57 protein-coding genes, 5 tRNA genes and 1 pseudogene (1 of these 63 running past the window's edge) are annotated in these 57,671 nt (G+C 35.7%); 38 read left to right on the top strand and 25 right to left on the bottom strand.

Features of this window, described 5'->3' with window-relative positions; all coding sequences use genetic code 11:
* The 6 genes from ccoG to GXW81_RS09865 form a co-directional block, all read right to left on the bottom strand.
* A protein-coding gene (ccoG, locus tag GXW81_RS09890; protein WP_161532182.1) for a cytochrome c oxidase accessory protein CcoG crosses the window boundary here: on the bottom strand, positions 1-935 show its 5' portion. It extends 508 nt beyond the left edge of the window; only the first 935 of its 1,443 coding nucleotides appear in the window; it begins with the start codon at positions 933-935; its stop codon lies off the left edge, out of view.
* A gap of 26 nt (positions 936-961) precedes the next feature.
* The gene (locus GXW81_RS09885; protein ID WP_161532181.1) at positions 962-1,840 is read right to left on the bottom strand and encodes a c-type cytochrome; all 879 of its coding nucleotides are present in this window, start codon (positions 1,838-1,840) and stop codon (positions 962-964) included.
* 31 nt (positions 1,841-1,871) lie between these two features.
* Positions 1,872-2,042, bottom strand: coding sequence for a cbb3-type cytochrome c oxidase subunit 3 (locus GXW81_RS09880; RefSeq protein WP_161532180.1), 171 nt, complete (start codon positions 2,040-2,042; stop codon positions 1,872-1,874).
* Between the two features lie 30 nt (positions 2,043-2,072).
* Complete coding sequence (gene ccoN / locus GXW81_RS09875; RefSeq protein ID WP_161532179.1) at positions 2,073-4,352, bottom strand: cytochrome-c oxidase, cbb3-type subunit I; 2,280 nt, start codon at positions 4,350-4,352, stop codon at positions 2,073-2,075.
* Positions 4,353-4,357: 5 nt separating this feature from the next.
* Entirely contained in the window at positions 4,358-4,540 is a 183-nt protein-coding gene (gene ccoS / locus GXW81_RS09870; protein WP_052911647.1) for a cbb3-type cytochrome oxidase assembly protein CcoS, read from the bottom strand.
* Between the two features lie 115 nt (positions 4,541-4,655).
* Entirely contained in the window at positions 4,656-7,049 is a 2,394-nt protein-coding gene (locus GXW81_RS09865; protein WP_161532178.1) for a heavy metal translocating P-type ATPase metal-binding domain-containing protein, read from the bottom strand.
* A gap of 89 nt (positions 7,050-7,138) precedes the next feature.
* Here GXW81_RS09865 and GXW81_RS09860 point away from each other — a divergent pair.
* The 4 genes and pseudogenes from GXW81_RS09860 (at position 7,139) to GXW81_RS09845 (ending at position 9,691) form a co-directional block, all read left to right on the top strand.
* Positions 7,139-7,835: pseudogene (locus tag GXW81_RS09860) on the top strand (Crp/Fnr family transcriptional regulator).
* Between the two features lie 20 nt (positions 7,836-7,855).
* Positions 7,856-8,671: a 3-methyl-2-oxobutanoate hydroxymethyltransferase gene (gene panB / locus GXW81_RS09855; protein WP_161532177.1), complete on the top strand. Its 816-nt coding sequence runs from the start codon at positions 7,856-7,858 to the stop codon at positions 8,669-8,671.
* A 9-nt stretch (positions 8,672-8,680) separates the two neighbouring features.
* Positions 8,681-8,992: a hypothetical protein gene (locus tag GXW81_RS09850; protein WP_161532176.1), complete on the top strand. Its 312-nt coding sequence runs from the start codon at positions 8,681-8,683 to the stop codon at positions 8,990-8,992.
* Positions 8,993-9,001: 9 nt separating this feature from the next.
* A complete protein-coding gene (locus GXW81_RS09845) occupies positions 9,002-9,691 on the top strand; it encodes an RluA family pseudouridine synthase (protein ID WP_161532175.1) in 690 nt (229 codons plus the stop codon).
* Positions 9,692-9,695: 4 nt separating this feature from the next.
* Here GXW81_RS09845 and GXW81_RS09840 read toward each other — a convergent pair whose 3' ends face one another.
* Together GXW81_RS09840 and GXW81_RS09835 are read right to left on the bottom strand one after the other, a co-directional pair.
* The gene (locus tag GXW81_RS09840; RefSeq protein ID WP_161532174.1) at positions 9,696-10,781 is read right to left on the bottom strand and encodes a PorV/PorQ family protein; all 1,086 of its coding nucleotides are present in this window, start codon (positions 10,779-10,781) and stop codon (positions 9,696-9,698) included.
* A gap of 9 nt (positions 10,782-10,790) precedes the next feature.
* Entirely contained in the window at positions 10,791-11,636 is an 846-nt protein-coding gene (locus GXW81_RS09835) for a DMT family transporter (protein WP_161532193.1), read from the bottom strand.
* 175 nt (positions 11,637-11,811) lie between these two features.
* Between GXW81_RS09835 and rpsU the strand changes: the two genes are divergently transcribed.
* The 19 genes from rpsU to GXW81_RS09745 all read left to right on the top strand — a co-directional run bounded on the left by rpsU (position 11,812) and on the right by GXW81_RS09745 (position 21,712).
* A complete protein-coding gene (rpsU, locus tag GXW81_RS09830; RefSeq protein WP_154137533.1) occupies positions 11,812-12,009 on the top strand; it encodes a 30S ribosomal protein S21 in 198 nt (65 codons plus the stop codon).
* A gap of 92 nt (positions 12,010-12,101) precedes the next feature.
* The gene (locus GXW81_RS09825) at positions 12,102-12,977 is read left to right on the top strand and encodes a tyrosine-type recombinase/integrase (protein WP_161532173.1); all 876 of its coding nucleotides are present in this window, start codon (positions 12,102-12,104) and stop codon (positions 12,975-12,977) included.
* Between the two features lie 27 nt (positions 12,978-13,004).
* Positions 13,005-13,295: a ribosome hibernation-promoting factor, HPF/YfiA family gene (gene hpf, locus GXW81_RS09820; protein WP_004916755.1), complete on the top strand. Its 291-nt coding sequence runs from the start codon at positions 13,005-13,007 to the stop codon at positions 13,293-13,295.
* A 108-nt stretch (positions 13,296-13,403) separates the two neighbouring features.
* Positions 13,404-13,477: transfer RNA gene (locus GXW81_RS09815), tRNA-Thr, on the top strand.
* A 14-nt stretch (positions 13,478-13,491) separates the two neighbouring features.
* Positions 13,492-13,574, top strand: a tRNA-Tyr gene (locus GXW81_RS09810).
* A gap of 93 nt (positions 13,575-13,667) precedes the next feature.
* A tRNA-Gly gene (locus tag GXW81_RS09805) sits at positions 13,668-13,740 on the top strand.
* A 42-nt stretch (positions 13,741-13,782) separates the two neighbouring features.
* Positions 13,783-13,854, top strand: a tRNA-Thr gene (locus tag GXW81_RS09800).
* A 93-nt stretch (positions 13,855-13,947) separates the two neighbouring features.
* Positions 13,948-14,967 (top strand): quinone-dependent dihydroorotate dehydrogenase, encoded by a 1,020-nt coding sequence (locus GXW81_RS09795; protein ID WP_161532172.1) that lies wholly within the window; start codon positions 13,948-13,950, stop codon positions 14,965-14,967.
* A 170-nt stretch (positions 14,968-15,137) separates the two neighbouring features.
* Positions 15,138-16,325 (top strand): elongation factor Tu, encoded by a 1,188-nt coding sequence (gene tuf / locus GXW81_RS09790; protein WP_004916760.1) that lies wholly within the window; start codon positions 15,138-15,140, stop codon positions 16,323-16,325.
* A gap of 83 nt (positions 16,326-16,408) precedes the next feature.
* Positions 16,409-16,479, top strand: a tRNA-Trp gene (locus GXW81_RS09785).
* Positions 16,480-16,492: 13 nt separating this feature from the next.
* The gene (gene secE / locus GXW81_RS09780; RefSeq protein WP_161532171.1) at positions 16,493-16,699 is read left to right on the top strand and encodes a preprotein translocase subunit SecE; all 207 of its coding nucleotides are present in this window, start codon (positions 16,493-16,495) and stop codon (positions 16,697-16,699) included.
* Between the two features lie 19 nt (positions 16,700-16,718).
* Positions 16,719-17,261, top strand: coding sequence for a transcription termination/antitermination protein NusG (gene nusG, locus GXW81_RS09775; protein WP_161532170.1), 543 nt, complete (start codon positions 16,719-16,721; stop codon positions 17,259-17,261).
* Between the two features lie 227 nt (positions 17,262-17,488).
* Positions 17,489-17,932, top strand: coding sequence for a 50S ribosomal protein L11 (gene rplK, locus GXW81_RS09770; protein ID WP_004916770.1), 444 nt, complete (start codon positions 17,489-17,491; stop codon positions 17,930-17,932).
* Positions 17,933-17,943: 11 nt separating this feature from the next.
* Positions 17,944-18,636: a 50S ribosomal protein L1 gene (gene rplA, locus GXW81_RS09765; protein WP_004916771.1), complete on the top strand. Its 693-nt coding sequence runs from the start codon at positions 17,944-17,946 to the stop codon at positions 18,634-18,636.
* A gap of 13 nt (positions 18,637-18,649) precedes the next feature.
* Positions 18,650-19,153, top strand: coding sequence for a 50S ribosomal protein L10 (gene rplJ, locus GXW81_RS09760; protein WP_004916775.1), 504 nt, complete (start codon positions 18,650-18,652; stop codon positions 19,151-19,153).
* A gap of 72 nt (positions 19,154-19,225) precedes the next feature.
* Positions 19,226-19,594: a 50S ribosomal protein L7/L12 gene (rplL, locus tag GXW81_RS09755; RefSeq protein ID WP_013447123.1), complete on the top strand. Its 369-nt coding sequence runs from the start codon at positions 19,226-19,228 to the stop codon at positions 19,592-19,594.
* Positions 19,595-19,737: 143 nt separating this feature from the next.
* The gene (locus tag GXW81_RS09750) at positions 19,738-20,031 is read left to right on the top strand and encodes a hypothetical protein (RefSeq protein WP_161532169.1); all 294 of its coding nucleotides are present in this window, start codon (positions 19,738-19,740) and stop codon (positions 20,029-20,031) included.
* 42 nt (positions 20,032-20,073) lie between these two features.
* Positions 20,074-21,123, top strand: coding sequence for a hypothetical protein (locus GXW81_RS10370; RefSeq protein WP_185153021.1), 1,050 nt, complete (start codon positions 20,074-20,076; stop codon positions 21,121-21,123).
* Positions 21,124-21,145: 22 nt separating this feature from the next.
* Positions 21,146-21,712 carry a hypothetical protein gene (locus GXW81_RS09745; protein ID WP_260393595.1) on the top strand — a complete coding sequence of 189 codons (567 nt, stop codon included), beginning with the start codon at positions 21,146-21,148 and terminating at the stop codon, positions 21,710-21,712.
* A gap of 57 nt (positions 21,713-21,769) precedes the next feature.
* On the opposite strand, the gene GXW81_RS09740 is transcribed toward GXW81_RS09745, so the two are convergent.
* The 3 genes from GXW81_RS09740 to GXW81_RS09730 all read right to left on the bottom strand — a co-directional run bounded on the left by GXW81_RS09740 (position 21,770) and on the right by GXW81_RS09730 (position 25,014).
* Positions 21,770-22,654, bottom strand: coding sequence for a PHB depolymerase family esterase (locus tag GXW81_RS09740; RefSeq protein WP_161532168.1), 885 nt, complete (start codon positions 22,652-22,654; stop codon positions 21,770-21,772).
* A 69-nt stretch (positions 22,655-22,723) separates the two neighbouring features.
* Positions 22,724-24,490, bottom strand: coding sequence for a hypothetical protein (locus tag GXW81_RS10575; RefSeq protein ID WP_260393594.1), 1,767 nt, complete (start codon positions 24,488-24,490; stop codon positions 22,724-22,726).
* A gap of 140 nt (positions 24,491-24,630) precedes the next feature.
* Complete coding sequence (locus GXW81_RS09730) at positions 24,631-25,014, bottom strand: HU family DNA-binding protein (protein WP_161532167.1); 384 nt, start codon at positions 25,012-25,014, stop codon at positions 24,631-24,633.
* A 785-nt stretch (positions 25,015-25,799) separates the two neighbouring features.
* Between GXW81_RS09730 and clpB the strand changes: the two genes are divergently transcribed.
* The 14 genes from clpB (at position 25,800) to GXW81_RS09660 (ending at position 42,379) form a co-directional block, all read left to right on the top strand.
* The gene (clpB, locus tag GXW81_RS09725) at positions 25,800-28,391 is read left to right on the top strand and encodes an ATP-dependent chaperone ClpB (protein ID WP_161532166.1); all 2,592 of its coding nucleotides are present in this window, start codon (positions 25,800-25,802) and stop codon (positions 28,389-28,391) included.
* A gap of 191 nt (positions 28,392-28,582) precedes the next feature.
* Positions 28,583-29,890 carry a ribosome biogenesis GTPase Der gene (gene der / locus GXW81_RS09720; protein ID WP_161532165.1) on the top strand — a complete coding sequence of 436 codons (1,308 nt, stop codon included), beginning with the start codon at positions 28,583-28,585 and terminating at the stop codon, positions 29,888-29,890.
* Positions 29,891-30,050: 160 nt separating this feature from the next.
* Positions 30,051-31,076: a rod shape-determining protein gene (locus tag GXW81_RS09715; protein ID WP_004916356.1), complete on the top strand. Its 1,026-nt coding sequence runs from the start codon at positions 30,051-30,053 to the stop codon at positions 31,074-31,076.
* A 23-nt stretch (positions 31,077-31,099) separates the two neighbouring features.
* A complete protein-coding gene (mreC, locus tag GXW81_RS09710; RefSeq protein WP_161532164.1) occupies positions 31,100-31,954 on the top strand; it encodes a rod shape-determining protein MreC in 855 nt (284 codons plus the stop codon).
* Positions 31,944-32,453, top strand: a complete 510-nt coding sequence (locus GXW81_RS09705) for a rod shape-determining protein MreD (RefSeq protein WP_161532163.1) — start codon at positions 31,944-31,946, stop codon at positions 32,451-32,453. The genes mreC and GXW81_RS09705 overlap by 11 nt, the downstream gene beginning before the upstream one ends.
* A complete protein-coding gene (locus GXW81_RS09700; RefSeq protein ID WP_161532162.1) occupies positions 32,450-34,492 on the top strand; it encodes a penicillin-binding protein 2 in 2,043 nt (680 codons plus the stop codon). Before GXW81_RS09705 ends, GXW81_RS09700 begins: the two co-directional genes overlap by 4 nt.
* Positions 34,467-35,714, top strand: a complete 1,248-nt coding sequence (rodA, locus tag GXW81_RS09695) for a rod shape-determining protein RodA (RefSeq protein WP_004916364.1) — start codon at positions 34,467-34,469, stop codon at positions 35,712-35,714. Before GXW81_RS09700 ends, rodA begins: the two co-directional genes overlap by 26 nt.
* Positions 35,715-35,792: 78 nt before the next feature.
* On the top strand, positions 35,793-36,629 hold the full coding sequence (locus tag GXW81_RS09690) for an OmpA family protein (RefSeq protein WP_161532161.1): 837 nt from the start codon (positions 35,793-35,795) through the stop codon (positions 36,627-36,629).
* Between the two features lie 90 nt (positions 36,630-36,719).
* Positions 36,720-37,367: an O-methyltransferase gene (locus GXW81_RS09685; protein ID WP_004916368.1), complete on the top strand. Its 648-nt coding sequence runs from the start codon at positions 36,720-36,722 to the stop codon at positions 37,365-37,367.
* Positions 37,368-37,371: 4 nt separating this feature from the next.
* Entirely contained in the window at positions 37,372-38,085 is a 714-nt protein-coding gene (locus tag GXW81_RS09680; RefSeq protein WP_004916370.1) for a C40 family peptidase, read from the top strand.
* Positions 38,086-38,541: a DUF1648 domain-containing protein gene (locus GXW81_RS09675; RefSeq protein WP_013447057.1), complete on the top strand. Its 456-nt coding sequence runs from the start codon at positions 38,086-38,088 to the stop codon at positions 38,539-38,541. It begins immediately after the preceding gene.
* 2 nt (positions 38,542-38,543) lie between these two features.
* Positions 38,544-39,773: a 3-deoxy-D-manno-octulosonic acid transferase gene (locus GXW81_RS09670; protein WP_161532160.1), complete on the top strand. Its 1,230-nt coding sequence runs from the start codon at positions 38,544-38,546 to the stop codon at positions 39,771-39,773.
* 100 nt (positions 39,774-39,873) lie between these two features.
* Complete coding sequence (locus tag GXW81_RS09665; RefSeq protein ID WP_161532159.1) at positions 39,874-41,901, top strand: TonB-dependent siderophore receptor; 2,028 nt, start codon at positions 39,874-39,876, stop codon at positions 41,899-41,901.
* Positions 41,902-41,941: 40 nt separating this feature from the next.
* A complete protein-coding gene (locus GXW81_RS09660; RefSeq protein ID WP_161532158.1) occupies positions 41,942-42,379 on the top strand; it encodes a thioredoxin fold domain-containing protein in 438 nt (145 codons plus the stop codon).
* Here the strand turns inward: GXW81_RS09660 and GXW81_RS09655 are convergent.
* Positions 42,371-42,661 carry a GNAT family N-acetyltransferase gene (locus GXW81_RS09655; protein WP_017686175.1) on the bottom strand — a complete coding sequence of 97 codons (291 nt, stop codon included), beginning with the start codon at positions 42,659-42,661 and terminating at the stop codon, positions 42,371-42,373. The genes GXW81_RS09660 and GXW81_RS09655 overlap by 9 nt on opposite strands.
* Before the next feature lie 130 nt (positions 42,662-42,791).
* Here GXW81_RS09655 and GXW81_RS09650 point away from each other — a divergent pair, with 130 nt between their 5' ends.
* Positions 42,792-43,202 carry a BrxA/BrxB family bacilliredoxin gene (locus GXW81_RS09650; protein WP_004916385.1) on the top strand — a complete coding sequence of 137 codons (411 nt, stop codon included), beginning with the start codon at positions 42,792-42,794 and terminating at the stop codon, positions 43,200-43,202.
* A gap of 87 nt (positions 43,203-43,289) precedes the next feature.
* Here GXW81_RS09650 and hemE read toward each other — a convergent pair whose 3' ends face one another.
* From hemE to recJ, 13 genes are all read right to left on the bottom strand, one after another.
* The gene (gene hemE / locus GXW81_RS09645) at positions 43,290-44,315 is read right to left on the bottom strand and encodes a uroporphyrinogen decarboxylase (RefSeq protein WP_161532191.1); all 1,026 of its coding nucleotides are present in this window, start codon (positions 44,313-44,315) and stop codon (positions 43,290-43,292) included.
* A gap of 27 nt (positions 44,316-44,342) precedes the next feature.
* Positions 44,343-45,002, bottom strand: coding sequence for a uroporphyrinogen-III synthase (locus GXW81_RS09640; protein ID WP_161532157.1), 660 nt, complete (start codon positions 45,000-45,002; stop codon positions 44,343-44,345).
* 11 nt (positions 45,003-45,013) lie between these two features.
* On the bottom strand, positions 45,014-45,934 hold the full coding sequence (gene hemC / locus GXW81_RS09635) for a hydroxymethylbilane synthase (RefSeq protein WP_161532156.1): 921 nt from the start codon (positions 45,932-45,934) through the stop codon (positions 45,014-45,016).
* Positions 45,909-47,186, bottom strand: coding sequence for a glutamyl-tRNA reductase (gene hemA / locus GXW81_RS09630; RefSeq protein WP_161532155.1), 1,278 nt, complete (start codon positions 47,184-47,186; stop codon positions 45,909-45,911). Before hemA ends, hemC begins: the two co-directional genes overlap by 26 nt.
* A 107-nt stretch (positions 47,187-47,293) precedes the next feature.
* On the bottom strand, positions 47,294-48,358 hold the full coding sequence (locus GXW81_RS09625) for a DUF4407 domain-containing protein (protein ID WP_161532154.1): 1,065 nt from the start codon (positions 48,356-48,358) through the stop codon (positions 47,294-47,296).
* Positions 48,359-48,504: 146 nt separating this feature from the next.
* Complete coding sequence (locus GXW81_RS09620) at positions 48,505-50,760, bottom strand: inorganic phosphate transporter (protein WP_161532153.1); 2,256 nt, start codon at positions 50,758-50,760, stop codon at positions 48,505-48,507.
* Positions 50,761-50,923: 163 nt separating this feature from the next.
* A complete protein-coding gene (locus tag GXW81_RS09615; protein ID WP_153935816.1) occupies positions 50,924-51,196 on the bottom strand; it encodes a hypothetical protein in 273 nt (90 codons plus the stop codon).
* 88 nt (positions 51,197-51,284) lie between these two features.
* Positions 51,285-52,892 (bottom strand): fumarate hydratase, encoded by a 1,608-nt coding sequence (locus tag GXW81_RS09610; RefSeq protein ID WP_161532152.1) that lies wholly within the window; start codon positions 52,890-52,892, stop codon positions 51,285-51,287.
* Positions 52,893-53,022: 130 nt separating this feature from the next.
* The gene (locus GXW81_RS09605) at positions 53,023-53,352 is read right to left on the bottom strand and encodes a hypothetical protein (RefSeq protein WP_161532151.1); all 330 of its coding nucleotides are present in this window, start codon (positions 53,350-53,352) and stop codon (positions 53,023-53,025) included.
* A 78-nt stretch (positions 53,353-53,430) separates the two neighbouring features.
* Positions 53,431-54,690, bottom strand: a complete 1,260-nt coding sequence (gene pepT, locus GXW81_RS09600) for a peptidase T (protein ID WP_013447067.1) — start codon at positions 54,688-54,690, stop codon at positions 53,431-53,433.
* Between the two features lie 76 nt (positions 54,691-54,766).
* Complete coding sequence (locus tag GXW81_RS09595; RefSeq protein ID WP_161532150.1) at positions 54,767-55,108, bottom strand: DUF3817 domain-containing protein; 342 nt, start codon at positions 55,106-55,108, stop codon at positions 54,767-54,769.
* 22 nt (positions 55,109-55,130) lie between these two features.
* Entirely contained in the window at positions 55,131-55,715 is a 585-nt protein-coding gene (gene nadD, locus GXW81_RS09590) for a nicotinate (nicotinamide) nucleotide adenylyltransferase (protein ID WP_161532149.1), read from the bottom strand.
* A 9-nt stretch (positions 55,716-55,724) separates the two neighbouring features.
* A complete protein-coding gene (gene recJ / locus GXW81_RS09585) occupies positions 55,725-57,434 on the bottom strand; it encodes a single-stranded-DNA-specific exonuclease RecJ (RefSeq protein ID WP_161532148.1) in 1,710 nt (569 codons plus the stop codon).
* Positions 57,435-57,671: the final 237 nt, after the last annotated feature.

The following is a 57,671-nucleotide window of genomic DNA, read 5'->3' as shown; positions in this document are numbered from 1 at the left end:
TCATTACAGGCATCTATACACGCAGTACAGTTAACACACTCTAGTTGTTGCCCATTTCTGATGTCTATTCCTGTTGGACATACCACCACGCATTGGTTACAATCGATACAATCTCCTTTACCTTCGGCAGCTCTGTCCTCATTCTTACGCCATTTAGAACGATTTTCACCTCTCTTAAAATCGTAGTAAACATTGATAGTTTGCTTATCTATAAGAACACCTTGTAGCCTTCCGTATGGACAAACAAGCGTACATACCTGCTCTCTAAACCATGCAAATACGAAATAGAATGTTGCAGTGAAAAGCAACATCACCAAAAAGTTAGTAGGGTATTCTATAGGACCTTCTTTCATTATTCTAAATACCTCTTCGTAACCTACAATGTACATGAACATAAAATGAGTTACAACTAAAGAGATAATGATATAGATTGTCCATTTAAGCCCTCTTTTTCTTATCTTTTCAGAGTTCCAAGGCTGTTGGTCTAGTTTTATTTGCTTGTTTCTGTCACCCTCAATCCAATATTCTATCTTACGGAATACATTTTCCATAAAAATAGTTTGTGGGCAAATCCAACCGCAGAATATTCTTCCGAAAACAACGGTAAATAGAATTATAAATACTATAGAAGTAACTGCTCCTAGAGCAAGAATGAAAAAATCCTGAGGATAAAAAGGTTGTCCTACAATAAAGAACTCCCTATCAAGGATATTTATTAGAAGAAATGGATTTCCGTTTATTTTAATAAACGGAAGAATAAAAAATATGGCTAATAAAAAAATACTAACATAGTTCCTATAATCAGTAAACTTACCTTTGGGCTTCTTGGGGTATACCCATTTTCTTTTCCCTGTATTATCCATGGTTCCTACAGAATCACGGAAAGTGGTAGCTTCTATTACGGCTCCAGTGCCTTGTACTTCTTTATCAGCCATATTGATATGGATTTTATTTTATGGTATTAGTTCTCCCACTTCACTTCATCACCTTGAGGTGCAGCACCTCCTTCGGATTGAGTGATAGGAGCTTTTTCTTGATTGATATGGTAAACATAAGCTGCTACCTTTTCAATATCAAATCCAGTAAGAACTCCATTTTTACCCCAAGCTTGCATCGCAGGGTTGTTTGGAGAACCGTTCTCTACCATGTGGAATACTTCTCTAAATAGAGTAGGTTCTGTATGGTTAATCCAATATTTATCAGTAAGGTTTGGACCAATACCACCTTTACCACCATCACCGTGGCAAGATACACAGTTAGTTTTGAAAATTTCTTCCCCTTCTGCAATATTGTCTGCAGAATATACTGCGTTATCAATTGTAGGAGGAGGAGTATCTTTCATCCACTGCTCTATACTTGCAAGTTGCTCTTTATGCTCAACCTCATGCTCTTTGTCTGGGTGTGCGAAATCTGTAAAAGAGAAAGCAAGAATATAAACAACTAAGTATGTAAATCCTAGCCAAAACAACCCTAGCCACCATTTAGGTAATTGGTTGTCTAACTCCATAATACCATCAAAACCGTGGTCTATAATGATATCTTTTTCTTCAGAAGCAGATTGCTTTTTGAATGCACTATCCCAAAGTCTTTTCCAGTAAGGTATTTTCTTCTCTTCTAAGTAAGCTTTCTTAGCCTCGTCAGAAAGTTTAGCGAAGTTTTGATTTTCAATTAAATCTCCAATAGCACCATGTATCATTGCTAAAATGACACTAATAACTACTGTTCCCCAAAAGTAAGGTGAAGTAATAAAAGATGCATTTTGAACGAACATATAATACACAATAAATAATATTGTAAGTATTACTAAAATGTTCACATAAACGGGCGTTCTTTGTTTCATAATTTCTTAATTTTTAGAACTGTTTTGTATTTCAGTCATCTAAAGGAGCATTAGCTTCGTCTTGATAATACTTTTTAGGCTTACTCATAACATAGTATACCACTCCAATAAAAAATATGATAAATAATATGAGTGCTAAACTTTGGTAAAATCCAGTACCTTCGGTATTAGATAATATATCTTTAAAGTTTTGTGGTATCATTACTATATGCTCCTTTAGTGATAATATAATTTATTTTACACTTGCTGTTTTAACTTCAGTAGTCTTAATATCAGTACCTAATCTTTGTAGGTAAGCAATAAGTGCTACAATCTCTCTCTTTTCAAGAGGAACAAACTCAGCTCCTTCTTCTTGCTGTTTTTTAGCAAATGCTCTCTTAACGTCATCAGCTTCAGCATAAATTCTACTTACAATTCCTTTAGCTTGATTGTCCATCCATGCATCTACAGTATCTATTTCAGCTTTAGTGTAAGGCACGCTAAATACATTCTTCATAAGTTCTAACTTATCTTTAGTCTGAGAACGATCTAATGTATTAGCAATTAACCAAGGGTAACGAGGCATTATAGAACCTGCTGATGTAGCTCTTGGGTTTAGCATGTGCTTAAAGTGCCAAGAATCAGGGTTTCTTCCACCTTCTCTATGTAAGTCTGGACCAGTTCTCTTAGAACCCCAAAGGAAAGGTCTGTCATATACGAATTCCCCAGCTTTTGAATACTGTCCGTTTTTACCGTTAAATCTAACTACCTCGTCACGGAATGGTCTAATCATTTGAGAGTGACAAGCATTACAACCTTCACGGATGTATAAATCTCTACCTTCTAATTCTAGAGGAGTGTAAGGTTTAACAGAAGAAATAGTAGGTACATTATCCTTAACAGTAAGTGTAGGAATAATTTCAACGATACCACCAACTGCTAGTGCAAAAAATGCTAATACAGTTAAATAAAGTGGCATTCTTTCAATCCAAAGGTGAACAGTTTCACCTTCTTTTCTTGCATCACTAATTCTAGCAAGTGCAGGTGCTTCTGCAGGTACTTCTTTTTGGAAAGAACCTTTTCTCACAGTAGCTACAACATTCACTGCCATAAGAATAGCTCCTAATAGGTAAAGGATACCTCCAAAGAATCTCATCCAATAGTAAGGGATAATTGCAGTTACAGTATCTAACCAGTTTTTGTAAAGTAGAGTTCCGTCTGGGTTAAATTGTTTCCACATTAAACCTTGAGTAAATCCAGAGATATACATAGGTACAGCATATAGAATAATACCTAAAGTACCTAACCAGAAATGCCAGTTAGCTAATTTTACAGACCATAGTTTAGTTCTCCACATAATAGGAACTAGGTAGTAAATCATACCAAACGCCATGAATCCGTTCCACCCTAAAGCACCAATGTGAACGTGACCGATTACCCAGTCAGTAAAGTGTCCAATTTTATTTAATGTTTTAGTTGCCAATAGTGGTCCTTCAAATGTAGCCATACCATAACAAGTAACCGCTACCACGAAAAATTTGAGTATAGGATTTTCTCTTACCTTATCCCAAGCCCCTCTCAATGTTAATAAACCATTAAGCATACCTCCCCAAGACGGAGCGATAAGTGCAATAGAGAATCCTGTTCCTAATGCCTGTGCCCAAGCAGGTAGAGATGTGTACTGTAAGTGGTGTGGTCCAGCCCAAATGTAAACGAAGATTAGAGACCAAAAGTGGATTATAGAAAGCTTATAAGAAAAGACAGGTCTCTCTGATGCTTTTGGCAAGAAGTAATACATCAGACCAAGTACAGGGGTTGTCAAGAAAAATGCTACGGCGTTATGCCCATACCACCATTGTACTAAAGCATCTTTTACTCCTGAATATGCAGAATAAGACTTCCAACCAGTAAAAGAAAGAGGCACCTCTAGATTATTGAATACGTGTAGCATTGTAATACCTACCCAAGTACCAATGTAGAACCAAATAGCTACATAAAGATGTCTTACTCTTCTTTTAGCTATTGTACCAAACATATTGATACCAAAAATAATCCATACCACAGCGATAAGGATATCAATTGGCCATTCGTGTTCAGCATACTCTTTAGAAGTGTTGATACCCATGAAGAAAGTAATCACCACCGCTACGATAGTAATTTGCCATCCCCAAAAGTTAATCCAAGAAAGTGTATCACTATACATTCTTGCCTTCAACAACCTCTGTAATGAGTAATAAACCCCTGCGAAAATCGCATTTCCTACAAAGGCAAAAATTACTGCACTTGTGTGCAACATTCTGATTCTACCAAAACCAAAAGCTCCCTGGGTGTTGATAAGACCTTGTAAATCCCCACTTCTTAAACTGGCGATTGTAGTGTCATCAGTACCAAATAAAAACTCTGGTAGTTCTGGATAGAAAAGCATCGCCGCCGCCGTAAGTCCAAGAATGAAACCAACTATCCCGAAGACGATGGTTGCATAAAGGAACGCACGCACAATGCTGTTGTCATAACTAAACTTTTGTGTTTCCATATTAACTAATCACTTTTATTGTTTTTCTCTTTATTTTCTTTGTTTTTAGCTTCGTCATCAAGGAGTATCCTCACAGCAGGAGATTCATCATCTTCAAACTGCCCTTTCTTAGCTCCGATAATAAATATTATCAAGAAAACAACAGCTAAAGACACACTGCATATGACCATCAAATATAGTATCTCCATACAGTTCGCAAATATAAAATTAAATTGCCCCCAAAATTAAGGAAAATATAATGACTTAAATCAGTAACTGTTAAAAAAAGTTAATTTATAACACTTCTAAATAAGATAAAAATGTCTAATTTGATTTTTTCTTAAAATATCTAGTTGCTGTTAACCAAGTGGTTGCGGAGGTAAATGATACCACACTTATAGAACTTAAAGGCATTAGTATAGCTGCCACTAGAGGAGATAAGTGTCCTGTAACAGCAAAGCCTAGACCTACCACATTGTATAATATACTTATAACAAAAGTAGCTGATACTATTTTAATAGCATCTTTGCTTAGAGCTAAATAGTCTGGTAAAAAGTTAATGAATTTCCCATCCATAATAACATCAGAAGATGGAGTAAAGGAGTTGGTGTCATCAGATACAGCTATCCCTATATTACTTTGTTTTAATGCACCAGCATCGTTAAGACCATCACCTAACATAGCTACTTTTTGTCCTGAATTTTGTAGGTTTTGTATGTAGTCCAACTTGTCTTCTGGAGTTTGGTTGAAACTCATATTGGCTACATTTGGAATTATTTTTTTGAGCTGATTGGTTTCGGAAGCATTATCTCCACTAAGGATGTGGATAGGGTAAGAGTTGAGCTTTTGATACATTTCAGAAAGTCCCTCTCTATACTCATTTCTAAATATGAACTTTCCTATAAATTCGTCATTTTTACTGATGAAAACAGCAGTTTCTAAGTTTTTGCTTTCTTGTCCAGTAAATGAAGCTGAGCCAATTTTATAAATCTGACTTCTAACCTGAGCAGAGTATCCTTTACCAGCTATTTCTTGGAAGTTTTCTATTGGGAAATATTCATCTGTTGTTTCTATATGTTCGTATAAATTTTTAGATAGAGGGTGATTGGAATTTTTGAGTAAAGTTTTAATATTTTTTAAATCAAATTCACTAATAGTACTACCTTCATATTTGATGTTGGATTTGGTGTTGTAGGTAATAGTGCCTGTTTTGTCAAATACGAGTGTGTTGATTTTGGCAAGTTTTTCAATGGTTAAAGTGTCTTTAACATAGAATTTTTTTCTGCCTAATATTCTCATAATGTGTCCGAATGTAAACGGAGCAGATAGTGCCAATGCACAAGGACAGGCTACTATAAGTATTGCAGATATTACTTGGAACATTTTTTCTAAATCAATTCTATACCAATAGATTCCTGCGATTAGCGTAATGCCTAATATAATGAATGTGAAATATTTACTTATTTTATTGGTGAGATTGTCGAGTCCTGTTTCTTTTTGTTTAAAAGCCTCTTTGTTCCATAGTTGGGTAAGGTAGCTTTGGTCTACGGTTTTAATAACTTCTAGTTCCAAAATAGCACCTTGTTGCTTAGCTCCTGCGAAAATTTTATCACCAGGTTGTTTAGGTATTGTAGCTGATTCCCCAGTAATAAAACTATTATCAATATTGCCTTCGCCACTAATAAGAATAGCATCAACAGGAATAATCTCTTGGTTTCGGACTAAAATTCTATCACCAACTTTAATTTCGGATAGGAGAATATTTTTTTGTTTGCCTTCAAAATCTACTTTGGTTACAGCGATAGGGTAGAAAGATTTATAATCTCTATCGTAGGACAGTGCGGTATAGGTTCGCTTTTGGAAAAATTTTCCCATTAGCATAAAAAATAATAATCCACACAGAGTATCAAAATAACCAGGACCATAATCTGTAGCTATTTCGTAGACGCTTCTTCCAAACAGAACTAGTATCCCTAAAACAATAGGTACATCTATATTTACAATATTGTTCTTAAGTCCGTACCATGCAGATTTGTAGTAATCCGAAGCAGAATAAGCAACTACAGGAATGGAGAGTAATAAAGTTAAAAATCTAAAGAAAGGAGCAAATTGGTTAATCCAGAAGTCGTTTTCTTTTGTAATCCAAGAAAGGTATTCAGGAAGGGCGAACATCATCGCATTTCCGAAGGCAAATCCTGCAATAGCAAGTTTGATGATTAAATCTCGGTCTGTTTTTTCTACCTTTTTTTCGCTAGTTTCTAGATTGATAACAGGTTTATAGCCAAGATTGGTTAAAAACTTAGCAAGTTCACTTAGTTTTAGCTCATTATGATTAAACGAAATTTGTAATGTTTTCTTCGTAAAATTAGCTTGGGAATAGCGTATGTGGGGGTTGATGTCTTTGAGGCTTTCGAGTAACCATATACAAGAGGAACAGTGTATTACAGGTATTTTAAAAGTTACTAGGGTAGAATTGCCTTCCGAAAAGTCTACAATTTTGTTGAATACCTCTGGGGTGTCTAAGTAGTCAAACTGTGAAGAGCCGTCTGTGTTTGGTCGGATTCCAGCATTTTTATTTAGTTCGTAAAAATCACTTAATTGATTGAGATTTAGTATTTCGTAAACTGATTTGCAACCGTTGCAGCAGAACGTTTTTTCGTCAAAAGAAATTCTTTCTTTATCTATCTCTAGTCCACAGTGAAAACATTTTTCTGACATTACCTCAAAAGTTTAACACGCAAAAATATAATAAAAAACTTGGTTACACATATTAAAAAATAGTATTTTTGCTGATAAATATCAGTTAAATGTCGTTTGAAAAACAGTTAGAAATTGAAAAGAAGTTTCAAGAAGTCTTTAGTGAAGCGTTCTTTCAGAAAAACCTTAAACCTGAAGATTTTGAGAAATATACATCAAGTAAGGAGGTTTTAAAATATGATAAGGGAGATGTGCTTTTTGATGATGGAGAGCTACCCAAAGGAGTTTATTTTATAGAGAAAGGTACAGCTAAGCTTTCAAAATCTGGAGTTTATGGTAAAGATCATATTCTAAGAATAGTAAAGGAAGGAGATATATTAGGTTATCGTTCATTACTCTGCGATGAAAACTTTCAAGCTAGAGCAGAAGCAATGACGGAAATCGAGGCTACTTTTGTGCCATCTGATATTTTTATGCAACTATTAGAGGCAGATTCTAGATTGTCTTTTGCGATGATGCAAAAAATCGCTTTTGAATTAGGAGAATCATCTAATACCATTACTTTTTTAGCACAAAAAACGGTTAGAGAAAGACTAGCTGAAATCTTACTTTTATTAGAACTTAAGTTAGGAATAGACCCTGAAGGTTTTATTAAAATATGCCTTACTAGGGAAGAGGTGGCTAATCTTAAGTGCTATTAGGCTTATTTCTGAGTTTAAAAATGATGGTCTTATCGAAGTGGAAGGTAGAAATATCAAGATAAAAGACCACGATAAATTGAAGAAAGTGGGACATGTGGTTCTCTAAATTTTTAATGAGGTAAAAATATGTCTGTACATTCTGAAATAAAAAAGGTAACTACTGAAACCTTGCGAAAAATGAAATTTAGCAAGGAGAAAATCACGATGCTTACGGCATATGATTTCACTACTGCAAAAATGGTAGATGCAGGAGGAGTAGATGCTATTCTAGTTGGAGACTCTGCAGCTAATGTAATGGCAGGGTACGAAACTACACTGCCAATTACTCTAGACCATATGATATACCATGCACAATCGGTGGTTCGTGGGGTAGAGAGAGCTTTGGTGGTAGTGGATTTACCATTCGGAACTTATCAAAGTCATCCTCAAAAAGCTTTAGAATCCGCGGTGAGAATTATGAAAGAGTCCGAAGCTCATGCTGTAAAATTAGAAGGAGGAGCAGAGGTTTCAGAAGCGATAAAAAATATCATCAATGCAGGTATTCCTGTAATGGGACATTTGGGGCTTACACCACAATCAATCAATCAATTTGGAACTTACAAGGTAAGAGCAAAAGAAGAAGCCGAAGCTGAAAAACTAATTAAAGACGCTCAGCTGTTAGAAGAATTGGGGTGTTTTGCTGTTGTTTTAGAAAAAATACCGTCCGGGTTAGCTAAAAAAGTAACCGAAAGTATCTCTATTCCTACCATTGGGATTGGGGCAGGTGTTAGTTGCGATGGGCAGGTTTTGGTTTATCAAGATATGGTGGGTATGAATCAAGGTTTTTCTCCTAAATTTTTGAGACGCTATTTAGACCTTTATTCAGAGATTACAGGAGCGGTGTCTCAGTATGTTAAAGATGTAAAAACATTAGACTTTCCTAATGAATCGGAAAGTTATTAAAATTTAATTATGGATAAAAGAACTTTACAAAGCATTGTTTCTGTTGCAGCGATATTGTGTATTGTAGTGGGTTGGGTTAATCCATTTTCTCCAGAGATTAACTATATTATTTCTAGACAAGTATTTTATATTCTTGTCGGAGGGAGTTTTATTCTTATGGGAGGAATGTTGCCTAATAAAAAATATTCCTATTTAATGTATCTGGCGGCAGGACTTTGTATTGTAGGGGCTTTTTTACCTATGGGTTCTTCCTTTGAGGTTATTAAAACCGTGGGGTTGCTTCTTGGGGTGGTTGTTTCTTTTGTTGGTCGTAGAGGTTAATGATTATTTATGATTCAAGAACAGATTCTTTATGAGGATAATCATTTGCTAGTTATCAATAAAAAAGCTGGACAACTAGTACAAGGAGATAAAACAGGTGATGCCTCACTACTAGAACTGATAAAAGATTTTATAAAATCACGAGATAATAAGCCAGGTAATGTTTTTTTAGGGTTGGTGCATAGGATAGACCGTCCAACATCTGGGTTGGTAATTTATGCTAAAACATCTAAAGCTCTTACGAGGTTAACCCAAATGATTAAAAATAGAGAAATTAAAAAAACTTATTGGGCGATAGTTCCTAAAGAAATGATTTCTCCTTCTCAAAAATTGGTTCATTATCTCAAAAAGAATGAAAAAAATAATAAAGCGATAATCTTTACTAAACCTACGGAAGGTGCTAAACAAGCTATTTTATCCTATAATTTAATATTGAGTTTAGATAATTATTTGCTTTTAGAGATAGATTTAGAAACTGGTCGTCATCACCAAATTAGGGCTCAGTTGTCTAAGATAGGAGTTCCTATAAAAGGAGATTTAAAATATGGTGCTTCTCGTTCTAATTCAGATGGAGGAATTTCTCTTCACGCTAGAAAATTAGATTTTATTCACCCTGTATCCAAAGAAAAAATAACCATTGTGGCTCCTGTGCCATCTCACGATTCCGTTTGGCGAGCGTGTGAGGACGGAGTTGTATAATAATTTATCTTCTAAAATTTGCCATATCTAGCTTTAGTGAGAAAAAGTTAGAGTAGAAATTACTTCCTCCAATACCAGAATTGGTAATGGCGTAGTCTAATGTTAATCCTCTATAGCGAATACCTACGCCTGCACTTGGTTGAAATGATAATTGTCTTTTTTGACTTTCAAGGTCTGTAATATTTTGAAATCGGTTAACACCTAATCTTACAAAAATCATTTTTTGAAAAGAAAGTTCGCTTCCTAAATAAGGAGTAATACTAGCAAAGTCGGTAGAGATAAGTGCTGCAGTTCTTGTGAAATCAATATTAAGACCAGCCTCTGGGAGAAAATCAAAATCACGATTGAGTTCAAAGTTTTTGCTAACTCCTAAGTTTAGTTTTGGCATCGATAGCTCCATTTTGTTTTTAGGGGCAGGGTTGAATTCTTCTCCGTTAACTACGGTAGAAAGTTCTTTTTCATTTATAGACCAAAAATTAACGGTAGTAGTAGCATCTCTAAGCATCGCGCCGTAATTCCACCCTTTATCCGAATGATAGATGGCTCCTATGTCAAATCCAAACCCAAATCCATTAGCAAATTTCCCCACATTTCTGTAAACTAGTTTAGCATTAACTCCAACATCTAATTTATGGGTTGGACGAAAAGCATAGGAAAGTAGAGCTGCATAGTCGGCTTGAGAGAATTTTGTAATTCTATCATAATCTATATTACCTTCGCCGTCTATCATTTGAGTTGTGTTGAGGATATTGTCCACACCCAACCTTACTAAAGAGAATGCAAAAACACCTTTGTTGTAATCCAAAGGCTTTGCAAATGCCATATAATCATATTTAGCAATGCTTTCAAAGTATTCGGCGTGCATAGCAGAAGCTTGCCAATCGTTTTCAATTTTTGCTAGCCCAGCAGGATTCCACATTGGGGAATAAACATCATCTTGGTTCGAAATAACAGCGCCTCCCATAGCAAGTCCTCTAGCACCAGCACCAATGTTTAGAAACTCATTAGAATATTTTCTAACGATTTGGGCGATATTTAGATTGAAAATCAATAGCAGTACAATACTGATGATTTTAAATAAAGTCTTCATATATATAATTTAATGACTTGTTTTTAGAGCTTTTTTTCGTTTTGCTTTTATCATGCCGTTGGCGACTATAGAAAAAATCATAATTCCGGCTCCTAGATAGAACATAGGGCTCATGTGTTCTGACTCACCGAATATAAGATAGGCTAAAATAATCCCATAAACAGGTTCTAGATTCACGGTTAGTATAAGTGTAAATGGAGAAATCACTTTCATTAAGCTAGTAGATTCTATCATAGGGTATGCGGTAAAACCAATGGCAAGAATTAGAACTAGCAGAGTATCTTTAATTCCTATTTCGTGTATATTGTCAAGAGTTCCATTGATGCCAAGTATGGTGCTTACGAGAAGCCATCCACCTATCATTTCATAAAAAATAATATGGCTAGCTGGTGTGGTTTGTGATAATTTCCCATTAAGAATAGAAAAAATAGTTCCTAGTAAGGCACAGGTAGCTCCGTAGATAATCCCCTCTACATATCTAAATTCTGTTTTAAAGATAAGTCCCATTCCTCCCAATATTACAATGCCTATGGCAACTTCTGTCCAGTCTAGTCTTCTTTTATAGATGATGGGTTCTATTATAGAAGCAAAAATAGTAGATAGAGCGACACAGCTAAGAGCGATAGATACATTGGAAACTTTGATGGATTGAAAGAAGAATAACCAATGAAGCCCCATAATAACTCCAATGCCAAGTAGTTGTAATAGCCGTTTAGAAGAAAGTTTGATGCTTTTTCGTTTTATAAATCGTAGAAAAATAAAAAGAACCAAAGCAGTGAGCCCCATTCTATAAAAAACCAAAGTGTAGGTGTCTAAGCTAATCATTTTGCCAAGAATAGCTGTAAATCCCCACATGAATACAATGAGGTGTAATCTAAATGTTGTGTTATTCCACATTTTTAATCTTAAATTAAACTGCAAAGAACGAAAATAAATGCTAAAACATCAATTTTTTAGGTAAAAAAATAGGTGAAATTTGGAATATAAAAATTAAAGCCTTACTTTTGCACCCGAAAATGAGATGTAAACTATGCTAATAATTCCAGTAAAAGATGGAGAGTCCATCGACAGAGCGCTGAAAAAATACAAAAGGAAATTTGACAAGACTGGTGTTGTACGTTCTTTAAGAGCAAGGCAACAGTATGTTAAGCCTTCTGTACTTAGAAGACAGCAGATTTTAAGAGCGGCTCACAAGCAAAGAGCTTTAAGCAAAGAAGAACAAGCATAAAAATTTCTTCTTAGGTTTAAGACTAAAAATCACTTCTTAATTTAGAATTAGGAAGTGATTTTTTATTTATATTTGATAGATATTTTTCCAATATGGTTGAGAAATTTTTAGATTATATTACAATTGAGAAAAGATATTCTTTAAATACGCTTGCTAGTTATAGTAGAGATTTACAAGATTTCTCTGATTTTGTTAAAGAAACTGAAGGGGTGGACACCTTAATAAGTGTAGATAAAAAAGTAATAAGAAATTTTGTGGTCTATCTTAGTGAAAATAATCTGAGTAAGAGAACCATCAATAGAAAATTATCTGCATTAAGGAGTTTTTATATTTACCTTGTTAAGTTAGAAATTATTTCCGCATCTCCTATGGAAACGGTGTCTTCTTTGAAATTTTATGGAGAAAAGCAAATTCCTTTTTCTCAAAAGGAAATGGAAAATTTGCAAAATCTCTTAAACGAAGAAAAGTTATTACTAAATAAACTTATTATAGAATTACTTTACCAAACAGGAATGCGTAAGTCGGAGCTGTGTGGACTTACATTAAAAGATGTGGATTTTGTTCAGAATAGGATACGGGTTATAGGTAAGGGTAATAAGATGAGAGATATACCTATTTCAGAAAATATAAAAAGAGAATTAAAACTGTATCTTGAAAAAGAAAGAAAGCCTACTAAAGAGGATTTGGATTATTTTTTTGTTCGAGAAAGTGGTCAAAAACTAACGGGGAAATTTGTGTATTCTGTGGTAAATGACTATCTTAGTGCTGTAACTTCCAAAAAAAAGAAAAGTCCTCATATGTTAAGGCATAGTTTTGCAACGCATGTTTTGGAAAATGGTGCGGAAATTGCTCAGGTAAAAGAGATTTTAGGACATGCGAGTTTAGCATCTACACAGGTGTATACATCAGCAGATGTTAATAAGTTGAAAAAAGTGCTTAACTCGTTTCATCCTAGAGGAAAGAAATAAGAAAATAACTTTATAAAAAATAATTTTATGAAAATTACAGTTCAAGCAATGGGGCTTACGCCTCATCAACCATTAGAGGAGTATTTAGATAAAAAATTAAATAAATTAGATACTTTTTATGATAAAATTTTAGAGTGTCAAGTTTTTTTGAAAGTAGAAAATACATCAGAAAAAGAAAATAAAACGGCGGAGGTTATTTTGGCTGTGCCAGGAGATGATATTGTGGTAAAGAAGACTTGTGCTACATTTGAAGAAGCAATAGATAAATGTCATGATATAGCTAAAAAATTGTTAATCAAGAAGAAAGAGAAAAATTAAAATATTTTTTTATTTTTTTTGATAAAATATTTGTTTATTTCAAAAAAAGTGTTGTATATTTGCAACCGCAAAAGAGAACAGTTGTTTACTTGAAATATACAAATATTTGCCTCCATAGCTCAGTTGGCCAGAGCACGTGATTTGTAATCTCGGGGTCGTGGGTTCGAATCCCTCTGGAGGCTCATAAAAAATTGCTGGGGAGATACCAGAGTGGCCAAATGGGACGGACTGTAACTCCGTTGTCGTGAGACTTCGCAGGTTCGAATCCTGCTCTCCCCACATTTTTTTTAAAAAATATTTGAAATATTTGCAGGTTTAAATAAAAGTTTTTAAATTTGCACACCGTTACCAACAAAGTAATAAAATATAAACGCGGAAGTAGCTCAGTTGGTAGAGCGTCAGCCTTCCAAGCTGAATGTCGCGGGTTCGACCCCCGTCTTCCGCTCTAAGAAATCACAACCATTGCGGCTTGTGATTTTTTTTATAAGCCGATATAGCTCAGCGGTAGAGCGCTTCCTTGGTAAGGAAGAGGTCTCGGGTTCAAGTCCCGATATTGGCTCTAAATCTCTCAGTGATGAGAGATTTTTTTTGTTTTTATTAGTTTCTCATTATAGGGTTTATTATTTTTGTAAATCTAATAAATCCTAATAAAATGTATAAAACAGTCATTCGTCCGTTATTATTTCGTTTTGACCCAGAAGAGGTTCATCATTTTACCTTTAAGTTTATAAAAACTCTTTTTAAGATACCGTTTATTTCTTCTTTAGTGAGTTCTCGCTATGTGATAGAGAATCCCAAATTAAAAAGGGAGGTTTTTGGATTAAAGTTTAAAAATCCTGTAGGTTTAGCGGCTGGGTTTGATAAGGATGCTAAGCTATACAACGAGCTTTCCTCTTTTGGATTTGGTTTTATAGAGATAGGAACCATTACACCTAAGTCTCAACTAGGGAATGATAAACAAAGATTATTTAGGTTGAAGGAAGATGAGGCAGTCATAAATAGAATGGGATTCAATAATGGAGGAGTAGATGAGGTGGTAAAAAGATTGAAAAAAAATAAGGGAGTGCTTATAGGTGGAAATATAGGGAAGAATAAAGTTACCAATAATGATAATGCGGAGGAAGATTATATTATATGCTTCAATGCACTCTATGATTATGTGGATTATTTTGTAGTGAATGTTAGCTCTCCCAATACCCCTAATTTAAGAGATTTGCAGGAGAAAGAACCGCTTACAAAACTATTGAAGCTACTTCAGCTGGAAAATCAAAAGAAAATAAAACAGAAACCTATTTTGTTAAAAATTGCTCCTGACCTTACAGATTCTCAACTTTTGGATGTGATTGATATTGTCAAGACAACAAATACAGCGGGGGTTATAGCTACTAATACAACTATAAGTAGGGAAAACCTGAAGTCAAATTTAAAATCTGAAGTTGGGGGATTGTCTGGTAAACCTCTTCGAGAAAGAGCAACGGAGGTAATTAAATTTCTGTCAGAAAAAAGCGGAGGAGCTTTTCCTATTATTGGGGTTGGGGGAATTCATTCTGAAGAGGACGCTTTAGAAAAAATAAAAGCTGGAGCTACCTTAGTTCAGCTTTATACTGGTTTTATATATGAGGGGCCAGCTTTAGTGAAAAAGATAAATAAGAGGATTTTATCAGAACTATAGAAGTTATATATTTATATGTTTTTTGAAACTTAATTAGATAGTGGGAAAATACATATTAAAATTAGGATGATAAAATTTTAATGAAAATGTTTTTGTTTTCAAAAAAAATACTATATTTGCAGACCGAAAAGGGATAAAATTAAAAATTAGTAAAATTAAATATTAAAATCATGGCAAAGGAAACGTTTAATCGTAACAAACCGCACTTAAACATTGGTACTATTGGTCACGTAGACCACGGTAAAACTACCTTGACTGCGGCTATTTCTAAAGTATTAGCAGATAAAGGTCTTGCTGAAGTAAAAGATTTCTCTTCTATTGACTCTGCTCCAGAGGAAAAAGAAAGAGGTATTACAATTAATACTGCTCACATCGAGTATGAAACTGAAAACAGACACTACGCTCACGTAGACTGTCCTGGTCACGCCGACTATGTTAAGAACATGGTAACTGGTGCTGCACAGATGGATGGTGCTATCCTAGTGGTAGCTGCTACTGATGGTCCTATGCCACAGACAAGAGAGCATATCTTATTATGTCGTCAGGTAAATGTACCTAGAATTGTAGTATTCATGAACAAAGTAGATATGGTAGATGATCCAGAGCTTCTTGAGCTTGTTGAGCTTGAAGTAAGAGATTTACTTTCTACTTATGAATATGATGGAGATAACTCTCCAGTAATCCAAGGTTCTGCTTTAGGTGCTCTTAACGGAGAGGCTAAGTGGGTAGCTACTGTAGATGCTTTAATGGAAGCAGTAGATACTTGGATTGAGCAACCAGTAAGAGATCAAGATAAGCCATTCTTGATGCCAATCGAAGATGTATTCTCTATTACAGGTAGAGGTACTGTAGCAACTGGTAGAATTGAGTCTGGTGTTATCAATACTGGTGATCCTGTGGATATCGTAGGTATGGGAGATGAGAAATTAACATCTACTGTAACTGGGGTTGAGATGTTTAGAAAAATCTTAGATAGAGGTGAAGCTGGTGATAACGTAGGATTACTTTTAAGAGGTATCGAAAAAACAGATATCAAGAGAGGTATGGTTATCGCAAAACAAGGTTCTGTAACTCCACACAAAAAATTCAAAGCAGAGGTTTATATCCTTTCTAAAGAAGAAGGTGGTCGTCACACTCCTTTCCATAACAAATATCGTCCTCAGTTCTATGTAAGAACTACAGACGTTACAGGTGAGATTTTCTTACCAGAAGGAGTAGAGATGGTAATGCCTGGTGATAACTTAACTATTACTGTAGAATTATTACAACCAATCGCTCTTAACGTGGGTCTTAGATTTGCAATTAGAGAAGGTGGTAGAACTGTAGGTGCAGGTCAGGTAACTGAAATCCTAGACTAATCCTAGTTCTAAAACAATAAATAAAAGAGCTTTCAGATAAATGAAAGTTTTCTGAGGGCTCTTTATTTTTATTAAATTAACTTACGGGCATCGTCCAATGGTAGGATACCGGTCTCCAAAACCGTTGATCTGGGTTCGAATCCTAGTGCCCGTGCAAATTGTTTAAAATGAGTTCGTTAGTAAGCTTTTTAAAAGATTCGTATATAGAGTTTAAAGATAAGGTGGAATGGCCTAAGTGGGTAGATTTACAATCTTCTACTACAGTTGTTGCTGTATCTACTTTGATATTAGCTTTGTTTACTTTTGGTGTTGATACTCTTTTTAGTAGATCAATCAATAATATTTTTAGTTTACTTATTAACTTGTTTAATTAATTTAAATTGTTTTTATCCGATGAGTGAGCTTAAATGGTATGTGCTGAAAGCAGTAAGCGGACAGGAAAATAAAGTGAAGAGCTATATAGAAAATGAAATCCAAAGATTTAAGTTAGAGGATTTGGTTTCTCAGATAGTTATTCCTATGGAGAAAACAATTCAAATGAGAAATGGAAAGAAGGTACAAAAAGAGAAACCTTACTATCCTGGTTATTTAATGGTGGAAGCTAATCTTACGGGAGAAGTGCCTCATATTATAAAGAATATACCAGGTGTTATTTCTTTTCTGAGCCTTACTAAGGGAGGAGATCCGGTTCCTATGAGAAAGTCTGAGGTAAATAGAATGTTAGGTAGGATGGATGAGTTGTCACAGTTTGCTACAGATGTTGATATTCCTTATGTAGTAGGAGAGAGTGTTAAGGTGATCGATGGACCTTTTAATGGGTTTAATGGAACAATAGAGAAGATTCATGAGGATAAAAAGAAATTAGAAGTTATGGTTCTTATCTTCGGTAGAAAAACCCCTCTTGAACTTAATTATATGCAAGTAGAAAAAATATAAACTTATGTTTTTAGAGTGAAATAAACCACTTCGTTATTTCGAGGTGGTTTTTAATTTTAAAAAATATAAATTTATTTGTGTGCTAAAAAAAAAATATATAATTTTGCACCTTGTAATCTGAGAAGAAGTGTATTCAGGTGAGAGAGTTACACTTTCTACTTAAACTCAGGTTATTAAAAAGAATGCTTCCACATTTTTTATATTTTTAATTTTTTTAAAAAACAAACATGGCAAAGAAAGTCTTTAAAATGGTTAAGCTCCAGGTGAAAGGTGGTGCTGCTAATCCTTCACCTCCAGTAGGACCTGCTTTAGGTTCTGCAGGGGTAAATATCATGGAGTTTTGTAAGCAATTCAACGGAAGAACTCAGGATAAACCAGGACAGGTATTACCTGTAGTAATTACAGTGTATGAAGATAAATCATTTGATTTCGTAATTAAAACTCCTCCTGCAGCTGTGCAGCTTTTGGAAGCTTCTAAAGTGAAAAAAGGTTCAGGACAGCCTAACAGAGAGAAAGTAGGTAGCGTATCTTGGGAGCAAGTACAGAAGATAGCGGAAGATAAGATGTCAGATTTAAACTGCTTCACTCTTGATTCTGCAATGAGTATGGTTGCTGGTACAGCTAGATCTATGGGATTAAAGGTAACAGGAACTAAACCTACTAACGCTTAAAATTAAATCAAATGGCAAGATTAACTAAAAAGCAAAAAGAAGTTTCTACTAAGATAGAAAAAAATAAGTTTTACACTCTTGAAGAAGCTTCGGCTTTAGTAAAGGAGGTAAGTACTGCAAAGTTTGATGCTTCTGTAGATATCGCTGTGAGATTGGGTGTTGACCCGAGAAAAGCGAATCAAATGGTAAGAGGAGTTGTTTCTCTTCCTCACGGGACAGGTAAAGATGTTAAAGTTCTAGCTTTAGTAACTCCAGATAAGGAGGCTGAGGCTAAAGAGGCTGGGGCGGACTTTGTAGGTCTTGATGAGTATCTAGAGAAAATCAAAGGTGGTTGGACAGATGTAGATGTTATTGTTACTATGCCTGCTGTGATGGGGAAATTAGGCCCTCTAGGTAGAGTGTTAGGTCCAAGAGGTCTTATGCCAAACCCTAAATCAGGAACTGTAACTATGGAAGTAGGAAAGGCGGTTTCTGAGGTTAAGGCTGGTAAAATAGACTTTAAAGTGGATAAGTATGGTATCGTACATGCTGCTATAGGTAAGGTGTCTTTTGATGCTGAAAAAATTAAAGAAAATGCCCAAGAATTGGTGCAAACTTTAATAAAACTTAAGCCTACAGCTGCTAAAGGAACTTATATGAAGAGTATTTACATCTCTCCTACAATGGGGCCTGGTATAGCAATCGATACTAAATCTGTAAACTAAAATCTGTAAGACAATGACTAAAGAAGAAAAAGTATTAGTAATACAAGAGATAAAAGAATTGCTACAAGATGCTAAAAATGTATATGTAGCAAGCCTTGAAGGAATGAATGCTTCTGCGACTTCAGATTTTAGAAGAAGAGCCTTCAAGAATAATATTAAGTTAAAAGTAGTAAAAAATACTTTACTTAGAAAAGCAATGGAGCAAATGGAAGGAGTAGATTACTCTGAAATGTTTGCAACATTTAAAGGTAATTCTGCTTTAATGATTTCAGAGACGGCTAATGCTCCTGCTAAGCTGATTAAAGACTTTAGAAAAAATGCAGAATTTCCTGCACTAAAAGCAGCTTACTTAGATGAAACCTTCTATATTGGAGATGACAAGCTAGGTGCTCTTGCAAGTCTTAAGTCTAAGGAAGAGATGCTTGGAGAAATCATTGGATTACTTCAGTCTCCTATCAGAAATATTCTTTCTGCTCTTCAAAACCAAGACAAAATGAAGGAAGAAGGTGCTGAGTAAGCCTTTTTACCAATTAACAAAGAAACACTCAAAAAATAATATAAATCGTTTAACAACAAAAACATTAAGAAAATGTCAGATTTAAAAAATTTAGCGGAAACGCTTGTAAACCTTACAGTAAAAGATGTAAATGAATTAGCTCAAATTCTTAAAGATGAGTACGGTATCGAGCCTGCTGCTGCTACAGTAGTTGCTGCTGCTGGTGGTGCTGGGGAAGCTGCTGAAGAAAAAACTGAGTTTGATGTAATATTAAAATCAGCTGGAGCTTCTAAATTAGCTATCGTTAAGTTAGTGAAAGACTTAACAGGTGCTGGTCTTAAAGAAGCTAAAGACATCGTAGATGGTGCTCCTGCTCCAATTAAAGAAGGAGTTTCTAAAGATGAGGCTGAAGCTCTTAAGAAGCAACTAGAAGAAGCTGGTGCAGAAGTAGAGTTAAAATAATACTACCTAATAATTAGATAAAAGCTACAGTAAATTTAATATGCTGTAGCTTTTTTTTTGATTAACTTTGAAGTTGTTAATTTTTTAGGCATGCTATTTGATAAAATTCAAATAATTCAATAATATATTAATTTGATAATAATATGAAACAAATTTACTTTATAAGGCTTCTATTTTTATTTATAGTAGTCCTTTCACCAGCTCAATATTCTTCACCGGATTCGGATGGAGATGGAATAGTTGATTTTGAAGATTTAGATGATGATAATGATGGAATTTTAGATATAACAGAATGTCCCAAGACCTTCTTAGCTAATAATACATCTACTACATGGAAGGGATTAACTTCTACAACCGTATCTTATACGGGGTTTCCTACTGCTCAGACTAATGTAACAACCGTAAATGACAAACAGGTAATCTATAGTATTGGTTAACTTGGAGCGGATAATAGAGTGGCGGCGTTAGCTAATGTAAACATGACAATAACATTTGCTTCTCCTGTTCCTGCTAACGAAATCGCAATTATGATAAACGATGTTAATGCTAATAATGCTTCTCCTAATGCTACTTATACTATCACAGTTAATGGCAGTACACCAAATTCAGGTTTTGGAAAGGTGGCATTAGGGCGAAATCAAGGATTAGTGTCTTATAATATAGCTACGGGTGAAGCTGTATTTGCGTCGGGTGGTACTACAGCGTCTGATTTGTATATCAGAGGTTTAACCAAAGATCTTAAAGTAAGCAGTATAAACATTACAAGTAAAGGAATTGGAGCGGGGGATAATGTAGCTTATTCTATTTTTGCATTAACTACTACTTGTGATACAGATGGAGATGGCGTGCCAAATGATTTGGATACAGATTCAGACGGAGATGGATGTCCAGATGCGGTGGAGGGAGCGGATAATGTGAATATAGCACATTTAGCTGCAGCAGATATGACAACTCCTTTTGTCGCTAAAAAATGGTCTATTATAGCCAAAGCAGATGGTACAATATCAACTTCTGGAACAGATATTGTCTCTAAAATGACTGCTGCTAATGGTGTCCCTGAGATTGTAAACACGGCAGCTAATAATACCTCTGGTGTTCAAGGTATAGCACAGATAGATGCTAATCTAGTAGGACAAGAGATAAATAATGCAAATAACGCCTCTGTTAATGATAGATGCTTTTGTACATTAGCCAATAGTTCTTCAGCTACGGAGTTAGATACTAAGGTGGGGATTAGTGCTTTGAGTAGGCTTACTTTAGAATCTAGTGAAAATTGGCCAATGTCTCGTAAAGGTGGGCATATAGCTTTAGAATCTGATTCTAAAGGTTTTACGATTACAAGAATGATGACAAGTGAAATGTTAGCTATAAAAAATCCTGTGGTAGGTATGTTAGTTTATGATACTGTGGAAAATTGTTTGAAAGCCTATGTGGAAACAAGTACATCTCCAACGGTAGTAAGAGAGTGGAAGTGTATGAATAAGACGGGGTGTCCTAGTGGAACCTCCTATAATAAGAATAATTTGTAGAGATAATAGAAAAATAGAAATAATGAAATACATATATTCAGCGATATTAGTAATATTAGGTGCGGGAACTTTTCTTAAGGCTCAGGTTAATATCGGTACAGGCTCTCTCAATACTAATTCTAGTGGAGATTCAGTGCTTCTAGAGTTTAATAATGCAGAGAAAAAAGGGATTATACTGCCTTGGGTTGTTGGGGTTTCTCATGCCAATTTAGTAGACAATACAGCTACTCCTAATGGTACATTTGTCTTAGATAGAAGTGATAAAAAGGTAAAAGTTAAAATAAACGGATTGTGGCAAGATTTAAACTATTTGGCTAGTACCACTAATGCTATCCCAGTAAATACCTCTTTGTCATCTAATGTGGAAAAAAGTACTGCTCAAGTAGTTATGGGGGCTTCTAGTAGTACAGCTAATAGTATTTTGGTTTTAGAGAGTACCTCTAAGGCATTAGTATTACCAAAATTTAAAGATGTTCAAAAAAGTATTGCTAATCCGGCTCCAGGGATGATGGCTTTTGATGATACACCAGGTAAAGAACAACTTTGTGTGTACAATGGTACAGAATGGAATTTTTGGACTTGGAAATAAATAATGAAATATTAATCGAAATAAAAAGAGCTACTTTTTTAGTAGCTCTTTTTTTAGTTATTGTGCACAAGCAAGTCTATAAATACCGTAACATTTAGGGTTTTGTGCTAGTTTAATCATAGCTCTTTTAATGTTACTATTAGAGAATTGCTGGTCTGTAGCGTGTACACCACCATCTATCACGAAGAAGTAGATGGGGTTTGTAGCGTTAGAATATTCTCTAAAATAGAAATCTTTATCTGATGCAGTAGAACTCCCCTTTAGATATTTTATTTCTACAGGTTGGGAAAGTCCTAGATGAGAAGCCCACTTGTCAACGGTGGTTTTAATAGATTCAAAATTAGGAGCCATAATACCATACTTCCCGCTTCCGCCTTGATAAGGTACAGTTTCGTCTGCCGTACCGTGAATAAATATCATCGGGACTTTAGAAGCTGTAGATGGAATGTTATGTCCGCTTTCAAAACTCATAGAACGGATGACGGCAGCTTTAAACAAAGAAGTTTCCTCTACCATTTTTATTGCCATAGCCCCTCCGTTACTAAAGCCATATACATAGACTTTATCAGCATTGAATTTACTGCCTAGTTTAGTTTTAATATCGTTGTAAACTGCAGTGATGTAATTTACATCATCACCAAATCCTAGGCTTTTAGTGATGTTCCAAGAATTCCAAGCTCGTACCCCAAATACGCTAGTTCCCTCAGGACGAACGGAAATGTATTGTTGTTCGTTGATGACATTAGGGTCATTCATTTGGGTTCTATCCTTATCAAAAGAGTGTAACTCAAATACGATAGGATATTCTTTAGCGGGATTATAGTCAGATGGTGTTGTAACATCATAGCTTCGCCCCGAAACACTATAAGTCTGAACTCCTGCTGTTAGTTGTGCTAAAGCTAGAGCAGGCATTCCTAAAAAAAATAAAAGTTGCTTTTTCATAAGCTAGTTAATTTGTTACACAAATATACTAAAAATCTCCCGCCTAAGCGGAAGACTTTTGTAAGAAGATTATTTTTGTAAGAGTTTCTCTAATTTTTCTAGTCTTTCTTTGAGCTCTTTTACCTCTTTATCTTTTTCTAAAAGATGTAAATAAAGTTCTTCTATCTTCTCTACATTGGTAAGCTGTGTAGCCATAAGGTCTATATAACCTTGCTCTTTGATTTTAGAAGCTGATAAATACCCTGGTAAATGCCCATTGGTCTTTACAAAGTCTTCTACTTGGCTTAGGGTTTTAAAGTTATAATCTGATTTAATGCTAGAAGTACCTGTATAATACTTTTGGAACACATAGTCTGGAAAGATGGTAGCTCCGTTATATCCTATAAAACTTTTAGCAGTAATAGCTCCGTCATCTGCTATAGTTACACGATTACTCTCAGTTCTAGGTGTAAGACCATCAGAAATATTGATAAGCTTGACTAATTTAGTAGTAGAATCATTAGACCAAAGTTTAGACAATGCTCCTCCATTAGATTCATTTCCAATAATCAACTTCCCGTTAGCATCAGCTACTACATTACGAATTCCATCACCCAAAAGACTCCTTGCAGAAATAGCTCCATCTACATTTAATCGTTCTGTCATAGGATAGTTATCTGGTGAAGATGGACTGTAAACATAATTTGGACCAATGCCTACAGCTCCTTTATCTGAGATAAATAAAACAGGGTTAGATACCCCTTCTGTAGAGTTCTTATTGTACTTCCATAGAGAGAGCCCATCACGATAAGACCCCCATGAAGTATCTGCGGCATTTGTGTTTGAAAACACCCATCTTTCAACCTGATTATCACCAGTTTTTTTAGGATTTTGAAGTATTAACATTCCTCCCATAGTTTCAGCTCCATCAGCTCTTAGCCCATTTCCTCGTATTTCTCCTATTACTTGTAATCTACTTTCGGGATTAGCTGTACCTATCCCAACTCTGTTAGTTTCTGTTAGAACCATTGTGTAGTAAGGGGTGGTCTCCCCAATACCTCTTGCTCCAAGTGTCAAATTTGTAGAAAAAGAATCTGGTGATTTTACTTCAAGTAGCTTAGTTTGAATAACGGCTCCATAACCATGTGTACTTCCTTTAAGCACAGGATTGAAGTAAATTCTACCCAATACATCTCCAGCTTGTGAATCCAAAGGGTTATTTTTTTGTCCTCTTCCTCCGCTTAATGCAAGAGAAGGTCCGTAACCATGATTATGAAACCTTGTTGAAAAAAAACCGTAGCTACTAATAGTGGCTGATGTATCAAAGGTATCAGTACTCCCTGTTGGGTTTATAAAATCAAGTGTAAGCCCTGTTTTATCATAATCATATTTCAATCCATCATTATTGGCAGAAACTAAATAGGTTTCTTTTAGCCCACTACTAGTATTAAATCTCTCTGCCCAAAGTCCGCCTCCTGTATTTCCACTAATACTCCCAACGGTTTTCACCCACTTGGTTCCATTCCAAAAATAGTAACCTTTTTCTGTAATATCTGCTACTTTAGTATCTACTGGAGAGGTGGTGTAATCTGAAATATTATCTACATAGATTAAAGTAGATTCTTTAAGAGGCATCTCTGTATTAGTCGTCATGAGATAAGCTTTATTTTTACTCACATTTGGGATTATCAATCCTTCTAAAGTCTTATCTGTGTTGTCTGACTTCCCTTTGATTTCTAAAGTAGCATTAGGCTTGTTATAGTTAATCCCTATTTTACCACTATAATCTTGCCCATAAGCCACTAGCCCTAGTCCTAAAAAAGCAAGTACACTTAATTTTGTAGTCTTTGTTTTCATAAAATTTAATTTTAAGGTTGTTAATGATTTCGTTTAATTTTTTCTTTGTCATTCTTTGGGTTAAAATTCCCTAGCTTGGCGTTCAGAATTTCCTAACTAGGGAATTAAGATTTCCTAGCTAGGAAATTTTTTGTGGGTAGCTAGGCTTTCTCAAACTTCAGCGTTTGTAGCATCTTTTTAAGGTCAGACCCTGGGGTAAACAATACTTTTGCTGACTTTATTGCTGCCGAAGTTATTTCCTCTTCCTTAGCTTTGCCCTCGCTGCTAAGGCTCACTCTCATACTGCCGAGTTCGCCTAGCCTTACAATTCGTCCTTCTGATAATGAGGTTTGCATCACATCTACGAGGGCATAAAGCACCGCTCTGATGTCCGCTCCACTTACGGTAGAAATCTTCTCGATGTCTTTGGTAAGACCTTCTAGAGTTTTCTCTCCTTGATACACAGGCGATGCATAGAATTTTTTGTCACCTCCGCCCGCCACACCTGGTTGGGCTTTCTGAATGGTTTTGTACTTAATTGACATAATTTATAATATTTAAAGGGTTAGATTTTAGATGTTGGATTCTGGATATTGAGTGTTGTATATTGGACTTAAGAGTTGAGATGATACCAAACTCTAATATCTCATATCTAAGTTCTAACATTAAAAAATGCCTTCCCTCTCTAAACACACACAAAACGAGAGGAAAGGCTGAAGCAGAAAGAAAGCAAAAACTCCCTTTCTGAACACTAAAAGCACCCAACAAGAACGACCAAGTTTTAAGACAAAACAATGGTGCTTTTAGTAGATATTGATGAAAGCTAAATTGAAAATGAGATAAACTAAAAAAGCCCCCAACGAAAGTTGGCGGAACAATATTTTGGTTTAACGATAAAAGTCTAAAGAATTTTCTAGATAATACAGCACATACCCACGAAACTAATCTGTGTGTGTGTGTGTGTGTGTGTGTGTGTGTGTGTGTGTGTGTGTGTTTACGAAATTATTTGGAACAGCCAAATAATTCTGTAACTTTTTTACATTTTCTTGTATGTTGTTGATAGTGTATTGCATAAAGACGAGACAAATGTATAAACTATTTATCTACTAGACAAATATCTTCTACCTTTTTTCAAGTTGGTGATGCTTTTATTTTTTTCTTTAAGTTGATAATATTTTAAACAAAACAAGAAAATATGTCTTATTTTATTGGTTTTGTAAATTTAAAACAGGAAATTATGTCTTATTTTTAGGTAGTTTTTATGATAGAACGCTTTTTGTTAATCTCAGAGTGTAAAAATAAAGTTTAAACAAAAATCACATATATCATTATGAATTTAAATCAGTTTACAGTAAAATCACAAGAGGTGATTCAGAAGGCACAGCAGTTAGCTATGGCGTTCGGGCACCAAAGTATAGAACCTCAGCATATTTTGGAGGGTATTTTTGAAAGCGATGATACCATTTCTAGCTTTCTACTAAAAAAATCAGAAGCAGATGCTACTCTCATCAGAGAGCGTAACAGGCAAAATTTAGAAACACTTCCTAAGGTAGAAGGTGGTAGTTTGTATCTTTCCCAAGCAGGTAATAGAGTGCTTTTGGAAGCTCCTAATTTGGCTAAAAAAATGGGAGACGAATATGTTACTATAGAACACCTTTGGTTGGCTTTGATAGAGGTTTCATCTTCGGTATCTTCTTTACTTAAAGATATGGGAGTTACCAAGGCTTTGCTAGAAGCAGGAATAAAAGAGCTTAGGAAAGGGAGTAAGGCTACTTCGGCGAGTTCGGAGGAAACTTATCAAAGTTTGAGCAAGTATGCTAAGAATTTTAACGAACTCGCTGCGGAGGGCAAACTAGACCCTGTGATTGGTAGAGATGAGGAAATCCGCCGTGTATTGCAAATTCTTTCTAGGAGAACCAAAAACAATCCTATCCTTATAGGAGAGCCTGGAGTTGGTAAAACTGCTATTGCTGAAGGGATTGCACACAGGATTATTTCGGGAGATGTACCAGAAAACCTAATGGATAAAACACTTTATTCCTTAGATATGGGAGCATTGGTTGCTGGGGCTAAATACAAAGGCGAGTTTGAAGAGCGTCTGAAATCTGTGGTTAATGAAGTAACGAAATCCGATGGACAAATCATCTTGTTTATAGATGAAATACACACTCTAGTAGGTGCTGGAGGTGGAGAAGGAGCCATGGATGCTGCTAATATCCTAAAACCAGCTTTGGCTAGAGGAGAGCTTAGAGCTATAGGAGCAACCACGCTTAACGAGTATCAAAAATATTTTGAAAAAGATAAAGCATTGGAACGTCGTTTCCAAAAAGTAATGGTGGAAGAACCAGACACGGAGTCGGCAATTTCTATCTTGAGGGGGATTAAGGATAAGTACGAATTCCATCATAAAATCAGGATTAAAGATGAAGCTATTATCGCTGCGGTGGAAATGTCTCAGCGTTATATATCAGACCGTTTTCTTCCAGATAAAGCTATTGACTTGATAGACGAGGCTTCTTCTAAACTAAGAATGGAAATCAATTCCAAGCCTGAAGAGTTGGATATTCTAGATAGAAAATTAATGCAGCTAGAGATAGAGCTTGCTGCAATTTCTAGAGAAGGTAACCAAACTAAAATAGACCACCTTAAAGAGGATATAGCTAAGGTAACCGAGGAAAGAAACGAAATCAATGCAAAGTGGTTACAAGAAAAGCAAAAGTCTGAAGATTTAACTCAGATTAAAAAAGACATTGAGGCGTTGAAACTAGAAGCGGAAAGGGCTCAGAGATTAGGTGACTATGCCAAGGTTTCAGAAATTCAGTATGGTAAGCTAAGGGAAAAGGAAGAGGAGCTTCGTAAGATAGAACTCCTGATGCAGAATAACCAAAATGAACTTATTAAAGAAGAGGTAACGGCAGAGCATATCTCCGAAGTTATTTCTAAATGGACGGGAATTCCTGTAACAAAGCTACTCCAAAGCGAGAGAGAAAAATTACTTCACCTAGAAGACGAACTTCACAAAAGAGTAGTGGGGCAAGAGGAAGCTATAGAAGCGGTAGCTAACGCTATCAGAAGAAATCGTGCAGGGCTTAATGATGAGAAAAAACCAATTGGTTCATTCCTATTTTTAGGAACTACGGGAGTAGGTAAAACCGAGCTGGCAAAAGCATTAGCAGAATTCCTATTTGATGATGAAAATAATATGACTCGTATTGATATGAGTGAATATCAAGAGCGTCATTCGGTGTCTAGATTGGTGGGAGCTCCTCCAGGATATGTAGGCTATGATGAGGGCGGACAACTTACGGAAGCGGTAAGAAGAAGACCTTATTCGGTAGTGCTTTTAGACGAGATAGAAAAGGCTCACCCTGATGTATTCAATACCTTATTGCAGGTGTTAGATGACGGAAGGCTTACGGATAATAAAGGTCGTGTTGTTAATTTTAAAAACACCATCGTGATTATGACTTCTAACTTAGGCTCTCATATTATTCAAGAAAATTTTGAAGGGCTTACAGAAGAAAATCAGGAAGAAATAGTTTCTAAAACTAAAGAGGAAGTTTTCGGAGTGCTTAAACAGTCGTTGCGTCCAGAGTTTATCAATAGGATAGATGAGGTGGTGCTCTTCCAACCGCTTAATAAGAAGGAGATAGGTAAAATTATACAGTACTTATTGAGAGGCTTTAATAAGATGTTGGAAAAGAAAAATATCATTTTAACATCTACCGAAGATGCACTAAACTACATTAGAGAGAAAGGTTATGACCCTTCGTTTGGGGCAAGACCGCTTAAGAGATTGTTGCAACAGGAAGTGCTTAACCAGCTTTCTAAAGAAATCCTCGCAGGTAATGTGAACGATGGCGACCGCATTATTTTAGATTACTTCAAAGAGAGTGGGCTGGTATTTAGACAAGCGGAGTAGATAATTAAAAGTATAATTTATAACGAAGACAAAGCTTAGGCAAGTATAAGCCTAGGCTTTGTTTATGATGGGATTAGAGGTAAAATAGCTAAAACTTATTATTATTTATAATTAAACTATCTTTGCAAAAAAAATTGGGCTCCAAAAGTTGGAGTAACCCATTAATAATTTTTTATTAAACATTTTTTGATATGTCAAATATTGTAGCCATAGTGGGGCGTCCTAATGTAGGGAAATCCACTTTATTCAACAGGCTTCTAGAAAGAAGAGAAGCTATAGTAGATTCTGTAGCGGGCGTTACAAGAGACCGTCATTACGGTAAATCTGAATGGAACGGAGTAGAGTTTACCGTAATAGATACAGGAGGATATGATGTAGGTACTGATGATATTTTTGAGGAAGAAATTCGTCATCAGGTGCAACTAGCAGTAGATGAGGCAACTTCTATTATATTTATGCTCAATGTGGAAGAAGGTTTAACGGATACCGACCAAGAAATTCATGAGTTGTTAAGAAGGTCTAATAAGCCTATCTATATTGTAGTAAACAAGGTAGATTCGGCTAAGGAAGAATTACCAGCAACGGAATTTTATCAGTTGGGTATAGAAAAATATTATACACTTTCTTCTGCAACAGGTTCTGGTACAGGAGATTTATTAGATGCAGTAGTGGCTGACTTCCCAACAACCGAATACAAAGACCCTTTTGATGGTCTGCCTAGAATTACCATTGCAGGGCGTCCTAATGTAGGGAAATCTACGCTTACTAATGCTTTATTAGACAATAAAAGAAATATTGTAACAGATATTGCGGGGACAACAAGGGATAGTATAGAAACCATCTACAATAAATTCGGACACGAATTTGTGTTGGTAGATACGGCGGGTATGCGTAAAAAGTCCAAAGTGAGCGAAAACTTGGAGTTCTATTCTGTAATGCGTTCTGTTAGAGCGATTGAGCATTCCGATGTAGTAGTCATCATGGTAGATGCAACACAAGGTTGGGAGTCTCAGGATATGAATATTTTTGGTATCGCACAGAAAAATAGAAAAGGTATTGTGATTTTGGTTAATAAATGGGATTTGGTGGAGAAAGAAACCAACACAATGAGAGATTTTGAGAATAATATCAAAAAGAGAATCGGTCAGTTTAGTGATGTACCTATTTTATTTATTTCTGCTCTCACCAAGCAAAGGATTTTGAAAGCGGTAGAAGTAGCTATAGAAGTCTATGAAAATCGTAAAAAGAAAATCAAAACTTCTAAACTCAATGAGGTGATGTTGCCTGTATTTGAACATACGCCACCTCCAGCTATTAAAGGTAAATACATTAAAATTAAATATTGTGTGCAACTTCCTACACCATCACCACAATTTGTGTTTTTCTGTAATTTGCCGCAGTATGTTAAGGAGCCATACAAACGCTTTACAGAAAATCAGTTGCGTAAAGAGTTTGGTTTCACGGGAGTACCTATAGAAGTTTATTTCCGACAAAAATAAAATCATAAAAATCATAAAAAGAGTAGCGGTTATTAAATTGGCTACTCTTTTTGTGTGGAGTTAAATTTTAACATTTTTTTTAATATCAGATGATTTAAAGTGAGTCTAAATTTATATCTTTGTAAACTTAAATAATTTTATCACAAACACTACTAATAAAATGGGGTTATTTGATTTATTTACGCAGGAAATTGCGATAGATTTGGGTACAGCTAACACACTAATTATACATAATAACAAAATTGTTATAGACCAGCCTTCTATTGTGGCTATAGACCGACAGTCAGGGAGACCTATCGCTGTGGGAGAACAGGCTAAACATATGCAAGGTAAAACGCACGAAGATATTAGAACTGTGCGTCCGCTTAAAGATGGAGTAATTGCAGACTTCCACGCTTCTGAGCATATGATAAAGGAATTTATTAAGCAAATTCCAGGGATTAAAGGTAAACTATTTCAGCCTGCGTTGAAGATTGTAATTTGTATTCCTTCAGGAATTACTGAGGTAGAGAAGAGAGCGGTAAGAGATTCTGCTCAAAAGGTTAATGCTAAAGAAGTAAGGCTGATTTATGAACCAATGGCGGCTGCAATAGGTGTGGGGATAGATGTACAAAAGCCTGAAGGTAATATGATTATCGATATAGGTGGTGGTACTACCGAGATTGCAGTGGTGGCACTAGGAGGTATCGTTTGTGATAAATCTGTTAAGATTGCAGGAGATGTATTTACTAATGATATTGCTTACTATCTTAGAACACACCATAATTTATTCATAGGGGAAAGAACTGCAGAAAGAATTAAAATAGAAGTTGGTTCTGCTGTTGAAGAGCTTGATATAGACATAGAAGATATTCCAGTACAAGGTAGAGATTTAATTACAGGTAAACCTAAAGAGATTATGATAGGTTACAAGGAGATAGCTCGTGCCTTAGACAAATCTATCATTAGAATAGAAGATGCGGTAATGGAAACTCTTTCTATGACCCCACCAGAACTAGCGGCTGATATTTATAAAACAGGTATCTACTTAGCGGGAGGTGGAGCATTGTTGAGAGGTTTGGCAGATAGACTTCATAAGAAAACAGGACTTCCTGTATTTGTAGCTGAAGACCCTCTAAGAGCAGTTGTAAGAGGTACAGGGATTGCTCTTAAAAATATGGATAAGTTTAATTTTCTTATTAAATAACTAAAATTTAGAGTACTTCCTCTATGGGATATCTGCTGAGGTTTTTTTCTAAAAATGCTTTATTTGTATTTTTTATTTTTTTACAAATAGTAGCCTTGTTTCTTATTTTCACTCGGAATTCTATGCAACAATCCTTTTTAGCGGGACAAGTGGCATCGTTTAATTCTTGGGTTTCTGGATATATAGATGAAGGAGCCAACTATTTAAAACTTAAACAAATAAATGATGAATTAGTAGAGCAGAATAAAGCTTTAATGGAGCAGGTATATGGTAAAAACTACAAGAGTGTCCCTAGAAATATCAGAGTGAAGGATGTGGATAAAAATTCACAAATTTATCATATTATTGATGCTGATGTGATGAGCAACACCATCATTAGAAGAGATAATTATTTCACTATCAATAGAGGAAAAAATCAAGGAGTGCAGTCTAAAATGGGCGTTATCGCCTCAAATGGAGTAGCAGGTATTGTCATCAACAGTATGAATAATTATTCCATTGTGCAGTCTGTACTTAGTGTAAACAAAATGAGGGTGAATGCAGCTCTTAAAAATACAGGTTATTTCGGAACTCTTACTTGGAGAGGAGATGACTCTAGAGTGATGCATTTATCAGATATTCCTAAGTATGTGCCTGTAAAAGTGGGAGATACAGTGATAACTGATGGAAAGTCTGATGTTTTCCCAGCAGGCGTGTCTATTGGAACTATAGCAGGTTTTCAGGTAGATACTAAGACTGGTTTTTGGGATATAAGCGTGGAGCTTGGTCAGGATATGGGGAATGTTAAAAAAGTATTTGTTGTAAAAAATCTACAAAAAGTAGAATTACAACAAGTGCAGGATAGTTTAAACGCTGTGATAAAGAAAGATGATAAGTAGAAATATTTTTACAGATATACTGTTTTCGGTTATTCTAGTAACAGCTCAGATATTTTTGTTTAATAAAATCTCTATAGCGGGGGCTTATACTCCTGTGGTTTATCCTGTACTTATTATGTTTTATCCATTCTATAGAAACCTTTATGTATTTCTAGTGGTGGGTTTTGTTTTAGGTTTAGGGATAGATGCTTTTTTAGGAACATGGGGTATCAATGCTTTAGCGATGACTATTATCGCTTACTTTAGAACGCTTATCTTCAAAACTTCAATAGATAACGAGGCTACAGATAGCTTTTCATTTCAAAATATACAATGGACACAGTTTTTAATGTATATTTTCTTTAGTATATTGATACATCAGCTACTGGTACAGTTTATAGAATTTTTTAAACTGAACAGAATTCTAGAAATATCCCTTAATGTTTTAATAACTTCGGTTATTTCATTTGTGTTTATTTTGCTGTATGTTTTAATATTTAAAATCAAGCAAAAAGTTTGAAACCTTTTTACAAAATTAGTATCGTTTTATCACTTATCGCTGTCATTTTTATAGCGAGGTTGGCTTATTTGCAATTATTTACAGATAGATATGCATTAAACGCTGCAAACACCTCCATAAAAACAGAATATATTATCCCACAAAGAGGTATTATATTCGATAGGAATGGTAAAATTTTGGTTGGGAATAAACAATCTTATGAGATTTCGTTTACCCAAGCACTTATGAGACCAGATTTTGATACTATTGGTTTCTGTAATTTGGTTAGAATTAGTAAGCAAGATTTTATAAAAAAAATCAAGGAGATAAAAAAAGACCAGTATTACTCCAAAGTACAGCCAATGACTTTCATGAAAAATCTTTCTAGAGAAGAAATGGCTAGAATTCAGGAACTTATTTTTAAATACCCAGCGTTTAATATCGTTACTCGTCCACAAAGAAAGTATGAGGTAGCTACTTCGGGTAATTTACTTGGCTTTACAAATGAAGTTAATCAGGCGGATATTAAGAAGGACTCTTTGTACTATCTTCCTGGAGACATCATAGGGAAATCAGGTGTAGAGAAATCTTATGAAAAGGAACTTAGAGGAGAAAAAGGAGTACAATACATACAAAAGGATATTAAACTAAGAAGTATTGGACCTTACAAAGATGGGGAATTAGATAAAGAAGTAGTTACAGGAAAAGATTTAACCCTTACTATAGATTATGATTTGCAAAGGATTGCAGAGGAAATGCTGGTAAACAAGCGTGGAGCAATAGTTGCTTTAGACCCTAAAACAGGGGAAATATTAGCTTTAGCAACAGGTCCAGATGTAGATCCTTCAGCTTTTACAGGTCCAGATAAAAATAAAAATATTTATAGGCTTCAGACGGATAAGTTTGATATGCCCATGTTTGACAGGTCTATCCAAGCGGCTTATCCTCCAGGCTCAACCTTTAAATTAGTAACAGCTCTGGCAGCGATGCAAATGGGCGTGATGACTCCAAACACTGTATTCCCTTGTGGAGGAGGGTTTAATTATAGAGGCTTGAGGATTAAAGGTCATGGTGGTGCAGACCCTCTGATTCCATCAATACAAGTATCTAGTAACTGTTATTTTTCTTATGCTTACTTAGCCATTATTAACAAGTACCCGGGTAATCCGTCTAAAGGAGTTGATGAATGGAAGGAAATTATGAATAGCTTTGGGCTAGGTGTGTATTTGAATAACGATTTGGCGGTGGGAGCAAAAGGGCAAATCCCTAGTGGAGAGTTCTATGAAAAAAGAATGGCTTCTATTTACAAAGCGAGTGGTAGAACAGGAGATGCTAAAAAGTGGGATCCTCTAGCTACGGGAGCTGTCTTTAATGGAATGGGGCAAGGAGATATACTTCTAACACCTTTACAAGTAGCCAATTTTACAGCAGCGATAGCCAACAAGGGTTGGTTCTACACACCTCACATTGTAAAATCAGTAGATGGTAAACCTAATCCAGACCCTAGATTTAAGAAGAAACATAAAACTCTGGTTCAAAATAAAGCCTTTTATGATGCGGTTCTCAAAGGAATGGAAGCTGTGGTACTTAGAGGGACAGGTAGAGGCTTGAAATCCAATGATTTTACTCAGATGGCAAAAACGGGTACAGCACAGGTACCTCAAGGTAAAGATAACTCTATTTATACTATGATAGCTCCTGCCGAAGATCCTAAAATTGTAGTGGCAGCAGTGATGGAGCACGCAGGTTTTGGGGCTACATGGGCAGGTCCTGCTTGTACAATTATAGCGGAAAAATATTTAACAGGAGAAATTAAAAGAGAACATCTTTATAGAAAAATGGTTTCCTCTAGCTTTATGCCAGAGTATAGAAGACAATGGATACAAGATTTAAAACGAAAAGGCTTGTATAAACCTAATACAGATAGCTTAGCAATTGTGAAGTTGCAAGATAGTCTTAAAATTAATCTTCCAGAGAAAAAGAAACAAGAACTAAAACTAAAAATAGATTCTTTAAAACTTAAAAGCGTAAAAAATGAACAAAGCAGAAGGAATAGATAAACTTGGGATAGGGCTCTACATTCTTATCTGCATTTTTGCTATATTCAATATCAATAGTGTAGATGAAGGATTAGGAAAAAAACAACTTATTTTTTTTGGAATCTCTCTGTTTGTTGGGTTTATTATTTTCGTTACAAGGTCTAAGTTTTTTGAGAATTTATCGGGCATTTTCTACATACTTGGTGTTCTTTTGTTGATAGGATTGTTTCCGTTTGGAACCGAAATTTTAGGACAAAAGAACTGGTATAAGTTTGGCGGAATAACCATGCAACCTGTAGAATTTGCTAAAATTGGTACAGCTCTGATGTTGGCCAATTATGCCTCACACCCTGATTTCAATCTTAAAGATAAACGGTCGTTTCTCACAGCATTTGCTATTATAGCAATACCAGGGGTGGTGGTGCTTATGATTCCTGATGTTGGGTCTTTACTCGTTTTTATGGCTTTTGTGATAGCACTTTATAGAGAAGGGCTTACAGGGTGGTTTTTCGGTGGTATTGGTATTTTTGCTTTAGTGTTTTTAGGTTCGTTGTATTTAGAAATAAATTTGGAAATAAACCCTATTTATGCTGTTATCATTACGTTTGTTTTTTTAGCTTTACTCCTATTTTTTAATCAGAATAAAATTAAATGGATTCCCGTTAATATTATTGCAATTGCTTTAGGATTTTTGCTGTTGGGAGGAATGGCATATTCTTCCAAAATGATACTGGAAAAATTGCCTAAACATCAGAGAGAAAGAATAGAAGTGCTTTACAAAGGCGAGCGAGCTTTTAGAGATACTTCGGGGTATAATTTATTGTATTCCAAAACGGCTATTGGTTCTGGAGGTTTTACTGGTAAAGGCTATAAGCAAGGTTCGGTAACACAAGGTAAATTTGTGCCAGAGCAAGAGACCGATTATATCTTCTGTACCGTAGGCGAAGAATGGGGGTTTCTAGGTAGTATTTTGCTAATTATTTTTTATGCTATTTATATTGGCAGAATATATTATTTAGCAGAACAACAAAAAAGCACTTTTAATCGGGTATTTGGTTACAGTTTTGCTTCTATTTTATTACTGCATTTTAGTATTAACATTGGTATGGTAATGGGGTTATTTCCTACCGTTGGGATTCCGTTGCCGTATTTTAGTTATGGAGGAAGTTCTTTGCTAGCGTTTTCAATTATGACGGCAATATTCTTTAAACTCAACTATACAGATAAGAATAGCTTGGTATAGGTTTTGTTAATCTTGGTTAAAAAATCTAGGTTTCACACAAATTTTATTATCTTTGAAGAACTATTAAAAATGATTAAGATGAAGTTTACAAAAATTTTAACTGTTGGGGCAATGGCACTTGCAATGACCTCGTGCGTCAGCAAAAAGCAGTATGATGCCTTAAATCTTAACTACAAAGACTGCCTAGAAAGTGCAGCCGAGCGTCAAAGAGAAATTCAAGATTTAAAGTCCTCTAATGCAGGATTAACAAGTCAAAATGACCTTCTGAACAGACAAAATGAAGCTCTTAAGTCTTCGCTAGATGCTTGTCTTTCTAATAGTGGAAAATCTTCTGCAAATATTGATAAATTGGTTGGAGAAATTAACGCGTCTAATGCTTATATTAAGCAACTTATTTCTACTAATGCAAGAAATGATAGTTTAAATTTAGCATTATCTAACAAACTTAAGCGTTCGTTAGATAATGTGGCTGACCAAGATGTTCAGGTAAAGGTACTTAAAGGAGTGGTAATGATTTCACTTTCTGATAAAATGCTTTACAGATCAGGAGATTATAATATTCTTCCAGCGGCACAAGAAGTGCTAGGAAAGGTAGCTAAAGTGATTAACGACTATGATAAATATTCTGTTTTAATTGAAGGAAATACAGACAATGTGCCGCTTAACTCTGCGAGTTTGCCGAAAGACAATTGGGATTTATCAGCTTTAAGAGCAACTTCTGTAGCTAAAGTATTGCAGAATCAGTTTGGGGTAGACCCAAGTAGAATTACGGCTGGAGGGCGTAGCGAGTATAACCCTAAGGCGACTAATATGAGTGTGTCTGGGCGTGCAGAAAACCGTAGAACGGAAATCATTATTATGCCTAAACTAGATGAGTTTATGAAACTTATGGACATCGCTCCAGTGAAAAAATAAATTATCTCATACAAAATTTACAATACCTCACTAATTTTATCTATATTAGTGAGGTGTTTTTTTAATTAAAATTAAATTATTCAGAAACTTATGGGTTTTTTTGAAGAACAATGTCCCGATATGGATCGCTATTTGGAACTGCATACATCTAGTGAACCTGAAATTCTTAGAAAATTAAGGAGAGAAACTTATCAGAAAACGACACAGCCTCATATGATTTCAGGCGTTCAGCAGGGGAGGTTGTTGTCTATTATTTCTCAACTTTTGCGTCCTAAATCGGTGCTAGAAATTGGGACGTTTACAGGATACGCTACTTTGTCAATGGCTGAAGGTTTACCTGACGAAGGTAAAATCACTACTTTAGACATCAATGAAGATTTAGCCTATATCCCAAAGAAATATTTTGAAGAAAGCATCTATTCTGACAAGATAGATTTTAGGCTAGAGAACGCTTTGGATTATCTTAATTCAACCCAAGAAATGTTTGATATGGTTTTTGTAGATGCGGATAAGGGTAATTATGTTAATTATTTCAATGCTGTGAAAGATAGACTAAATTCGGGTGGCGTTTTGATGTTTGATAATGTACTTTGGTACGGTAAGGTTTTAGAGGAAAATTCTAAAGATAAATCAACGCAAGTTATTAAAGAATTAAACGAAATCTTAGCAAAAGACCCCGATTTTGAAAATCTAATCTTACCTTTGCGAGACGGTTTAAATTTGGCAAGAAAAAAATAAAATCATGAGTAGAGCGGTTGCGAGTGTTTCGGTAGTACCCGTGCGTTCAGAAAGTTCTGATAGGGCAGAAATTATCACTCAAGTATTGTATGGAGAGTCTGTGGAGATTCTTTCTCAAGAAGGAAATTGGGTGCATATAAAAATAGATTTTGACGGCTATGAAGGTTGGGCTGATGCAAAACAGTTTAAAATAATTTCAGACGAAAATATTAATGAAAGTAAAAAAAGTCTTGTTAAACAACCCTTTTTGGAATATGGTTTTGGAGATGAAAAATTACTTTTATCCATTGGCTCCGAAATAGAGTCAGGTGTAGAGGAAACCACGATTACAAATACTAGAAATTTCATTGAAGATACTGCCCAAAAGTTCTTAAATGTACCTTACCTTTGGGGTGGGCGTAGTTTTTTTGGGATAGATTGCAGCGGTTTTACTCAAATTGTTTATAAGGTAAGTGGCATAAAAATCCCGAGAGATGCTTATCAACAAGCGGAAGTAGGGCAAGTGTTAGATTTTATAGAAGAGGCACAAGCGGGAGATTTAGCTTTTTTTGAAAATGAAGAAGGCAGAATTACCCATGTAGGCATTATGCTAGAAGACCGAAAAATAATTCACGCTCACGGTAAAGTAAGGATAGACGAGTTGGATTCCGTAGGGATTTTTAATAAAGACCAAAACAAACACACACATAAACTCAGATTTATTAAAACGCTTTTATAAATGTTGTTTAAAGGCTTAGATATTATAAATGTAATATTATTGCTACTACTCTTTGTAAGGGCAATAAAGGCTTACCCTAAACTACCTCAAAAAATACCTACCCACTTTAATTTATATTTAGAGCCTGATGCTTGGGGATCCCGTGTAATGATATTTTTCCTACCAGCTTTGGCAGGGTTTATTTTGAGTTTATTTATGGTGGTGTTGCCTGAATCTGAACCTAACCTTATCGTACCCATTACACCAGAAAATAGAGAAGTGCAGTTGTATATGGGAGATTTGATGACGAAGTTACTTTTATTGGGAATTTTAGTTTTTAAACACGTTCTTCTTTCCATTACAATTTGTACAGAACCAGCGTGTAGAAAACAGTTTAAGCCTTACATTATTATTTGCTTTATAAGTGTATTTGTTGTTCCTTTCGTTTATATGGTATTATCTTACATCTATAGATAAAAATGAAAATTTTATACTTCATATTTATACGCTTACTAATTATTGGTTTTAGGTTGGGGAGTGTTTTCAATTCAAAAATCAGAAAGGGTTGGGAGGGACAAAAAAAAAGCAATACTATTGTTAAAAATGCATTTTCTCCAAACGATAAAGTGATTTGGATGCACGCCGCTAGTCTAGGTGAATACGAGCAAGGCTTACCTGTATTGGAAGGATTAAAGAAAAAATATCCTGATTATAAAGTATTGGTTACCTTTTTTTCTCCTTCTGGTTACGAAAATGTAATTAAAAAGAAAACTATCGCAGATGCCATTTGTTATTTACCTTTTGACACTAGAAAGGGAGTAGCCTCTTTTTTAAATCATTTCCAAGTGGAGTTTTTCTTTACTGTAAAGTACGACTATTGGTACAATCTACTTAGTGAACTTAAGCAAAAGCATGTAAAAACTTTCGTGGTTTCGGCATTATTTTATCCATCTCAAGTGTTTTTTAAACCTTATGGAAAATGGATGGTGGCGGAATTAAAAAAGAATATAGATTGGTTTTTCCATCAGACTAAAGATTCGTTGGCTTTAGCTCAGGGGATAGGTTTATCTCAATCATCTCTTTCAGGGGACACTCGTTACGATAGAGTAAAGGCGACTAAAGCTAATTTTGAAGAAATACCATTGATTAAAAAGTTTAAAGACCAAAGCCTATTACTTGTTTTCGGAAGCTCTTGGGAAGCCGAAGAAATCATCGCTGAAAAGGTTACAAAAGTTAACAATGAAGTTAAACTCATCATCGCTCCACACGATTTAAAACGAGTGTCTATACTTAAGAAAAAGTTTCCTCAAGCATTGTTATATACAGAACTAAATGAGCAAGAGTTAGAGAACAATAAAGAAAATAATATCCTTATTATAAATACTATAGGGCTACTTTCTAGAATTTATGCTTATGCGGATATAACAGTGGTGGGCGGCGGTTTTCATAGTGCGGGGCTGCACAATATTTTGGAATCGGCTGTTTTTGGAAATCCTGTTTTGTTCGGAGATAAATATCGTAAAAACCCAGAAGCCGACGCACTTATTGAGTATGGAGGAGGTAGTTTTTTTTCTACTCCAGAAGAGGTGGTTCAATTTATTCAATCTTTAATTTTAGATGAATCTTTGAGGGCAAGAATGGCTAATAATGCAGAAGTTTTCATCTCTAATCAGCCTAAAGCTACGGAACATATCCTGTCTAAATTTTAATTTATCTTGTTTTTTCGTTAAAAAATAAAGCGAGGTTTTGTTGTTTTAAATATAATTGTTAGATTTGTCTAACTTTTTAAAAAGACAAATGTAACTTTATATGAGACGAACATTATTTTTATTAGGTAGTTGCTTTAGTATAAGCGTTTTTTCTCAAGAGGTAGACTCTGCTAAATCTTCTAAAAATATAGAAGAAATCGTAATGACGGGTACGCTAAAGGCGGTAAGTAGAGATAAAAGCCCTGTGCCGGTAGAGGTATTTTCTGCAAAATTTTTTGAAAAGAATCCCACTCCCAGTATTATGGAATCGGTGGAAATGATTAACGGTGTGCGTCCGCAACTTAATTGTTCCGTTTGCAATACGGGAGATATTCATATCAATGGGTTAGAAGGACCATACACTTTGATTTTAATTGATGGAATGCCGATTGTAAGCTCTCTTTCCACAGTTTACGGACTTAATGGTATCCCAAATAGTATGATAGAACGGGTGGAAGTGGTTAAAGGTCCAGCTTCGTCCCTTTACGGTTCGGAAGCAATGGGAGGTATCATCAATATCATTACTAAAAACGCACTTACTGCCCCGCGCTTAACGCTTAATCTTAACTCCACTTCTTGGGGCGAGCACAATACAGACATTGGCGGTAAATTTAGATTAAACGATAAGGTGTCCTCTTTATTAAGCCTTAATTATTTCAATTTTCAAAATAAAATAGATAAGAATAAGGACAACTTTACTGATGCGGCATTACAAAACCGAATTTCAGTATTCAATAAATGGGATTTCCAAAGAAATGAAGGAAGAGTGGCGAGTTTGGCTTTAAGGTATCTTAACGAAGACCGTTTTGGAGGCGTTTTGGAATGGGAGAAAAAACACCGAGGGAGCGATGAAGTTTATGGGGAGAGTATTTACACCAAAAGATTTGAAGCGATAGGGATTTATCAACTTCCGATAAAAGAAAAGGTGGTTACTCAATTTTCGTATAACTATCATCATCAAGATTCGTTTTATGGCGATGTGCCTTATTTAGCGAAGCAATCTACGGCGTTTGGACAAATCTATTGGGATAAGCCGTTGGGTAAATCTGATTTTTTATTGGGAGCTACTGTCAAAAATGTGTATTACGACGATAATACGCCAGGGACACTTTCTAAAGATGGAACAACCAATCAACCTCAAAACGATTGGCTACCGGGTATTTTCGCTCAAAACCAATGGAATATCAACGATAAAAATACTTTATTGGTAGGCTACCGATTAGATTGGTCCAAAGTTCACGGAGCGATACATTCACCAAGAGTGGCGTATAAATGGAGTTTGGCTCCTCAAACCAATTTGAGGGCGAGTTTTGGGACGGGGTTCCGAGTGGTCAATCTTTTTACAGAAGACCACGCTGCTCTTACGGGGTCTCGGGAAGTGGTGATTTCGGAAGCCTTGAATCCCGAACGTTCCTACAACGGAAACCTTAATCTTACGCACAAAATTTACACTTCTGGCGGTTACATCAACTTTGATATGATAGGATTTTATTCTCATTTTACTAATAAAATCATTGGGGATTTTGATACTAATCCCAATCAAATTATTTATCAAAATTTGAAAGGCTATGCTGTGAGTAAAGGCGTTTCGCTGAATACGGAATTAAAATTAGGGTCGCCACTTACCGTTAATTTGGGAGCGTCTTATATGGAAGTGTATCAGAAATACGAAGAAGATGGGCAAACGGAAACCCTACAACAGTTATTCGCTCCCAGATGGTCGGGAACTTATGCTATCAGCTATAATTTTCCAAAGGAATGGAGTGCAGATTTTACGGGGGCTTTTTATGGACCGATGCCTTTGCCTGTGTTGCCTAATGATTTCAGACCTGCCCATTCGCCTTGGTACACTTTAGCGAATATTCAGATTAGAAAACATTTTTCTAAACTCGGCATAGAGGTGTATGGTGGTGTGAAAAACTTGTTTAATTTTACACCGAAAAATCCTATTATGCGACCGTTTGACCCGTTTGATACAAAAGTTTCGGAGCCGAGCAACCCGTATGGTTATACCTTTGATACCGAATACGGCTATGCTCCAATGTTGGGCATCAGAGGGTTTGTAGGATTGAGGTATAACATTAAATAAAACACAACATCAAATGCTGAAAAACATCTTACGGATTCAAATGACACTTTTTATAACGGTGTTTTTCCCCAAGGCACAGCAGCTTCCTTTTGTGTCTTGGGAGGCATTTGATACTTTGAGGCTTTCTCAACCCAGAAATACTTTGGTATTTGTTCGTACCGATTGGTGTTCGGTCTGTAAGAAACAGATTAAAGATTTAGAACAAGCCTCTTCTTTACTTCGTTTACTCTCGGAGCGTGTTTACCTCTTGGATTTGAATGCAGAAAAAGAGAAACGAAGTCTTTCGTTTTTTGGTAAAACTTACCGTTATTATACCAGTGGAAGCACATCAGGGCTACACGAACTTGCGTATTATTTTTCGCCTCGCAGTCAAGTTTATCCTTTGTGGGTATTGTTGGATAAAGATGGAAATATCTTAACCACCTATGAGGGCTATTGGTCTAAGGAGCAGCTTTCGGAACTTGTGGCATCATATTGAGGGGAAGACATCGTCTAGGTGCTCCATTCTCATCATCACAGCACGAGCGTAGGAGCAATGCGGATAGATAGTCCATTGGTGTTCTCTAGCGAAGCTAATGGCTTCTCTTATTAGAGCTTTTCCTAAGCCTCGCCCTTCAAACTTCGGAAAAATGTTTACAAATGAAATGATGAGTTGTTGTTTCTCTGGTAGAATGGTGTAGGTCAGTCGTCCTATTTCTTCGGTGTCGTTAGACATACCTATAAATCCGCCATTTCCTGTTTGGTTGTTCTTAAAATTCATTGTGTTTGTTTTGGTTTCAGTAGCAGCAAAATTCATGCAAACTGTTTTTTATCCACTACATTCCTGCGGAGGCTTTCCTTTTGGTAAATAATATTTGTTTAAATTTGTAGCCAAATAAAAAGAAATATTTATGTATCCACAAGAATTAGTAATGCCAATGAAGGCAGAATTGACAGATAACGGATTTAAAGATTTAACAACTCCGGAACTAGTAAATGAGGCTCTAAAAGCTTCTGGAACTACATTGCTTATGGTAAACTCGGTGTGTGGTTGTGCAGCGGGAGCGGCTAGACCAGGGGTGTTATATTCTCTAAACGGAGATAAGAAACCAGATAATTTAGTAACCGTTTTTGCTGGGTTTGACCTTGAGGCAGTCGTGGAGGCGAGAAGGCACTTAGCTCCATTTCCGCCATCATCACCTTGTGTGGCTTTGTTCAAAGACGGCGAATTGGTACATATGATAGAAAGACACCACATAGAGGGTAATCCTGCGGAAGCTATCGCGGCTAATCTACAAGCGGCTTACGAAGAGTACTGCTAGAGAAAAAGTAAATTAAATAAAAAAAGAGCTGTACTTTTTAGTGTAGCTCTTTTTTCTGTTGAATAATATTTTATTGAAATAATTTCTCTATTCTTTCCAATCTACCACCGCACGAACAAAGGCTTCGGCGTTTTCTACTGGGATATTAGGTAAGATACCGTGCCCTAGATTTACAATGTAGCGGTCTTTGCCAAATCGGCGTATCATATTATCTACCATTTTTCTGATGGTTTCTGGAGTCGAATGCAAACGAGCAGGGTCAAAGTTACCTTGCAGTGTCATCGTGTGATTGGTGTAAGTTCTTGCCAATTCGGGAGTGATGGTCCAGTCTACTCCCAAAGCAGAGGCTTTAGAGAGCGTCATTTCCTCCAATGCAAACCAGCATCCTTTACCAAATACTACCACGTGGGTTAAAGGGCTAAGTGCCTCTACAATCTGCTGAATATACTGCCACGAAAATTCCTGATAATCTTCTGGAGAAAGCATACCACCCCAAGAATCAAATATCTGAACGGCAGATACGCCCTTCTCTACCTTTCTTTTAAGATAAGCAATGGTGGTATCCGTAATTTTTTGTAACAGCAAATGTGCCGCCTCGGGTTGTTGGAAACAGAAAGACTTAGCCACATCAAAGGCTTTGCTGCCTTTGCCCTCTACACAGTAGCAAAGTATCGTCCAAGGGCTTCCTGCAAAGCCTATAAGCGGAATTTCATTATCTAGTTTTTGTAGTGTGAGTTCTATGGAATCAAAAACATAGCCCAGACGCTCATTAACATCAGGTATCTCTATAGCTTCTACTTGTTCCTTAGTTCTTATAGGCGTTTCTAGCCAAGGTCCCACACTTTCTTTCATTTGGAAATCTAAGCCCATCGCTTGAGGCACTACCAAAATATCCGAGAACAAAATGGCAGCATCTAGCGGAAATCTTTTAATAGGCATTAAAGTAATGTCCGACGCTAATTCTGGCGTTTGGCATCTAGTGAAGAAATCATACTTATCTCTCAAGGCACGAAATTCAGGTAAAAATCTCCCTGCCTGTCGCATCATCCACACAGGAGGTCTTTCTACCGATTCTCCACGCAAAGCTTTTAGATATAAATCGTTCTTTATCATCATATTTTTATTCATTTTTAAAGTTGGTTAGACTACCGATTTTACTAGACTAAGCAAATCGTTGAGGTTTTGCTTGGTGCTAATTATAGGTTTCTGTGAGGTGTATTTTGCCACTTCCAAAGCGGTGGTATTTCCTATACAAAAGACCATTTCATCGGTTATAGAATTATTTTTTACAAAGCTACGAACTCCACTTGGACTAAAAAAAACTAAAGCATCATATTTTTTGTTAAGAGTAGGGTATAGAAGTTCGGTTTCGTAAACTATTTTCTTTATATAATTCGCATTGTGATTAGCGATGCTTTTTTCTAAAGTATCCAATGCAAGGTTGCCACAAAAGTGAACAAAATCAGGATTATCCCATTGCTGTTGAAGTATAAACGAGGCTAATTCTTCGGCATTCTTAGCCGTATGTAGAGTTTTGATGCCTTTTTCTGCAAGTTTGCTTTCAGTTTTGCCACCTACACAAATCACAGATGAATGAGGTGCATCAAAACCGTTTTTAAAAAAGCCTTCCACCCCATTTGCACTAGTGAATATAAGTGTTTTATTACGCAGACTAATCTTTTCGGTATTGATGAATTTAATTCTAATAAAATCTTTGGTATCAACCTCTAGTCCTTTGTTTAAAAGGAGTTGGCGTTTTTCAGGATTGATTTCCTTAGTCAAGAGAATAGAACTAGCCATTAAAAAAGAGTTTAAAGTTCTTTTTTAATTTGGTCCATTATGGCTTTACCTCCATTAGCTAGGAGTTTATCGGCGAGTTCATTACCGAAGTTTCCTCCTTGTTTCCACGCAAAAGTTTCGTTAAGTTCAAGGCATTCTTTTCCGTTCAATGAGCATAATCTCCCTTGGAATTTAATTTCTTCCTCATTAAACTCTGCAAAAGCTCCGATTGGTGCTGTACAACCGCCTTCTAATCTGTTCAGAAATTGGCGTTCTATTTCCACGCATACTTGGGTCTGATGGTGGTTGATGGTTTTCACAATTTCGTTGATTTCGGTATTATCAGTGTGTCCTGCTACGGTAACCACCCCTTGCGAAGGAGCCGAAATCATAAAAGGTAAATGCTCGTACGGAATATCTAATGCCATTCTTTTAAGACCAGCTAAAGAAAACAGCGTTGCATCTGCGATACCGTCTTCTAGTTTTTGCAGTCGGGTTTGTACGTTACCTCTAATATCCGAAAATTCGGTGTTTGGAAATTGTTTTAACCAAAAGGCTCTTCTACGAAGGCTGCTAGTCGCTATTTTGAGTTCTTCCAGCGGTTTGTCTTTAGCCTTGCTACTTCTTACCAAAACATCTTGCGGATAGTCTCTTTCTAAGTAGGCTATCAGCTCTATATTTTGAGGTAGTTGTGTAGGGACATCTTTAAGAGAATGTACAGCTATATCTATTTGTTTATTGAGTAGGGCAATATCTAAATCTTTGGTGAAAACACCAGTAATGCCTAAAGAATAAAGCGGTTGAGTTAAATTTTTATCACCAGACGAAACTATAGGTACAATTTCGGTAGCATAGTTTTTTTGTTCCAAAGCTGCTGCTACTTCCTTAGCTTGCCATAAAGCTAAAGGTGAATTTCGGGTGCCTATTTTAATGGTGTTTTTCATTAAACTCATCTATTGGTTGTTGTACAAAAATATCGTTCATTAGCTTAGAGATTTCCTCTGCTTTCATTGGATTATCTATGATGAACTTTGCAAATCTGTTAGTGATTTTTTGGATAATTTTATTGCTTAGCTCCATATCCTCTATACCTATGTATTTGTGTTTGCGGTAGAAATGGTGCATTTCGTTTTCTTCTATTTTCTTTAAAGAAGATTTGAAATGAAGGATATTAGGCGTGTATTTTCTTTTCTTTTCCCACTCTAAAAACTCTTTACCCATTTCCTTGATAATCCTTTCCGCTTTAGGAATTTCTTTCCTTCTGATTTCTATGGTTTCCTGTATTTTTTCAGAAAGTTTATCCACATCTATCAGCTCTACCAAAGGAAGCTCTTCTACGGATTTGTCTACATTATGAGGGATAGCAAGGTCTATGACTAGCATTTCTTTCCCTTCTGGTAAATCCTCTTTGTTAATAATAGGCTTAGACGCTCCAGTAGCTACAATTAGAATGTCTGTGTTAGAAATTTCTTCTTTAATATTAGAAAAATCGGTGTATGGGATTCCAAATTTATCGGCTACTACTTTAGCATTTTCTAGGGTTCGGTTGGCTATTTTAACCTTTGGACGGTAGAGGTGTTTCATGAGATTTTCTACCGTATTTTGTCCAATTTCTCCTATTCCTAAGAGTAAAATGTTTTTGTCTTGAAGCTGCGTTTTATGGTTGAGAATATAATGCACCGCAGCATAAGAAACCGAAGCCGCACCATTGCTAATTCCTGTCTGATTTTTAATCTTTTTTGAAATCTGAATGGCGTAGTTAATGGCTCTCTCCATATAGGAGTTGGTAGTTCTTTTATAAGTTTTAAATCTAGAGTAAGCCTTTTTAATTTGGGAAATAATTTCAAAATCACCTAATATCTGGCTTTCTAAACCTGCCGCTACGCGAAAAAGATGATTGAGGGCATCTTCTCCTTTTTTGACCTCACAGTATTTTATAAATTCTACTAAATCTACGCCTACAATATCACAAAAAAGCTGTGCTACAAACATATAGTTATGGGTAGTGGTGTAGATTTCTGTTCTGTTACATGTAGAAACCACAAAAGCGTCACCCATATTTTTCTCATGAATTTTATTGACAAAATCTTGTATGTGTTCATCAAAAAAAGCAAACCTACCACGAGTCTCTGTATCAGCCTTTTCAAAGCTAATACTAAGCACAGTGAAGTGTGCAGTCTTATATGGGCTATTGTGGGAATGCATAAGTTTATAAGACTGCAAATTTACAGTTTTTTTCTGGTTTAGTAAAAACTTTAATTCAGAGTAAAGTAACTAAATTTTCTTTACTGATTATTTAGTGTAGGTTTTACCTAAAGTTTATTTTTAAACTCATCTAGCCTTTTCTCTGAAGCTATTTGGTTTTTTTCTATTTTTTCTTTGGCATAGACTTTAAATTCGGTTTCGTTTTTCTCTAGTAAGAAATCATAAGGGCCAACTCCCGAGATAAGTTTCACTAAAACAGGGGAGATTTCTAGACAGATAAACAACCCCATAATAAACATCGCCGCAACAGCAATGATGGGAGAGTTTTCTCCCAGTTCATCTAGTGCTTGAAGTCTCGCGGCAAAACCATTAAATCTGTTTTCTGAATCTTCGGTTTTAAGGCGTTCATTCTCCACATTAGAATAGACTTTTGATATTTCCTTATCCAAATATTCTAAGCGAGGAGCGACTTGTTTTTGGTAATTTTCTAAATCTAATCGGCGTTGTTCTTTAAGTTCCGATTTTCTTTTAGCATTAGGTCCAAAGCCTTCTTTTCCACTGGTAAGAGCAGATGATTTTCCTAGCACCTCTTTTTCTAGCTCCACAGATGCCGAATCGTAGGCTTTCTGATAGGTTAATATTTTTTCTTGAATTTGTTTTTTCTCGGTTTCAAAAGGTGAACTTTGGGTTAAAATTCTGCTTTGCATTTCTTGTTGAAGCTCTTTCTTATTCCTTTGAATAATGGTGTTGAGCTGTTTATTGATTTCTTTTTCAAATATCTTTAATTCCAAAGGTTTAGAGATGATGATACCTAAGAAAGTTGCTAATATCAATCTTGGAATTGCCATTAGTATTTGTTGCCACCAAGAACTTGTTTTTTTTATAGAAGACACTATATATCGGTCAAGATTGAATATCATTAAGCCCCAAATTAAAGCAAATATGAGGGAAATGTAGAAGTTGTCAAAAATGGTATAGATAGCATATCCAGCCGATAATGTGGCAAAAACTGCTGTAAAAAAGACGATGCCTCCTATTCCAGAAAATTTATTCCATTCGCTAGGTGTTTTTTTCAAGATATGAATGTTAGCACCACTACAAATAAGTAGAAAATATTGCAATCCATTTATTTTATAATTTGTAGATAGTGGCTTCTGAAGTTTTGTTTTCATTTTTTATTGATGAACTTTTGCAATAAGTATTCAAAATCTGTGCTATGTTACAATTATGTTTGAAATAAAGTGATAGTAAAAAAAAGAAAAACCTCAGAATCATATGCTGTTGAGGTTTTCTGTAAAAAACATTTGATTTTTAATGTTTATGGTACTGTAACTCCTTTTTTATCATATAATTTTAAAAACATTTTGGAAATACGCATAAGAACTGCCTGTATGTCCCTACTTTGTAGATAAACGCTGGTTTGGAGAATACCTTGTTTAGTGCTAGGCTTGGTTTTGCTGATGATGCCTATCTGTTCCTCTAGTTTTTCGTTAATATGAGCTCTTACAGCATTTCTCAGCTTTTTAATTTCATCTAGACTTTCGCTTTCAGGCTGTTCTAAAGAGACTAAGATATGATTGAAAAACTGATTCATTTTTGTTTCTAGAATATCAAGCTCTTTCATAAACTCAACATCAGTAAGTTGATGTAGATTTTTAACATAAAAAAGACATTCGTTGCTTAACGATTTAGTAGATTGTGTAAGATCTTGAATAAAATCACTACTAAGGAGGAGTACTTCGGAAGTGTCGCGGTCTCCAGAGGTAAGCCCTTTGATGTATTTTATACTTTTAGATTTTAACTTGTTGCCATGTTCCTCTAAATCTAAGACTGTTTTGTGAGCTTTTTCTAGCTTTGCCATATCACCTCGCCTTAGTCCGTTAATGGCATCATCGTAACTTTGAGCAATTTCGGAAATTACGGCACTTACTAGAGAGCGATATTTTTCTACTAAATTAAGGTCTTCTTGGTCTAGTATGCTGAACTTATCTTCTGCTGTTTTATTTTTTTTCTCTTTTTTGCTGAATGAAATTTGAGAAGCTATAATAAAAGTAAATACCAAAGCTACTAATACATATGTGCCTATTTCTCCACCTTTATAAAGAATAAAAGCAAATAAGGCAGATACTGTAAATGCAATAAATGCGGTGATAAACCAACCACCAATTACAGACAACACACCAGCAACTCTATAAACTGCTGATTCTCTTCCCCAAGCTTTATCTGCCAAAGAGGAGCCCATAGCCACCATAAAAGATACATAGGTAGTGGATAGGGGTAGTTTCATAGAAGTGGCCCAAGCAATAAGTATAGAAGCAACTATAAGGTTGGTGGCAGCTCTTACCAAATCAAACGCTGGAGATTCTTGCACAACAGTGGCTTCTTCTATTTTACTTTTTTCAAAGCTTTTGTTATAGTGTTTTATGACGGAAGTTGGAATAATGACACTGAAAATATTACCCAAAACTAGAGATGAATTAACGATACTTCTTGAAATAGCATTAGGTTTAAACCGTTCATCGCCTTCGTCTTGTCTTCCTAAATTAACTTCCGTTTCTGTAACCTTCTTAGCTTTGGCACTTAGCCATATGGTAAGCCCCATAACTATTCCAGCAATGATAAGCATATAGTTAGGCACAATAACATCGTTACTCGCTAGATAATCTTGGTAAAGTTCGTTGGCGGGGATTCCTGTTTCTTTCCAGTGATTAAAGGCCAAAAAACCTGTGATAGGAACCCCTATAAAATTCACTAAATCATTTCCAGCGAAAGCCATAGCAAGAGAAAAAGTACCAGCTAAAACTACTATTTTGAGAGGGTTTATTTTATATTGTTTTTGTAGTATGAATAAGATAGTGGTAGCTACTAAAAATATAGTTCCCAGTATAGCCCAAGTATGATTATTTATGAAATCTCTAGATTCTGAACTAATGATAGTGGTGCCTTTAAGCCCTTTTATGAGAAGAAAATAGACAATGGAAGTAATCCCAGCTCCCGAATACAAAGCTCCATACTTCTCTAATTTAGTTTCGTATTGGAAGGTAAATAATAGTCTGCATAAGTATTGTATAATCACACCCGCAGTAAAGGCAATCAGTATGGATAGAAATATACCTGAAACAATATTAGAGGTACTTTCAAAGTTGATGTATTTTCCTATTTCGCTTATTTTATCATCTTTTGCCATGGAAAACAAAATACCACTAATTAAGGCTGCTCCCAATAATTCAAATACAATGGAAACAGTGGTAGAGGTAGGAAGTCCTAGGCTATTAAATATATCTAGAAGTATAATGTCAGTCAGCATAACTGCTAGAAAGATGATAAGGATAATATCAAAAGTAAAGTGTTGAGGATAAAATATACCTTTCCGAGCAATCTCCATGATACCGCTAGAGAACACGGAGCCTAAAATTACACCAATGATAGCTGTAATAATAATGATTTTATAAGGAGCTGCTTTAGAACCGATAGCAGAGTTAAGAAAATTAACAGCATCATTACTTACACCTACAATTAAATCTGCAATGGCTAGTACAAAAAGTAGAATAATAACAAAAATAAAATACTCCATTTTTCTTTTGCTTTTATGGGCAATTCTAAGAATTTTTTTGGAATTTATATTTAATGTTAATTAAATTTAATATAACAAAAAACGCTTCCTAAAATGGAAGCGTAACCTGTCACATCTATCTAAGTAAATGTGTATGTTTGTTTGTAAACTTGGATAAAGATTATTAGTGGTGGCTAGTATGTGTTTCTACAACATCACCTAGAGGCCTTTTGTAAATTACCTCAACGCCTTCTTGCTCGTAAAGCTTTTTATATCTCACTTCTTCAGGGTCAAAAGGCTTAGTTTTTCCGAAATATTCCAATAGACCTTCTGTAAGCCATAGAGGCACAATGTAAGTTGCGAACATCATGATACACCAAAACCCCGCCATCATCATGGTGAAGAAATAAATAGTCCAAAGGAACTGATAAAACGGCCAAAATGCTGATAACATCATTGTCTTAAATATTTTAGGCAAAATTAACATAAATTTCTCTTTCCACAAAAGAAATCTATGCTAATTTTTAATTTATACTCATTTTAATTTAGTGTGCAATGCTTGAGAAAAAATCGTTACCCTTATCATCGGTGATGATAAATGCAGGGAAGTTTTCTATTTCTATTTTTCTCACAGCTTCCATACCTAACTCAGGGAAATCTACCACTTCCACAGATTTAATATTCTCTTTGGCAAGTATTGCTGCAGGACCGCCAATAGAGCCTAGATAGAATCCGCCGTATTTAGCACAAGCATCGGTTACCTCTTTACTTCTATTACCTTTAGCCAGCATAATCATACTTCCGCCATGTTTTTGGAATTCGTCTACATAAGGGTCCATTCTTCCTGCAGTTGTTGGTCCGAAACTTCCTGATGGCATTCCTTCTGGAGTTTTAGCTGGTCCAGCGTAGTAGATAGGATGATTTTTAAAGTACTCAGGCATTGGCTGACCTGAATCTAAAAGCTCTTTTATTTTAGCATGTGCTATATCTCTAGCAACAATGAGAGTACCTTTAAGTTTTAACCTCGTTTTGATAGGATATTTAGAAAGCTCAGCTAGGATTTCGTTCATTGGACGGTTAAGGTCAATTTCTACTGGAGCTTCTAGATGAGGTGGTGTTTCTGGTAAGAATTTTTTTGGATTTTCTTCCAATTGTTCCAAAAAGACACCATCTTTAGTGATTTTTCCTTTTATGTTTCGGTCTGCAGAACAAGATACACCCATGCCTACAGGGCAACTTGCTGCGTGGCGAGGTAAACGGATTACTCTTACATCATGCGTAAGGTATTTTCCACCAAATTGTGCCCCAATAGCACTTTTCTGACAAATTTCTTGTACTTTCTTTTCCCATTCTAAATCTCTAAAGGCCTGTCCTCCCATATTACCTTCCGTTGGAAGATTGTCGTAATAACCCGCACTAGCTTTCTTTACAGCAGCTAAGTTGGCTTCTGCTGAAGTTCCACCAATAACAAGAGCTAAATGATACGGCGGACAGGCGGCTGTTCCTAAATCCATTATTTTTTCCTTAACGAAAGCTTCTAAATTTTTCTCATTAAGTAGCGATTTAGTTTTTTGATAAAGGAAAGTCTTGTTGGCAGAACCGCCTCCTTTTGCTAAGAATAAGAAATGATATTCGCTGCCCTTGTTGGCATAAATATCTATTTGTGCAGGAAGGTTAGAGCCAGAGTTCTTCTCCTCAAACATTGTTAGAGGTACAATCTGAGAATATCTTAAATTTTTAGATTGATAGGTGTTGTAAATCCCTTTGCTTATCCATTCAGCGTCATTTACACCGGTATAAACATTTTCTCCCTTTTTTGCAACGCATATTGCTGTACCTGTATCTTGGCAAGATGGTAATGCACCCTCCGCAGCAACAGCTGCATTTTGAAGGAGATTATATGCTACAAAGCGGTCGTTATCGGTAGCTTCTGGGTCATCAATAATGTTTTTTAATTTTTGTAAATGGGTAGGGCGTAGCATAAAAGAAACATCTGCTAAAGCATTTTCTGCTAAGAGTTCTAGTCCTTTAGGGTCTATGGTTAAAATTTCTCTATCGCCTAATTTCTCCACTTTTACATACTCAGAGGTAAGTTTTTTATAAGGTGTGTCGTCTTTTAGGATAGGGAAAGGTTCTTGGTAATGAAATTCCATTATTATATTTTTTAGCTGTTATACAATTTTCCGTAAAAATAAAAATAGCCGTGGTTTTAACGAAAAAATAAGGATATGATTTCTTCCTTTTTTGATGTGAAAAACAGAAATTTATATCGGTTCTAAATAATTATTTCCTTAGACTTTTCGAACTTCTAAAACTCGCTAGCAAGAAATAGGCTACAAAAACAATAGAAAACCTAAGTACGGAAGGGATTGCAATCATGGGATTAAAGAACAGAAATCCTATCCCTAAAAGTAACCCGATACCAATAAACGAAATTCCCAGTTTTTTTGGTAAGCTATAATCTGGGCGGTCTAGAAAGAATGCCATGCCCCATGCTAATCCGAATGCAAAGCCATAATATAATGCTACGGCAGGCTCTTGTCCGTTAATAAACTTGTTGCTTAGAAAACTGATGGTGGTAATTACGATAGCGTATAAAATTGCTTTTTTCATTATATTAAATCATTAAAACTTAATAAAATCTCTCCTTTTTAAAAGAAAGGAGAGATGTAATTGGGCTTTGATTAAAGATTATTTTTCGGCTACTAATTGAGCGATGTTTAGTATCACTTTAGTGGCTTTCTCCATGCTTTCTAAAGGAACGTACTCGTAAGGTCCGTGGAAGTTGAGCCCTCCCGCAAAAATATTAGGACATGGTAATCCCATATAAGAAAGCTGAGCACCGTCTGTACCGCCTCTTATAGCTTTTATTTTAGGCTCTATATTAGCTATTTTCATTGCTTCTTCCGCAAAATCTATGATGTGCATTTTTCCTTCAAACTGTTGCTTCATATTGCGATATTGCTCTTTAATTTCTATTTCTGCTACACCTTCTCCATATTGAGCATTAAATTCTTTAACCTTCTCTAACATGAATGACTTTCTAGCTTCAAACTTCTCTGCATCGTGGTCTCTAATGATGTATTGTAGCTTAGCTTCAGAAACATCAGCATTTACTTCTAGTAAGTGATAAAAACCTTCAAAACCTCTAGTGGTAGAAGGCGTTTCGTTAGACGGAAGACGGTTTATGAAATCTGCTGCTAAAAGTCCAGCGTTTACCATTTTACCATAAGAATATCCTGGGTGAACACTTAAACCATGGATTTTAACAACAGCACCAGCAGCGTTAAAGTTTTCATATTCTAGTTCGCCTACTTCACCGCCGTCCATTGTATATGCCCATTCTGCACCAAATTTTTCTACATTGAATTTATGGGCTCCTCGTCCAATTTCCTCATCAGGGTTAAAGCCTACGGATATTCTACCGTGCTTAATTTCAGGGTGAGCTATAAGGTACTCGGCTGCCGTTACGATTTCTGCAATACCAGCCTTGTCGTCCGCAGAAAGTAGGGTAGTACCGTCTGTAGTGATGAGGGTTTGACCAATATAATCTTTAAGGCTCTCAAATTTAGAAGAAGAAAGGGTAAAGCCTGTTTCTTGGTTTAGCACTAAATCTCCACCGTCATAGTTTTTCCATATTTGAGGATTAACGCCTTTACCATTAAAGTCTGGTGTGGAATCATAGTGTGCAATAAATCCTATTTGAGGGACTTCTTTATCGTCTAAATTAGAAGGAATAAAGCCAAATACATAACCGTGCTCATCAATGGAAACATCTTCTAACCCCAACTCTTTAAGCTCGTTGAAGAGTAGATTTGCCATATCCCATTGTTGAGGTGTAGATGGTGTAGTTTCACTTTCAGGGTCGCTAGTAGAGTATATTTTAACATAAGTTAAAAATCTTGCAAGTAGTTTATCTTTCCATTCTTGGGTAAAATCTATGTTTATCATTGTGTATATATTTTTTACAAATTTAGTTTTTTTAAATAATGTGGCGTGTTTTAATATTGATATAACCTCAATTTAATTACTCTCTATCCATTTTTGCGAGTTTTCTTTCCACCCATATTGTTGCGAACGGAAAGAATACTGCCAATAGAGCAAATACAAAATCTTCATCGTCCCATTTAAAAATTTTCCTCGCAGGAAGACATAACAATAGGTATAAAGTGAAAAATAAACCGTGTATATTACCTGCAATAATGATGAATATCGTAGGAAGAAGACCTTCGGTATCGTAGCGTTTCCAAATCATAGCGATGCCGTAGAGTAAGAAGCAAGAAATGGCTTCTGCAACGCAAATTTGTTTAAACCATTTTATGAGTTTATCTTCAGGGTATTTGCTGAAAAAATTATCAATTATATTCATAATTCTGTGTGAGCTTTAAAGTTTATTTATAAAAATGGCTTCCGTCTAAATACTCAAATACTTCAATAGGAAGCATAGGTCGGGTATTTTTTCCATTCTTAATCATATTTCTAATTTCCGTAGAAGAAAGCTCTATAATAGGAGCATTGATTTGGTGAATGTTAGGGTGATCTTTGTAAGGATATTCTTCCTCAGTGTGTTCAAAAATTCTAGGGTAAACTATAATTTGGTGCTGTTCTACCAACCTATCAGCGTTTTTCCATTTGTGTAGAGACGCTAGGTTGTCTTCACCCATGATAAGACTGAAACTATGGTCAGGATATTTCTCATGAAGATAGGTTAAGGTATCTATGGTATAGCTAGGTTGTGGGAGCGAAAACTCTATATTAGAGGCTCTCATTTTAGGGTAGTTTTTAATGGCAAGCTCTACCATTTCCAAGCGGTTGTGGTCTGCTAGTAAAGATTTTTTTTCCTTAAACGGATTTTGAGGGCTTACCACGAACCAAAGCTCGTCCATATCGGAGTGTTCCAAAATGTAATTAGCCAAGATAAGATGCCCAATATGTATGGGGTTAAATGAACCGAAAAATAGGCTTACTTTCTTCATGGGTTGATATTAAGAGAATTTAACGCCTTTGATGTTGAGGTAATAAGTTACATTACCTTTCCAGTGGTTTTCTTCTACGGTAAAGGCTAAATCAAAGGTTTTATTACGGAACTCTTCGGCAAAATGACCTAGTTTAAATCCTACACATTCTATATTCCGTTTATTGTTAGGGTTTTGAATATAAAACTTAATGTGGCTGTTATCCTTACCCATTTGTTTTACATGCCCGCTGATATTAAGATTTTTCAGGACTAAAATAGGCTTCATATTATGAGGACCAAACGGAGCTAGTTTTCTATGGAAATTATAGAAATCCTTATTTAAGTCGTCTATATCTACTACGGTATCAATAGTGATGCTAGGCTCTTTTTGGTGTTCTTTGATATTCTTTGCAACTGTTTTTTCAAACTTTTCTTTAAAGAGTTCAAACTTTTCTTTTTCCATAGAAAGCCCAGCAGCAGCAGGGTGTCCTCCGAATTTTAGAAATAAATCCGAACATTCCTCCAAAGCAGCATGAACATCAAAATCTGATACCGACCTTGCCGAAGCTACAATCTCTCCATTATTACCATCGGTAAACACAACGGTAGGTTTATAATAAGTTTCGGTAAGCCTAGAAGCTACAATTCCTATAACACCTTTATTCCAATCGGAGCCATAAACTACGGTGGTGGCGTTTTGAATTTGTTGGGTGTCTATTACTTGTTGGAGTGCAGCGGTGGTAGAACTCATATCCATTTCTCTCCTGTGGTCGTTGAGGTTTAGTATGTTTTCTACAATTTGTGTGGCGTGCTTTAAGTTGTCTGATACCATGAGTTCCACGGCCGCTTTACCGTGTGAAATTCTTCCCGCGGCATTTATTTTTGGAGCAATTTCAAAGACGATATTAGAAATGTCAAAAGTCGCTAGCTTTTCTTTTGGGATTAAAAGCCTTATACCTAAATTTCTAGTTTTTCTCAAGGTTTTAAGTCCTAACTTTGCGAGTACACGGTTTTCGCCCGTCATAGATACAATATCCGCTGCGATAGAAATGGCTAATAAGTCCGTAAGCTCATATAGCTCCTCATCAGGTATTCTATAAATATTATTGAGTCCTTGGCATAGTTTAAACCCTACACCACAACCCGAAAGTTCTTTGAAAGGATAGCGGCAATCAGTTCTTTTAGGGTCTAGTACTGCCACTGCTTTAGGAATGTTTTCCCCTGGTAAGTGGTGGTCACATATAATAAAGTCTACTCCTAACTCTTTAGCGTAGTCTATCTTATCAATAGCTTTTATGCCACAATCTAAAGCAATAATTAGCGAAAAGCCGTTTTCTTTAGCAAAATCTATCCCTTCTTTGGAAATACCATAGCCTTCTGTATTTCGGTCAGGAATGTAGAAATCTAGATATTTCTTCTCTACAATTTTACTAAGGTATAGGTACATTAGTGCTACGGCAGTGGTGCCATCTACATCATAATCTCCGTAGACTAATATTTTTTCTCCGTTCTCTATAGCGGTAGCAATGCGTTCTACGGCGTTTTGCATATCTGCCATTAAGAAAGGGTTGTGTATATCTTCAAGATTGGGTTTAAAGAATTCTCTTGCTTTCTGATAATTATCTATCCCACGGAGGACGAGTATTTTAGACTCTAGTGTGCCATAGCCTATAGATGAAATAAGGGCATCTACTACTTCCTCGCTAGGTTCTGGTTTGTAAATCCATTTTTGATTCATAGACCACAAAAGTAACGAAAAAAGGATAAATATAAAATTAGGATGATGGCAGTCTTGCTGATAAAACTTTCTAAAAGTTTGTGTATTATAGGAAAACTTCCTAAGTTTGCTTCATATTTATGCTACACCGTATCAATTACATACAAGAAAATGCAAAAAACCTACACAAAAATTTGGTAGTTCCAAATAATTGTGTAAACACACACACACACACACACACACACACACACACACACA

The organism is Riemerella anatipestifer, from assembly GCF_009932355.1.
GTDB lineage: Bacteria > Bacteroidota > Bacteroidia > Flavobacteriales > Weeksellaceae > Riemerella > Riemerella anatipestifer_E.
The sequence above is the reverse complement of the archived record's forward strand: the minus strand, read 5'-3'. Positions and strand labels throughout refer to the sequence as shown.

Excerpts from the sequence above, each read along its gene's own strand:
- GXW81_RS09885 (WP_161532181.1), bottom strand. The coding sequence starts at position 1,840 with ATGAAACAAAGAACGCCCGTTTATGTGAACATTTTAGTAATACTTACA.
- GXW81_RS09880 (WP_161532180.1), bottom strand. The coding sequence starts at position 2,042 with ATGATACCACAAAACTTTAAAGATATATTATCTAATACCGAAGGTACT.
- ccoN (WP_161532179.1), bottom strand. The coding sequence starts at position 4,352 with ATGGAAACACAAAAGTTTAGTTATGACAACAGCATTGTGCGTGCGTTC.
- ccoS (WP_052911647.1), bottom strand. The coding sequence starts at position 4,540 with ATGGAGATACTATATTTGATGGTCATATGCAGTGTGTCTTTAGCTGTT.
- GXW81_RS09865 (WP_161532178.1), bottom strand. The coding sequence starts at position 7,049 with ATGTCAGAAAAATGTTTTCACTGTGGACTAGAGATAGATAAAGAAAGA.
- panB (WP_161532177.1), top strand. The coding sequence starts at position 7,856 with ATGTCTGTACATTCTGAAATAAAAAAGGTAACTACTGAAACCTTGCGA.
- GXW81_RS09850 (WP_161532176.1), top strand. The coding sequence starts at position 8,681 with ATGGATAAAAGAACTTTACAAAGCATTGTTTCTGTTGCAGCGATATTG.
- GXW81_RS09845 (WP_161532175.1), top strand. The coding sequence starts at position 9,002 with ATGATTCAAGAACAGATTCTTTATGAGGATAATCATTTGCTAGTTATC.
- GXW81_RS09840 (WP_161532174.1), bottom strand. The coding sequence starts at position 10,781 with ATGAAGACTTTATTTAAAATCATCAGTATTGTACTGCTATTGATTTTC.
- GXW81_RS09835 (WP_161532193.1), bottom strand. The coding sequence starts at position 11,636 with ATGTGGGGATTTACAGCTATTCTTGGCAAAATGATTAGCTTAGACACC.
- rpsU (WP_154137533.1), top strand. The coding sequence starts at position 11,812 with ATGCTAATAATTCCAGTAAAAGATGGAGAGTCCATCGACAGAGCGCTG.
- GXW81_RS09825 (WP_161532173.1), top strand. The coding sequence starts at position 12,102 with ATGGTTGAGAAATTTTTAGATTATATTACAATTGAGAAAAGATATTCT.
- hpf (WP_004916755.1), top strand. The coding sequence starts at position 13,005 with ATGAAAATTACAGTTCAAGCAATGGGGCTTACGCCTCATCAACCATTA.
- GXW81_RS09795 (WP_161532172.1), top strand. The coding sequence starts at position 13,948 with ATGTATAAAACAGTCATTCGTCCGTTATTATTTCGTTTTGACCCAGAA.
- tuf (WP_004916760.1), top strand. The coding sequence starts at position 15,138 with ATGGCAAAGGAAACGTTTAATCGTAACAAACCGCACTTAAACATTGGT.
- secE (WP_161532171.1), top strand. The coding sequence starts at position 16,493 with ATGAGTTCGTTAGTAAGCTTTTTAAAAGATTCGTATATAGAGTTTAAA.
- nusG (WP_161532170.1), top strand. The coding sequence starts at position 16,719 with ATGAGTGAGCTTAAATGGTATGTGCTGAAAGCAGTAAGCGGACAGGAA.
- rplK (WP_004916770.1), top strand. The coding sequence starts at position 17,489 with ATGGCAAAGAAAGTCTTTAAAATGGTTAAGCTCCAGGTGAAAGGTGGT.
- rplA (WP_004916771.1), top strand. The coding sequence starts at position 17,944 with ATGGCAAGATTAACTAAAAAGCAAAAAGAAGTTTCTACTAAGATAGAA.
- rplJ (WP_004916775.1), top strand. The coding sequence starts at position 18,650 with ATGACTAAAGAAGAAAAAGTATTAGTAATACAAGAGATAAAAGAATTG.
- rplL (WP_013447123.1), top strand. The coding sequence starts at position 19,226 with ATGTCAGATTTAAAAAATTTAGCGGAAACGCTTGTAAACCTTACAGTA.
- GXW81_RS09750 (WP_161532169.1), top strand. The coding sequence starts at position 19,738 with ATGAAACAAATTTACTTTATAAGGCTTCTATTTTTATTTATAGTAGTC.
- GXW81_RS10370 (WP_185153021.1), top strand. The coding sequence starts at position 20,074 with ATGACAATAACATTTGCTTCTCCTGTTCCTGCTAACGAAATCGCAATT.
- GXW81_RS09745 (WP_260393595.1), top strand. The coding sequence starts at position 21,146 with ATGAAATACATATATTCAGCGATATTAGTAATATTAGGTGCGGGAACT.
- GXW81_RS09740 (WP_161532168.1), bottom strand. The coding sequence starts at position 22,654 with ATGAAAAAGCAACTTTTATTTTTTTTAGGAATGCCTGCTCTAGCTTTA.
- GXW81_RS10575 (WP_260393594.1), bottom strand. The coding sequence starts at position 24,490 with ATGAAAACAAAGACTACAAAATTAAGTGTACTTGCTTTTTTAGGACTA.
- GXW81_RS09730 (WP_161532167.1), bottom strand. The coding sequence starts at position 25,014 with ATGTCAATTAAGTACAAAACCATTCAGAAAGCCCAACCAGGTGTGGCG.
- clpB (WP_161532166.1), top strand. The coding sequence starts at position 25,800 with ATGAATTTAAATCAGTTTACAGTAAAATCACAAGAGGTGATTCAGAAG.
- der (WP_161532165.1), top strand. The coding sequence starts at position 28,583 with ATGTCAAATATTGTAGCCATAGTGGGGCGTCCTAATGTAGGGAAATCC.
- GXW81_RS09715 (WP_004916356.1), top strand. The coding sequence starts at position 30,051 with ATGGGGTTATTTGATTTATTTACGCAGGAAATTGCGATAGATTTGGGT.
- mreC (WP_161532164.1), top strand. The coding sequence starts at position 31,100 with ATGGGATATCTGCTGAGGTTTTTTTCTAAAAATGCTTTATTTGTATTT.
- GXW81_RS09705 (WP_161532163.1), top strand. The coding sequence starts at position 31,944 with ATGATAAGTAGAAATATTTTTACAGATATACTGTTTTCGGTTATTCTA.
- rodA (WP_004916364.1), top strand. The coding sequence starts at position 34,467 with ATGAACAAAGCAGAAGGAATAGATAAACTTGGGATAGGGCTCTACATT.
- GXW81_RS09690 (WP_161532161.1), top strand. The coding sequence starts at position 35,793 with ATGAAGTTTACAAAAATTTTAACTGTTGGGGCAATGGCACTTGCAATG.
- GXW81_RS09685 (WP_004916368.1), top strand. The coding sequence starts at position 36,720 with ATGGGTTTTTTTGAAGAACAATGTCCCGATATGGATCGCTATTTGGAA.
- GXW81_RS09680 (WP_004916370.1), top strand. The coding sequence starts at position 37,372 with ATGAGTAGAGCGGTTGCGAGTGTTTCGGTAGTACCCGTGCGTTCAGAA.
- GXW81_RS09675 (WP_013447057.1), top strand. The coding sequence starts at position 38,086 with ATGTTGTTTAAAGGCTTAGATATTATAAATGTAATATTATTGCTACTA.
- GXW81_RS09670 (WP_161532160.1), top strand. The coding sequence starts at position 38,544 with ATGAAAATTTTATACTTCATATTTATACGCTTACTAATTATTGGTTTT.
- GXW81_RS09665 (WP_161532159.1), top strand. The coding sequence starts at position 39,874 with ATGAGACGAACATTATTTTTATTAGGTAGTTGCTTTAGTATAAGCGTT.
- GXW81_RS09660 (WP_161532158.1), top strand. The coding sequence starts at position 41,942 with ATGACACTTTTTATAACGGTGTTTTTCCCCAAGGCACAGCAGCTTCCT.
- GXW81_RS09655 (WP_017686175.1), bottom strand. The coding sequence starts at position 42,661 with ATGAATTTTAAGAACAACCAAACAGGAAATGGCGGATTTATAGGTATG.
- GXW81_RS09650 (WP_004916385.1), top strand. The coding sequence starts at position 42,792 with ATGTATCCACAAGAATTAGTAATGCCAATGAAGGCAGAATTGACAGAT.
- hemE (WP_161532191.1), bottom strand. The coding sequence starts at position 44,315 with ATGATAAAGAACGATTTATATCTAAAAGCTTTGCGTGGAGAATCGGTA.
- GXW81_RS09640 (WP_161532157.1), bottom strand. The coding sequence starts at position 45,002 with ATGGCTAGTTCTATTCTCTTGACTAAGGAAATCAATCCTGAAAAACGC.
- hemC (WP_161532156.1), bottom strand. The coding sequence starts at position 45,934 with ATGAGTTTAATGAAAAACACCATTAAAATAGGCACCCGAAATTCACCT.
- hemA (WP_161532155.1), bottom strand. The coding sequence starts at position 47,186 with ATGCATTCCCACAATAGCCCATATAAGACTGCACACTTCACTGTGCTT.
- GXW81_RS09625 (WP_161532154.1), bottom strand. The coding sequence starts at position 48,358 with ATGAAAACAAAACTTCAGAAGCCACTATCTACAAATTATAAAATAAAT.
- GXW81_RS09620 (WP_161532153.1), bottom strand. The coding sequence starts at position 50,760 with ATGGAGTATTTTATTTTTGTTATTATTCTACTTTTTGTACTAGCCATT.
- GXW81_RS09615 (WP_153935816.1), bottom strand. The coding sequence starts at position 51,196 with ATGATGTTATCAGCATTTTGGCCGTTTTATCAGTTCCTTTGGACTATT.
- GXW81_RS09610 (WP_161532152.1), bottom strand. The coding sequence starts at position 52,892 with ATGGAATTTCATTACCAAGAACCTTTCCCTATCCTAAAAGACGACACA.
- GXW81_RS09605 (WP_161532151.1), bottom strand. The coding sequence starts at position 53,352 with ATGAAAAAAGCAATTTTATACGCTATCGTAATTACCACCATCAGTTTT.
- pepT (WP_013447067.1), bottom strand. The coding sequence starts at position 54,690 with ATGATAAACATAGATTTTACCCAAGAATGGAAAGATAAACTACTTGCA.
- GXW81_RS09595 (WP_161532150.1), bottom strand. The coding sequence starts at position 55,108 with ATGAATATAATTGATAATTTTTTCAGCAAATACCCTGAAGATAAACTC.
- nadD (WP_161532149.1), bottom strand. The coding sequence starts at position 55,715 with ATGAAGAAAGTAAGCCTATTTTTCGGTTCATTTAACCCCATACATATT.
- recJ (WP_161532148.1), bottom strand. The coding sequence starts at position 57,434 with ATGAATCAAAAATGGATTTACAAACCAGAACCTAGCGAGGAAGTAGTA.